Consider the following 57,671-nt stretch of genomic DNA (forward strand, 5'->3'; position numbering starts at 1 on the left):
GGTCGTACCAGCACTTTCACCTGCTCCTCGCCGCGCAGCAGCGCCTCGAATCCGTCACGTACGACGTGCTCCAGAGAAATGGTGGACGTGACGATCCCCGCCAGGTCCACGCCGTCCTCCGCCACCATGCGGATCAGCTCGGGATAGACGTCGCGATATCCCACGCTGGTCATGATCGTCTGCTCGTGGTTCACCAGGGCGAAGGCGTCCAGGCGGACCGTGCCGGCCAGGCCGAGGAACATCACCCGCCCGCCCCGCCGGGTGGCGGCCAGACAGGCACGCAGGGTGTCCTCCGAGCCGACCGCCTCGAACACGACATCCGCTCCCTCGCCACCGACCACGTCCGTGAGGTCCGCCCCGGTCTCGGCGGCTCCCCGGCGCAGCGCCGCCACGCGGCGGGCCGCGGACCGGTCGGCGGCCACGACGCGCCCGGCGCCGTACCGGGCCGCGAACTGGGTCACGAGCAGCCCGATCGGGCCCAGACCCAGGACGGCGACGGTCTCGCCGGGGCGGATCCCGGCCCGCCGCACCGCGTGCAGGGCGACGGCGGCCGGCTCGAACACCGCCGCCTGCTCCAGGGAGACCCGCTCGGGCAGTACGTGCAGCATGTACGCGGGCACGGTGGCGTGCTCGGCCAGCCCGCCGTGCCCCATCAGACCCGCGAACCCGAAATGCCGGCAGATGTTGTATTCCCCCGCGAGGCACCGCGGGCAGCTGCCGCACCGGTAGTGCGGCTCCACCGCCACCCGGTCGCCCGGGGCGACAGCGGTGACACCGCCGCCCACCCGGGTGACGGTGCCGCAGAACTCGTGCCCCAGGATGAGCGGGGCGGCCACGCCGGACTCCGGATGCGGGTCGCCCACGGGAACGGCGTGCGGGCCGTCGGCGTACTCGTGCAGGTCACTGCCGCAGATCCCGCAGTAGGCGACCTCGATCGTCACCTCGCCGGGCCCGGGCGGCGTCATGGGCACGTTCTCGACGCGGATGTCCTTGGCCCCGTACCAGACCGCTGCCCTCATACGGCCCTGCCTTCTTCAGTGCGTCCCGGGAGTTCGCGCCGTCGGGGCGGCGCGGGTGGGACAGGAATGGGTGTCGTGGCCGGCTGCCCTCGACGGCTCGGGCGGCTGATCGCCATGGCTCAGCGGAACAGGGAGTTGACGTAGTCGGCGCCGATCCCGACCTTCTCGTAGTGCTCGCGGCACATCTTGATGTAGTCGTGCACGTCGAAGAAGCCGTCGGGCTCACCGTTCTCGTCCAGCCAGACGAGCGGGCCCTTGACGATGAAGAACGCCTTCATCGGCTCGTCGCTGTCATAGGCGACCAGCGTGTGGCCCTCGCCCGGCGCCTCGTAGACGAAGTCGCCCGCAGTAGCCGTCCAGGGCCGCTCCAGATAGCCCCACTTGCCGGAGATCGTGTACGCGAACACCTCGTGCGGGTGGTAGTGCCGGTTGACCAGCCCCGCCTCCTTGGCCCGCAGGATGTCGGCCCAGCTGTTGTCCTTGACGTTGATCCACAGGGGGCGGGAGCCGACGGTCTCGGTGAACGGCACGTAGTAGCGGTCGTCGTCCGTGGCCACCTTGGACAGGTAGACCTCGGGGAGGGCATCGGGGCGCAAGGAGTTCTCGATCGGCCTGAGGTCCTTCCAGAACTCTCCGGTGGGCGTGTCGGGCATGTGACGGCCTCCTTCGTCGCGGACTTCCCGGAGTGAATCCCAGAGGGATCGGTGCCGTCTTTCCCGTGGCGGACCTGGCCGCTTGCAGATTCAGGACATCGGGAAACGCGACGGCCGGTCGGACTCCGCTCGGACACCGACCGGGGTGGTGAGCTACGGCGGGGAGCCGGTCGGCGACCCGGTGGCTTCGCCGGCCAGGTCGTCGGCGAGCCCGATCGCGGAGCGACGCAAAGGTAGCGACGCAAAGGTAAGGGGTGGGCTCGCGACCCCGTCGGCGTCGCGAGCCCACCCGAGACATTCGACGACTCAGGAAACGAGCTGGGGTTCCTTCTGGTCCGTCGCCGGAGCCTTCTGCAGGCTGGTCCCTTCGACGTCGAGGTCGGGCAGGATCCTGTCCAGCCAGGCCGGCAGCCACCAGGCGCCCCGCCCGGCGAGGGCGAGCACCGCGGGTACGAGCGTCATGCGCACGGCGAAGGCGTCGATGGCCACGCCGACGGCCAGGGCGAACGCGATGGGTTTGATCAGGGAGTCGTCCAGGGGGAAGAACCCGGCGAAGACGGTGAACATGATCAGTGCGGCCGCGGTGACGACCCGCACGCTGTGGCGGGCGCCGTCGACGACCGACTGGCGGGCCCGGCCGGTGTGGGTCCATTCCTCGCGCATCCCGGACACGAGGAACACCTCGTAGTCCATGGCCAGTCCGAAGAGCACGCCGATCAGGATGATCGGCAGGAAGCTGACGACCGGGCCGCTGTGGGGCACGTCCAGGATGTCGGCCAGCCAGCCCCACTGGAAGACGGCGACGACCAGCCCGAGCGAGGCGCCCACCGAGAGCAGGAAGCCGACGGCGGCCTTGACCGGGATGACCAGTGACCGGAAGACGATCATCAGCAGGAGCAGGCTGAGGCCGACGACGATGGCGACGAAGGGCAGCAGCGAGTCGCTGAGTCGGTTGGAGACGTCGATGTTGACGGCGGTGGTGCCGGTGACCGCGACGGAGGCACCGGTGGTTTCACGGAGGTCGGGCGCGGCCTCGCGGATGTCACGGACGAGTTGGCCGGTGCGGACGCTGTCCGGGCCGGAGGCGGGCAGGACGGTGATGACGCTCTGTGCCGGGTCGCTGGTGGGCTGGGGTGGCAGGACGGCCTTGACGTTCTTGAGGGTCTGCAGCTTCCGTGCGACCTGAGCGCCGGCCCGTGCGCTCGCGGCAGCCGTGCCGTTCTCGGTCTCGGCCAGTACGAGGAGCGGGCCGTTGTAGCCGGGACCGAACTCGTCGCTGATCGTGTCGTAGGCCTTGCGCTCGGTGGAGGCCTGGGGGGCGGAGCCGTTGTCGGGAAGAGCCAGGCGCATGTCCGTGGCGGGCAGGGCGAGGGTCACCAGGATGCCCGCCACGGCCAGCACTGTCAGCAGCGGCTTGGCGATGACCCACTTGGTCCAGCGGGTGCCCATGGTGGTGTGACCGGTGGAGCCTTCGGTGTCGGCGGTCCGCCGGGCGGTGCGGCTGCCGGGCCTGGGGGTGAGACGGGAGCCGGCGAATCCCGCGACGGCGGGGACGAGGGTGATCGCGGCCAGAACGGCGATGAGGACGGCTCCGGCGGCCCCGAGACCCATCGTGGTCAGGAACGGGATGCCGATGACGCTCAGCGCGGCGAGCGCGATGATCACGGTGGCGCCGGCGAAGACCACGGCGCTTCCGGCCGTGCCGGTGGCCAGCGCGATGGATTCCCTCGGGTCGGTGCCGCGGGCCAGCTGCTGTCGGTGGCGCGAGAGGATGAACAGGACGTAGTCGATGCCGACGGCCAGGCCCAGCATGAGGGCGAGCGTGACGGCCGTGGACGAGATGCCGACCGCGGGAGTGAGAGCGAGCAGCCCGGCCAGGCCGACCGCCACGCCGATCAGTGCGGGCAGCAGCGCCATGCCGGCGGCCAGCATTGAACCGAACGTGATGACGAGCACGAGCAGGGCCACGGCCACGCCGATGATCTCCGACGGGCCGACGTGGACGCCTTTGCTGCTGTAGACGGACCCGCCCACCCAGGTCTTCAGCCCGTCCCGCTCCGCCGCCTCGGCCGCGTTCTCGATCGCGTCCACCGACGAGGCACGGACCTGTGCGTTCTGCACGGGGTACTGGATCTGGACGATCGCCGTGGTCCGGTCGGCCGAGACGGCGCCGGAGGCGCGCGGGTCGACGACTTCGCCGACCTGAGGAGCCTTCTCGGCCTCCGTCACGGTCCGGGCGATGGCTGCGGCGTAGCGGGCTTCGGTGACCTGGTGGCCCTTGGGGGCGGTGAAGACGATCTGGGCACTCGCGCCGGATGCTTCCGGGAGGGTCTTGCTCAGGCTGTCCAGCGCACGCTGCGACTCGGTGCCGGGCACCGCGAAGCGGTCGTCGAGTTTGCCGCTGAAGACGCTGACGCAGGTGATGAGCGCGGCCAGGACGAAGAGCCATATGCCCAGGACGAGCTTGCGGTGCCGGTAGGCGCTGAGGCCCAGCCGATGGAGCAGGACGGCCATGACGAACTCCCTGGGACGGTGGGGATCTCCCGGCCCGGGCGTGGACACGGGCGGGGGAAGGGGAAGAGGAGGTGACTCCGGTCGGCCTCCGGTCAGGGTGAACAGGCCGATGCCGACGGAGCCTCGATCGATAGGGCGACTTTATCAGCTGCTCAAGTCGAACGACCGAGTCATTCGACATCGAGAGGTGGAATGGTTGCGGGAAGTCCAGGTCACAGGCCATTCACGGATGATGAAATCGATCGACCTTGTCGAGTGACAGCGTCTTCTGGGTGCCGCCCAGCACGCGGGGCACGCAAGCCGTCGACGGGCACGGGGGCCGAGAGGTCGGCGTCGTCGATCGGTGCGGTACTGGTGGGGGCGGCCGAGACCGGCCGACGGTGCGTACCGGGCCGATGGGCATGGGTCGGAGGGGCTGCGCACGCGGCGGTGCGGCCGGGCGGTTCTTCGGGGGCGCCCATGTATGTGCCGCCCGCGTCGGCCAAGCAGCCTGCAGGGTGTCCCCGGCGGCGGCGTGGCCGGCTGGACCGGCAGCGGCCGCTCTTCGGCACGCCTGTGAAGCTCATGGCCGTACTCGGTACGCCGATCCGGCGGCGGACGGCCTGCGCGGCCCGGGTCGGCTGCGAGCGGGATCACTGGATCCGCGACATGTTCGGCAAGGTTCCGCCCGGCGGAGAACGGGCGTGCTCATGGACCTTCTCAGGCGTTCATCGCCCGAGCGCCGCAGCAGGGCGCACCCGTGCCTGCCTGGGTGCGCCCTGGTCCGGCCAATCAGCTCGCCGGCACGGACACCAGGTCCAGTCGACCGCCGGCCATGGCCACCACCGCGGACACGAAGGCCTGGAGGCAGGTGTGCTCGGCCTCCTCGTCGGGGAGTGACAGGCGTTGCGTGGTGAGCCCGTCGAAGCCGGCCAGGAAGAACCGCGCGATCGTCTCCGCGGGCTGGGCGAGGGGCCGGCCGGTGCGTTCGGCCGCCTCGGTCACCAGCCTCGCCGTCACCTCGATCACCCGGCGGTAGTGACTCTCCAGGGCCTCGTTCAGCGCGGGGGTGCGGAGCGCGAAGTGGGTCAGTTCCGCGAGGAGTTGATGGCTGGCGGGCTGCGCACGCACCGTGCTCCACAGTGCGGAGGCCAGCGTGGCGGCCGTCTCCTCGAATCCGGCGTCGGCCGGGGCGGCCTGCTCCACCTGGGTGATCAGATCCTGGGTGAGCTGCTCCATGACGGCGCGGTACAGCCCTTCCTTCGTGCCGAAGGTGTAGTGCACCGTGGCCTGGGCCACCCCCAGCTCCGCGGCGATGGCGCGGGTGCTCCCGGCCGCGACCCCTTCCCTCGTCATGAAGTCGATGGCCGCTTTGATCAGCTGAGGGCGGCGCTCGGCCGCGGAAACGTGAGCCATGACCGCATCCTACTGACTTGGTCCTGTGAACAAGTCGTCCGAACGAGCCGGACTTCGCGCAGACCTGCGTCGTGCCGACGCGGCCGCTGAGGTCCGGTCTCGTGCCGACGCGGCCGCTGAGGTCCGGTCCGTGGCCGCGCGGGTCAGTTCCCGCCGAACGGCACCTGCATACGTTTCCTCCAAGACCCGTGCAGCGGGACGAACGAGGAGGCAGGCCCGTGAAGGAAAGCCAGTTGGATACGTGCGTGATCGGGGCGGGACCTGCCGGGCTGGCGGTCGCCAGGGCCCTGGCGGAGCGGAATCTGCCGTACACGCATCTGGAGCGGCACACCGCGCCCGGCGGTATCTGGGACATCGACAACCCCGGCAGCCCGATGTACGAGTCGGCCCATTTCATCTCCAGCAAAACCCTGTCGGGCTTCGGCGGCTTCCCGATGCCCGACCACTTCGCCGACTACCCGCCGCACCGGCAGATCCTGTCCTACCTGCGGTCCTTCGCCGACACCTACGGGCTGACGGACCGCATCGAGACCGGCGTCGACGTCGTGAGCGTGGAGAAGAACGCGGACGGCACGTGGACGGTCACCCGGGCCGACGGGCGGGAAAGCACGCACGGACAGGTCGTCGTGTGCACGGGCTCGCAGTGGCACCCCAACATCCCCGAACTGCCGGGGGAGTTCAGCGGGGAGATCCGGCACACCGTCGGCTATCGCAGCGCGGAGGAGCTGCGGGGCAAGCGCGTCCTGGTCGTGGGCGCGGGGAACTCCGGCTGCGACATAGCCTGCGACGCGGCCCGGACCGCGGACCACGCGGTGATCAGCATGCGGCGCGGGTACTGGTTCATCCCCAAGCACCTGTTCGGCCGGCCGGTGGACACCATCGCCAACAGCGGGCCCCACCTGCCGATGTGGCTGGCGCAGCGGGTCTTCGGCGCTCTCCTGCGGATCATCAACGGCGACCCGACGCGGCTGGGGCTGCCGAAGCCGGACCACAAGCTGTTCGAGACCCACCCGGCCATCAACTCCATGCTGATCCACCACCTCCAGCACGGGGACATCACCGCCAAACCCGGGATCGCCCGCACCGAGGGCAGGACCGTCCACTTCACCGACGGCACGAGCGACGACTTCGATCTCGTCCTGCTGGCCACGGGCTACGTCCACAAAGTGCCGGTCGCACAGCGGTACTTCGGCGACGAGCAGCATCCGGACCTGTATCTGTCGTCGTTCTCGCGCGAACACGAGGGCCTGTTCGGCATCGGTTTCATCGAGACCAACTCCGGTGCGTACCAGCTCTTCGACTCCCAGGCGCAGTTGATCGCCGGGTACATCCACGACGCGCGGCACCGGCTGCCGAACGCGGAGCGGTTCGCCCGCATGATCCGCGCCGACCGCCCGGACCTGACCGGCGGGCTGAGATTCGTCGACTCACCCCGCCACACCGGCTACGTCGACAGTGGGGCCTTCGTGAAGTACCTGGGCAAGGTCGCGGGCGAGATGGGCTGGCGCACCGAGGGCCAGCCGCCGCCCGTGCGGTCCCCGCGGCGCGCGGAGGTGACGGCATGAGCGGGTTCGACTTCACCGACAAGGTCATGCTGGTGACCGGCGGCGCGGGCGGCATCGGCAGCGCGCTGTGCCGTCGCTTCGCCTCCGGCGGTGCCCGTTGCGTAGTCGTCGACATCGACGCGATCCGCGCCATGAAGGTGGCGGCGGACCTTCCGGGCGCCGGTCACACGGGCATCGGTTGCGATCTGACGGACCGCGCCCAGGTGGAGCGGCTGTTCGAGATGGTCGCCGATGACCACGGTCGCCTCGACGTACTCGTCAACAACGTGGGCATGACCAGCGCGGAACGCTTCGACGTCCGCAGCGTCGAGAGCATCGAGCGGGAGATCACCCTCAATCTGACCTCCCCGCTGGTCGCGACCCGGATCGCCATCCCCCTTCTCCTGGCTGCCCGGGACGCCCGGGTGGTCACCACGGTCTCCCTCGGCGGGATCCTCCCGCTGGGCGAGACCCCGATCTACACCGCTTCCAAGTTCGGGTTGCGGGGCGCGATGCTCGCCATCGGGCTCGATCTGAGGAGCAAGGGCATTCTGGCCGGGTCGGTGCTCCCGTCGGCGACCGACACCCGGATGCTGCGCCAGGAAGCCGTGGACGGCGGGAACTCGATGCAGTTCCAGGACCCGCCCCAGCAACCCGCCGACGTCGTCGCGGCCGTGGTGAGCCTGCTGGACAAGCCCCGGCTGGAGGCCTACCCCCGGCCCGGCGAGTCCCGTCTGGTGCGGTGCGCGATGCTCGTGCCGAACCTGCTGCCCCGGGTCTTCCCGCTGTTCCGCAAGCGCGGTGACCGCGGCATGGCCCGCTATCTGGAGGAACTCCGCCGACGGGGCCTGGCCCGCCGGACCGACGGGCGCTGGGAGCTGGTGGAGGAAGCATGACCACGAACGAGACGCTGCACGTCGTCAACCCCGCCACCGGGGAGCCGATCACCACCCTGCCCGCCGCGAGCGCCGACGACGTCGCCAAGGCCGCCGAGCAGGCCCGGCAGGTCCACGACTCCGGGGTGTGGTCGCGGCTGCCGGTCCGGGAACGCGGCGCGGTGCTGCTGCGGCTGGCCGACCTCATGGAACGCGACGCGGAGATCCTCGCCCGGCTGGACAGCGAGGACGCGGGCAAGCCGATCACGGAGTGCCGTACGGGCGACGTACCGGGGGCCGTCGAGTCGATCCGCTGGTTCGCCGAGGCGGCCGACAAGGTCTTCGGCCGCATCGCGCCGAGCGGGCCCGACGGTCTCGGTCTCATGAGCCGCGAACCGGTCGGGGTCGTCGCGGCGATCCTGCCGTGGAATTACCCACTGGCCATGACCGCGTGGAAGGTCGGACCGGCCCTGGCCGCAGGCAACTGCCTGCTGGTCAAGCCCGCCGAGGCGACCCCACGCTCGGCCCTGCACCTGGCCACCCTCGCCGCCGAGGCCGGCCTGCCCGACGGGGTGCTCACGGTGCTGCCCGGATACGGCGGGGAAGCCGGCGCGGCCCTCGCCCGCAACCCCCTCGTGGGGGCGCTCTCCTTCACCGGGTCCACCGCGACCGGCCGCCGCATCCTCAAGGACGCCGCCGACAGCAACTTCAAGCGTGTCTCGCTGGAGATGGGCGGCAAGAGCCCCCAGGTGCTGATGGCCGACGCGCTCTCCTACGGCGACGAGCTCATCGACCACATGATCGAGGCCGCGTTCCTGACGATGGGGCAGAACTGCACGGCCGGCTCCCGGGTTCTGGTGCACCGCAGTATCGCCGAGGAGGTCCTGGAGCGGTTCACCGCCGCGGCGCACGACCTCGTCATCGGCGATCCTGCCGACCCGCGCACGCGGCTGGGGCCCCTCATCGACCACGCCGCCTTCGACCGGGTGGCGGGGGCCGTGGAGGCCGCCCGGGCCGGCGGAGCCCAGATCCACACCGGGGGGCTGCCCCACGGCCTGCCTTCGCGCGGCGCGTACTACCCGCCCACCGTGATCACCCGAGCCCCCGACGGCAGCGACGTCCTCACCAAGGAGTTGTTCGGTCCCGTCGTGACCCTCCAGACCTTCACCTCCGAGGACGAGGCGGTACGCGGGGCCAACGCCACCGAGTACGGTCTCGCCGCCTCGGTCTGGACCCGCGACCTCGACACCGCGCTGCGGCTGGCCCGCGGCATCGAGGCCGGCGTGGTCTCCGTCAACGCCTACAGCGAGGGTGACATCACCACCCCGTTCGGCGGCTGGAAGCAGTCGGGATTCGGCGGAGCGGAGAAATCCACCGACGCCTTCGACCAGTGGACCCGGCAGAAGACGATCTGGATCCGCACCCGCTGACCCCGCCCTCAGAGGCGAGCCCTCAGAGGCGATCCGAACGCATCCGCTCCCGCAGCTGGACCGGAGAGGTACCGTGCCAGCGGCGTACCGCGCGCCGCAGCGCCCGTTCGTCGGAGAATCCCGCCCGGCGGGCGATGTCGCGCAGGGTCGGTTCCGGGCGGAGCAACAGCTGTTCGACACGTTCCCGGCGCACTCCCTCGACGAGTGCCTCGTACGTCGTGCCGCAGTCGGCCAGCCGGCGGCGCAGCGTCCGCTCGCTCGTCGCGTGCCGCCGCGCCTGCTCGCCGAACGAAGGCACCACCGGGAGGCTCTGCGCGACGGAGATCTCCAGCACCTCCAGCAGATCCTGCTGGTCACGGCGGGAAGCCAGCTGCGCGTCGAGCAGCTCCCGCGTCGACGCGTAGCTGACCGGATCCCGGCCGGGCATCCGGGCACGGGCCCACGCGGGGTCGATGACCATGCGGTTGGCGGGGGCGCCGAAGCGGACCGGACAGTCGAACAGGGCGCCGTGCAGGTCGAGTTGGCGCGGTGGCGGAAAGGAGAACTCCACCGCTCTCGGTGTGAAGGCCGGGCCGACGGCCAGTCGGGACAGGGTGACCACGGAGGCGAACGCCTCCTCGCTCAGGAAGGAGGCCACGGCCGGGTCCATGGCGGGATCGGGAAGATCGGCGCGCAGGACGAAGGCGTCGTCCTCCTCGCCCGCAGCGGCCGACCACACCACCATCGCCCCGGACAGGTTCTGGTACGTCACCCCGGTCTCGATGGCGTGCTGGAGCGTGTCGTCGGCCATCAGGGCGAAGCCGAGCAGTCCCCACGCGGTCAGATGCTGCGCCGCGCCGACCCTCAGCCCCAGGCGCTCGTCCCCGGTGAGCTCCAACGCACGACGGATGACCGCGCTGCCCTGCCGGTACGACACCCGCAGAGCGGCTGAGCGCATGACCGTCTCGTCCAGACCCATCTGCTTCAGCAGGGGCCGCAGATCGACGCCGAGTTCGTCGGCGACCACGACGAGATAGCGCAGGATGTTCGGCTGGATCGTCGCCGACGTGCTGCGGCTGGTCCCGGGCGGATCCGCCGGGCCGGGGGCAAGGGACATCGCACTCACTTTCTCCTCGGCGACCACCGTAGGCAACGGGCGTCACCGGTCGCGCCCGCTGGCCCCCAAAGTCCCCTGCACGGCCCCTCACGTCCTGAGCCCGCCTTCGGCGCCCGGCTACGGTTTTCGCAACCCGCACCGCATTCGACATCCGACATGCGACTCGCTGCTCCTCGACCGGTCACTCCGGCGCACACAGGAAATGAAGGCGCGACAGAGCATGTCCTTTGACGCTCCAGCCCGGGCGGGGGCGGGCACCCGGTCTCCAGGACCGGCGCCCGAAGGTCGCGACCCTCGCGTTCGCCGCACAAGGGGTGTCCGTCGCCGCCGTCTACACGACCGTCCCCGCCGTCACCGAACGCCTGGAACCGGCCCCGCTCCTGACCACTTGCCCTGATGGTCGCGGCGGCGCTGACGGCAGGGGGCGGCAGCTTCCTGGGTCTGGCCGCGATCCGCCGTGCCGGTCCCGTCGCCACCACGCGCGGGGCCGTGCTGACGGCCGCCGCCACGCTGGTGCTGATCGGGTGGGCCCCCGACGAGGCGACCGTTTGGCGCTGCTTCTCCTGGCCGCCTCCCGCCATTTCACCCAGCGGCCTGCTGGCTCGGCCGGTGCGGAAGAGTCCCTTCCCTCGAACGGGCAGCCCCTCGGCCACTGGGCTGACACGCCGCGGATCACCGTCACCACGCCGGCCCGCCCCGACGCCGCCCACGACACGCTCACGGGGCTGTTGTGACCATCAGGGAGGCCGGGCGGCGCAGTGGTCGTGTGGTGACCGGCCTGTGCGACGGGGATTCCCTTCCCTCCCACCCCCTCGCGCCGCTCCGCGGGATTTCGTCCGATGCCCGCGCGGACCGCGAGGGGGATTGGAGATCGGGGAAAATTATGGATACCTTGTATCCGAAAAGTCGGGCGCCGCTGGTCCCGATCACCGGTTTCGGCATGGGTTTCACAGTCCGGAGCCACCGCGGAGCGCGGTGCGGTTCCAGAGACAGGGAGAACAGCGATGAAGGCAGCAGTAGTGACGACGGCGGGTGCGGCCCCCGAACGCCTCGACTTCGCGGACCCGGAGGTCGGCGAGGGCCGGCAGATCGTCGACCTGGTCGCGTCGGCGATCCACCCCATCGTGCGGGCCAAGGCGTCCGGCAGGCACTACAGCAGCACCGGGCGCTATCCGCTGGTGCCGGGCGTCGACGCGGTGGCCCGCACCGCCGACGGCACGCTGGTGTACACCGGCGACATCGAGGAGCCCTGGGGCACCTTCGCCGAGCGGATGGCGGTCACCCTGGCCCTGCCGCTGCCGGACGGCGCCGACCCTGTCGCGGTGGCGGCGGGCATGAACCCGGGCATGTCGTCCTGGATGCCGCTGACCGCCCACGCCGACGAGCTCGGCACACCGGACACGGTGATGATCCTCGGGGTGACCGGAGCGGCCGGCGGTCTCGCCGTGCAGAACGCCTTGGCGCTGGGCGTGCGGCGTGTGATCGGCGTCGGCCGTGGCATGGACGACCTCAAGCGGGTGGCGGGGCTCGGTGCCGAGATCGTCGAGATCGTCGGCGACCAGGGCGTGGACGCGGCGGTCATCGGTGCGGCCCTCGACGGCCACGCGCCCGACCTCGTGCTGGACTTCCTCTGGGGTGGCGTCGCCGAGGCCGCCTTCGAGGCACTGGCGGAGATTCCCGGCGCGCACGCCACCAGCTACGTGGAGATCGGCTCCGCCGCCGGCGAACAGGCCGCCGTGCCCGCCGCACTGCTGCGCAGTCGCCCCTTCCGTCTCAGTGGCAGCGGCATCGGGTCCTTCGACATGCGCCGCTACTTCGTTCAGGTCGCCGCCTACCTCCAGCTCATCGCCGACGGCGACGTGAAGGTGGACGCGCAGGCCTACCCACTCTCCCGCGTCGGCGAGGCGTGGACGGCTCCTGCGGGCCCCCGCCCTGTTCTGGTCGCCGGCTGACGCTTCGGCCGGCCTCGCCGGAATCGTCGGCCCGACCGGGCGATGCCGTGCGGGTCGGACGACCTCGGCGGCTGGGAGCGTCAGGACGCGGAGCTGCTGGCCGCCGTGGACACCCTGCCGGCCACCAGTCGGCTCACCGCACAGCAGTGGGCGGGCCCGTCCGCGCGGTACGGAACGAACGCGGTACGGAACGAACGCGGTACGGAACGAAGGGGGCGGTCGAAGCGGTGATGCCGGCCGGTCACTACGTCATGCCGGCCGGACTCCTCAACAGCGCGGACACGCAGGTCGAGCCGGGCCTGGAGGCGCCGATCCCGCTCGGCTGAGCCGCCACGCCGCTCGTCGGCCCGAGCGGCGCCGAGTACGGCTGGGCGGCGGCCTTCGGGCTCACCGCGCAGGCGGCGGCCCGCTGGGCGACCTGCCGGGCGGCCCGCTGGACGACCTGCTGGGCGACCCGCCCACGAGGGCATCGAGCCGCGTAGCCGTGCCCCCGTTCGCTTCCGGCTCTCGGCCGTCTGGTCCAGAAGCACACGCGCGTCCCGGCGCCCGCGGGTGCCAGCGCCCGCGCGTGCCGTCGAGGCGCGTCCCAGCGCCCGCGCCGGGACGCGCCTCGACGGCTGCCCGGACAGACGCGGGGGCTTGACGAGGGGGACCGCGTGAACTGACGGGGTCAGTGTCCGACGGCGTCGCCGCGCACCGGAGACTCCCTGAGTCTGGCCTGCTCCAGACCGTCGAGGAGCAGCTCCAGGCCGAACCGGAACTCCTCGTGAAGCGGTACGGAGGTGAGGTCGTCGGCCGCCGCTGTCGTGGACGGGTAGGCGGCCGGGTCCAGGGAACGGTAGTAACCCCGCAGCTGCGTCTGGTCCTCGGGACGGGGAGTGCCGGGACCGTACTGCTGGATGGCGAAGCCCGTCACGTAGTGCCCCAGCGCGGTGTAGGCGCGGGCGGCCAGGCCGACCGAGAACCCGTGGCTCAGGAGCAGCGTGAGGAGCCGCTCCCTGGCGCGCAGACCGTTGGGGCCGACGGGAACCTGGGCCGCCAGCAACGGCACCGCACGGGGGTGTCGGCACAAGGTGGCGTGGAAAGCCTCCGCCGCGACCGTGGCCGCCTCCCGCCAGGACCTGTCGGCCGACCCCTCGGGCGGGACCCGGACCTCGCCCAGGACTCTGTCGGCGACCAGAGCGAGCAGTTCGTCCTTGCCGTTGAAGTGCCGGTAGAGCGTTGCCGTGCCGGAGTCCAGGGCGTCGGCGAGCATCCGCAGTGTCAGCGCCTGGGCCCCGACCTCGTCGATGAGTCGCAAGGCCGTCTCGATGATCCGGTCGACGTCCATCGGGGGGCGGCCGCGCCGATGGGCGGGAGCCGACGGCCGGCTCGCCCACCAGTCAGGACTGCCCGGGACGGGTGGTGTCGCCGAAGCCATGGAACGGTCACCCTCTCAGCGGCCGATGCGCCCCTACGCGCGCCGGAACCTGTTTCGGCGTCATCGTATGCGTGATGGGGTGGTGCGGAGTGGGCCTGCCGTGCCGTCGGGGCTTCCGTGCGAGGGGCCCCTGCCCGGACCCCCGCTGGTCATCGGGATGTGGGGCCGGGCCAGATGGCGGAGGCGTCGTCGCGGTGGGGGTCGGGCAGCCGGATCGGGCGTACCGGAATCGTACGGCTGTGCCCTTCGGTGACGGCTGTCCACGGGGCGGGGTGACCGGAATAGCACAGGGCCGTGAGGACGAAGACGTTGTCGGCGTAGACCTCGACGTATTCGCCGACGGTGAGGACACGCAGGGTGGAAGCGGGTTCGGTCAGGACGGTCTCGCCGAGTCGGGTGCCGTCGGGGCCCGTGATCCACAGGTTCTTGCCGTCGCAGCCGACGGCGAGGGCGGCGCGGCCGTCGTCCGGGGTGCGCGTGCGGAGGGTGATCTCGACGGGTCCGGTGACGTCGATGTCGCCGAGCGCGTGCAGGGTGGGCTGTTCGGTTTCCTCGCCGAGCCAGGTGTCCAGGCCGGGCCACCATTCCAGACGTGGCGCGAAGTCACCCTCCACGACCAGGGACTTGGGCTGGGCGAGCATGCCGCGGCAGCGTTCGCCGGTGTCGGTCAGCCCGACCTGGCGGGGAGTGGTGTGCAGGACGACGCGGGAGCCGTCGGGCGCGGCGATGACGCGGGGGGCGTAGGAGCCGGTCGGACCGAGCGGGCCGCGCCGGGTCCAGGGGCCCCGCAGGCGCGGGGCAGTCCACGCCTCGAAGCCGCGGGTCGCGCCGATGGACCCGAGCAGCAGCCAGGTGCCGTCGTCGAGGCGTTCCAGGACCGGGCACTCCAACTCGTCCACGTCGCCGGGTGAGATCAGTGGCGGATGGACGGTCCAGTGCTCCAGGTCGTCGGAGGTGGCCCAGGCGACGCAGCCGCCGGCCTCGACGGGGAGCGCGGCGTCGTTGGCGCAGACCACCATCACCCAGCCGTCGGACTCGTCGTCGCGTACGACGAAGGGGTCCCGCCAGCCCATCTGCTCGCCGGTGCGATACCAGCGCGGGTCCGCCTCGACGACCGGCGACGTGCCGTGGCGCCGCCAGCCGGTGCCGTCCGTGCGATCGGAGTACGCCAGGCCGACGGACTGGAGCGGCCAGCCGTCCGGCGTCAGCCCGGACACCCCGGTGTAGAACATCGCCATTCCGTCGCCGTGCCGGACGGGGTGCATGGTCCACACCGCCTGCTGGTCGAAGCGGCCGGGCAGCCCGACCCCGAAGGCCGGCCCCTGCGGCTGCCAGCCGACCAGGTCGGTGGAGGTGGCCCGGCCGTACGAGGTCTCCATCCGCAGGTGGTCGAACTCGGCCGTCCAGGGCCCCTGCAGGTGCAGCACCGTGTATGTACCGTCCTCGTCCCGCAGCAGGGCGAAGTCGTTCACGCACAGTCCGGGCGGGGCGTATCGCATGGGCGGTTCCTGTCGGCTCACAGCGCCAAACGCGTGCGCTGACCATCGATCAAAACGGACTCACTCGGAAGTCGGCCCAAGTAAATATGAACGCAAACGCTTGCGCAACAAGGAGGTCGGGTTTACGGTCACGTCACCCACAGATCACACCGACGTGAATTCAACGGGAGGAACTGAGCCGTGACGGCCAGCATCAACGACGTCGCCCGGGCGGTCGGCGTCTCCGCGTCCACCGTGTCCCGCGCCCTGCGCGGCCGGCCGGGCGTCTCCGACGAGGTGCGGGACCGGATCGCGGCCGTCGCCACCCAGCTCGGCTACACCGCGTCCCGCTCCGCCTCCAGCCTGGCCAGCGGCCGCACTTACACCATCGGCGTGGTCGTCCCCTACGTGGGCCGCTGGTTCTTCGGCACGGTGCTGGACGCGGCCGAGAAGGTGTTCAGCTCCGCCGGGTACGACGTGCTGCTGTACAACCTCGGCTCGCCGGAGACACGCAAGCGTTTCTTCACCAAGCTGCCGGTCCGCAAGCGGGTGGACGCGGTGCTGACCCTCCTCATCCCCGACGAGGAGGAGTCCGCCGCACTGCGCTCACTGGGGGTGCCGCTGGCCACCACGGTCGGCGGAACCCGGCCCGGCTTCACCGTCGTCGGCATCGACGACCGGGCCGGCACCGAGAGCGCCGTACGGCATCTGGTGAACCTCGGCCACCGCCGCATCGGCATGATCAGTGGGACCAGCGGGCCGCAGCACTGGACCACCCCCGTCGAACGCCGCAACGCCTACCTGGACGTCCTGGCCGACGCCGGGATCGCGCACGACCCGGCCCTGGAGGCCGACGGCGACTACACCGTCGACGGCGGCGAGCGGGCCATGACGGAACTACTGGCCGCCTCGCGGCCGCCGACCGCGGTGTTCGCCCAGTCCGACGAGATGGCGATGGGCGCGCTGCGCGCCCTGCGCCGTCACCGGCTGAAGGTCCCGGACGACGTGTCCGTGGTCGGCTTCGACGACCACGAACTCGCCGACGTGCTGGGGCTGACCACCGTCGCCCAGCCGGTCGCCGAACAGGGCGCCGAGGCCGCCCGCCTGCTGCTGCGCCAGCTCGACGAACCTGCCGGCGAGCGCCCCGCCGAACAGGTGCAGATGCCCATTCGCCTCGTCCTGCGCGAGACCACCGCCCCACCCCGTCCCCGCGGGCCCCAGTGACCCCCCTCCATCGAGCCCCACACCCCCACACCCCCACAGCCCACACCCCCACGCCGCGAAAGCTCCCCGCACCATGAACCCTCGCCACAGCACGGAGGCACAGATCATGCGCTCGACCAGCAGAAAGTACCGCCGCACAGCAAGTACGGGCCTGGCTCTCGTCCTGCCCCTGGCGGCACTGGCCGCCTGCGGCGGGGGCGGCGGCACCGACGCCTCCGCGGAGGCGGGCAGCGGCACGGGCACCATCAGCGTCTGGGCCCACCAGGGGCAGAAGAGCGAGGACGCCGCCCTGCAGGCCGCGGTGAAGTCGTTCAACTCCTCACAGAGCAAGATCAAGGTCGAGCTGAAGCTGCTGCCCGGCAACGACTACACCAAGACGATCACCACGACCGACGCCTCCAAGCTGCCGGACGTGCTGGAGTTCGACGGCCCGACCATGGCGAACTTCGTCTACAACAAGAAGCTCGCCGCGGTCGACGACTACGTCTCCGCCAAGACGATGGACAACGCCACCGACGCGAGCAAGTCGCAGGGCGAGATCGGTGACAAGCACTACGGCCTGGGCATGTACGACTCCGGCCTCGGGATCTACGGCAACAAGAAGCTGCTGGACGCCGCCGGCGTGAAGTACCCGACCACTCTGGACGACGCCTGGACGGTGGAGGAGTTCACGGCCGCGCTCAAGGCGCTCAAGGCCGAGGACTCCGACGGAAAGGTCCTCGACGTCCAGGAGGGCAACGGATTCGCCACCGAGTGGGGCACCTACGGCTTCGCCCCGGTCGTCTGGTCGGCCGGCGGCGCCCTGCTCAAGGACGGCAAGGCCGAAGGCGCCCTCGACTCGCCGAAGTCGGTGTCCGCGCTGAAGACCCTCCAGTCCTGGAAGACGTACGTGGACCCCAACACCGACGGCAACGCCTTCGCCAAGAGCCGGGTGGCGCTCAGCTGGGTCGGGCACTGGATGTACCCCACCTACGGTGAGGCCCTCGGCGACGACCTGGTCGTACTGCCGCTGCCCGACTTCGGCAACGGACCCAAGACCGGCCAGGGTTCGTGGGCCTGGGGCATCGGCGCGGACACCAAGAACGCCAAGGCCGCCGGCGCCTTCATGGACTATCTGCTCAACGACACCAACGTCGCCGCCATGACGAAGGCCAACGGCGCCCCGCCCGCCACCAAGACGGCTCTCGCCGCGAGCGAGCTGTACAAGCAGGGCGGCCCGCTCCAGCTCTTCGCCGACCAGCTCGCCAAGCCCTGCGGCGACAGCGACATCACCTCCTCCTGCGTCGCCGTCACCCGCCCCGTGACCGCCGGATATCCCACCGTCACCGCGAAGTTCGGTGAGGCTCTGAACTCCATATACGGCGGCGCCGACCCCGAGGACGCCCTGTCGAAGGCGGCCCGCGCCATCGACCAGGACTTCTCCGACAACGCCGGCTACGAGATCCCGTAGGACCCATCGGCCGGGGCGGGCGCGGTGCCCGCCCCGCCCGCCCCGTCAGGAACAGGACCCCCGTGACATCCGTGAAGCCCGCGCGCCCCGCGCCCGAAGCCCGGGAGAAGGCCCCACCCGTGACCTCCGCCAAGCCCGCGCGTCCCGCGCGCGCCGTGCGCAAGAATCGCGACTGGCTGCACGGACTGCTCATGTCCACGCCCGCCGTCGCCGGACTCATAGCCTTCGTCGGCATCCCCTTCTGCTACGCCGTCGTCCTCTCCTTCTACAACGTGCGCCTCGGCTCCCCGCTGGAGCCCACCTTCTTCGGCGTCGAGCAGTACCGGCGGCTGTTCACCGACCCCGACCTCTCCGGCCCGTTCCTCAGGGCCCTGCTGAACAACCTGACCTTCGCCGTGGTCGTCGTCCCCCTCCAGACAGGACTCGCCCTCGGCCTGGCGATCCTGCTCAACCGCAAGCTCAAGGCGATCGGCCTGTTCCGCTCCTTCTTCTTCATGCCGGTGGTCTTCCCGATGGCGCTGGTCGCGGTGATCTGGCGGCTGATCCTCGCCCGCAGCGACCAGGGCATGCTCAACTCCGCGCTGGACGCGGCGAGTTTCGGCAACTGGGGTGCCTTCGACTGGCTCGGCGACGGCCTCACCGCGATGGCCTCGATCATCGTGCTGTCCATCTGGCAGGGCGTCGGCTTCCAGATGGTCATCCTCCTCGCCGGGCTCCAGCAGATCCCGGGCGAGCTCTACGAAGCCGCGGAACTCGACCGGGCCTCCCGCTGGCAGCAGTTCCGGCACGTCACCCTGCCCGGCATCCGCGGCACCCTCGTCTTCGTCGTCATGCTCACCTCGGTCCTCTCCTTCCGCGTCTTCGACCAGGTCTACGTCCTGATCCGCGGTGGCGGCCTCGACGAGGACGCCACCCGCACCGTGATGTACCAGGCCGTCACCACCGCCTTCGACCAGAACAACATCGGCCAGGCAGCCGCGATCACCGTCGTCTTCTTCCTGATCGTCGTCGCCCTGACCCTCATCCAGCGCCGCGTCGTCCGGCCCGACAACGAGGACTGACCATGAGTACGCACACGGGCGGCCTGACCCGCACACCCATGCGCCGCTTCCTCGACTACGCCGTCCTCAGCGTGTTGGCCTTCGTCTTCGCGCTGCCCGCCATCTACCTGTTCATCGGCAGCCTCAAGCCCTCGGACGAAGTCCTGGACGGCCTGTCCGGCTTCCTGCCCACCCACCTGTCCTTCGACAACTACGCGGCCGTCCTCAGCAGCCTCAACTCCGACAGCACCGGCTACTTCTGGCGCTTCATGGGCATCTCGTTGGTGCTGGCCTTCGTCGTCGTCACCGGCGGCCTCTTCGTCAACTCGATGGCCGCGTACGGACTGTCACGCCTGCGATGGCGCGGCCGCAACGCCGTCTTCTCGCTCATCCTGCTGCTGATGCTGATCCCGTTCGAGTCGGTGGCGGTCCCGCTGTTCTACCTGTTCAACGACCAGCGCAACACCCTCTACATCCTGGCGCTCCCGTTCATCGCCAACGCCTTCTCCGTGTACCAGTTCCACACGTTCTTCCGCTCGATCCCGCCGAGCATCGAGGAAGCCGCCCGCCTCGACGGCGCGGGCCCCTGGCGCACCTTCTTCGCCATCATCGTCCCCATGTCGAAGCCGGCCTTCGCCTCCGTCGCGATCCTGACCTTCCTCACCCAGTGGGGCTCCTTCCTGTGGCCGGTCCTGATGGTCTCCGACCCCTCGGTCCGGCCCCTGCCTCTGGAGATGAGCGTCTTCCAGGCCCAACTGCCCCCGGACTACGGCCAGACCCTCGCCTTCGGCGTCCTGCTCGTCCTGCCCGTCCTGATCATCTTCGTCTTCTTCCAACGCTGGTTCGTCCAAGGCGTCGCCAGCTCCGCGGTCAAGGGCTGAGCCGGGTCGCCCGACGGCTCGGAGCGCCCGACGGCTCCGCGGCAGGGGCATCGGCACCTGCTCTGTTCACGGTCGCGCGGCTGTCCCGCGCCGCACCACCGCGTGGGCGGTACATGGGGGTCGTGCCCCCATGTACCGCCCGGGATCGCCTGACACCGTAGAACCGGTTCGACGCACCGGCGGTGCGCGGCCAGGCCGATCACGCGAGCGAGAGGGAGCCCATGGGCAGAAAAGCGTTACTCCGGGTCATGGTGGTCACCGCGATGGCGGGTTCCGCGGTGACCCTGACCGGAGGGTCCGCCAGCGCGGCAACCGGTGTGTTCAAGAGTGGGACCAACGTGGTCGTGAACGCGGCGGCGGGCCGCGCGAACAACATCACGGTCAGCCTGTCCGGGAGCAGCGTCGTCATCCAGGACACCTCCGACACCCTGACCGCCGGTGTCGGATGCTCGGTCCAGGGCAACGGCTCGGTGGCCTGCCCGGTGAACCTCAACAACGACACGGTCGTGGTCAACGCCGGTGACGGCAACGACATCATCACCAAGACCGGAAACGTCCGCGGTGACCTGAAGGGCGAGTCCGGCAACGACGTCATCAACGGCGGCCCCAGCCCCGGCAGCAACATCCTCAACGGCGGCACGGGCAACGACACCCTGAACGGCGGCGTCACCTTCGACCTGCTCATCGGCGGCACCGGCGCCGACCGGCTCAGCGGCGGGGGCGGCACCAGCGACATCGCCAGCTACCTGGAGAGCGGCTCCGGCGTCGTCGTGGACATCGACAACGCCGCGGACGACGGAATCGGCGGGGAGGGCGACAACGTCCTCACGGACGTCGAGATCGTCTACGGCAGCCCGTTCGGCGACACGCTCACCGGGGGAACGGCCAACGACATCCTGTCCGGCTTCGGGGGCAACGACCTCCTGGTGGGCGGAACGGGCAACGACACCCTCGTCGGCGGCGCCGGCAACGACACCCACAGCGGCGGGGCCGGCAACGACACCCTCGACGCCGTGGACGGCGTGTTCGGAAACGACTCCCTCAACGGGGGCACCAACTCCGACACGTGCACCGCCGACACGAGTGACACGAAGAGCGCCTGCGAGGCGTGAGTCCCGCGGCGGGGCCGGACCGCGAAGCCGCGGACCGGCCCCGCACCGCCGACCGAGGGCGTGACGCCCGACATGGCTGAGTCGCCGTGTATGCCGTAGAAGTCAACGTGCACAATCTGGCCAGGGCGTGCAACTGCCGACGGCTGAAACTCGTCCCTTCCTCCCGAGCCGACGAGGCTCACGGAGACCTCGAACACCCACGATGGGGGACGCATCATGAACCTGACGCCGAGGAAGAGCCGCCGCAGACCGGGCGCCGTCAAGGCAGCCGTGTTGAGCGTATGCGCCGCAGGGGCGTTGGGTCTCACGGGCTGCTCCGGTGGCGGTGGTACGGGTGGTGCCGACAGTGACGCGAAGGCGACCGCGTCGGCGACGAGCGGCACCAAGGACAAGACGGGGGCGTCGGCCGACACGACGGGCAAGAAGCCCGGCGCGGCGGCTTCCAAGGACCCGGGCGGCGGGGGCAAGACCGCTGGGGGCGTTCCGGTCACCTCCAAGTCACCGGCCCCCACGGCGTCGCCCTCCGTGGGCGCGGACGGCGACGCCGACGACTGCGACCACAAGATGCCCATCTCCCCCGACGAGATCGCGGTCTACCGCTACACCCCGGAAGGGGGATTCCTCAGCCTGATCGTCAAGCACGGCAACTGGGGATGCGGCACCCCCGATTCGGACGGCGCGCCGTTCGAGACAGTCGGCGAAGAGACCTTCATCCCGATGGATCAGGCCGCGAACATCACCGTCACCACCCCCATCGTGGAAAGCACCGAGAATCAGCCCATCGGCGTCCAGGAGTTCCTCGACTGGCTCGAGGCACACCCGAACTCCGGCCTGGTCTTCACCTACCACCTCGGCGGCGACGGGGCCATCGACCGGCTCGACGAGGTCTTCACACCCTGACCGAGTGCGGTGCGGTGCGGTGACCGGGACGGCCCGGGTTCCGGGTGCCCGTGGCCTTCCTGGTGGCGGACTTCCTCCCCTTCATGCATGTGCACGTGGGCTGAGTGTCGGCTCAGCCTTCCCGCATCCACGCCCGGGTTCCGAACGAGGCACATGCCCGCGCGGCCACGACGGCGGCGCCGCGCAGGGCCTCGGCGAAGTCCTGCGACGTCATGTCGTCCTGAGCCGCGAGGCCATGGGTGAGGGCGCCGTGCAGGACGTCACCCGCGCCCAGCGTGTCCGCCACCCGTACGACGGGTACGTCCACCGCGCCCCCGCTGGCGGGGCCCGCCCATACGAGGGGCTGCCCGCCCCGGCTGACCGCCGCCCAGCCGACCCCGTGGTCCCGCAGGAACCGCAGGGTCCCCGTCGGCGTGCTCGTCGGCGTGTCGGTGCCGGGCGGGAGGAAGTCGTGCGAACAGACAGCCACGTCGATCGACGACAGCAGCCTCTCCGTACCGGCCTTCCAACTTCCCCCGTCCAGAACGGTCCGACGGCCGGCCGCACGCGCTGCACGGGCGGCTGCCACGGCCAACTCCATGTGGTGACCGTCGAGTTCGACGATGTCGCAGGCCGCGACCAACGCGTCGAGATCGTCCGGCGGATCGATCCGGTATCCCGCCGCATTGGTCGAGGCGACGGCACGGTCCCCGCTGGACGCGGTCACCAGAACGGACGAGACGGCGGGCGGCTCGACCGAGTCCGCCGCCAGGTCCACCACGGTCACGCCCAGCCGGTCCAGGTCCGCCGCGACGGCGACCCCCAGCGGATGACGGCCGATCGCGGTGAGCAGCGTGGCCGCGCCGCCCAGGTGGGCGAAGGCGACGGCCGCGTTCGCCGCCGGTCCGCCCGCGGCGACGACCTGCTCACGAGCCGTCAGCTTCTCGTTCGCCCCCGGCGCGTGGTCGACGAGCTGAATCACATCGAGCGTGCACAACCCGACGAACAGCCCTCGCGGAGCCCCCCGCCCCACCACCGGCTCATGCCCCGTCTCCGCCACAGTGCCCTCACCCTCCTGCCGAACCGCTGTCCTGTGGAGCCGCTCCACGAGGAATCTCCGTGCTCTCAGCCGGTGCGGAGGATCCGGAAGCGATCGGGTTCCGCCGGATCCCGATCGACGACCTGGACGGGCGGCCAAACCCATTGCCACACGCCGATGCCTGGCGTGCGGGAGAACCGGATCTGCCCGCGCGTGCCCTCGACCGCGACGCGCGGCCAGGATGCGGCAATGTGCGTCCGGTCCGGGGCCGTGGCGTGCGTCCCGTCCGTGCCGTGGGAACGCAGCACGTCGGCGAGGACGACGACCGTGTCGTAGCCCTCGAACGCGACGAAGGAGGGCGCTTCGGTCAGCCGCTCGCGGAGGGCCGTCTCGACTCGTGCGCCGAGGGGGCCGAGGCGCTCGGGCAGGTAGCGCAGGAACGGGATCGCCGCACTGTCGTCGCCCAGCAGCGTCGCCCATTCGGCGAACTCCGGTTGCCCGGCCGGAGCACCGATCAGGATCTCGGTCAGGCGTGGGTCGTGGCGGACGGACTTGACGATCGACACCGCCGGCTCCGGGTGGCCGACCAGCAGGAGGAGGGCTGTCGCGTGGTGCTCGACGAGTTCGTCGCACACGGCCGTGGGGGTGAGGGCGTTCATGTCGAGTTCGATGACGGTGCCGCCGCGTGCCGCGAGGTGGTCCCGCAGGATACGGGTCCCGGACGCCCAGTAGACACTCGGCTGGGCTGCCACGGCGATGCGGCGGTGGCCCGCGCCGAGGAGGAAGTCCGCGTAGACCCGCCAGCCGCGGGACTGCGGCGGGGAGAGGCGCGCGACCCATTCCGTCGGCTGTTCGGTGAGCGCGTCGAGAACCGCCGACGAGCAGAGGTACGGCAGGCCCAGGGCGTCGGCCCGGGTGGCGGCGGCGCGAGCGACGACGCTGTGGTACTCACCCGCCAGGGCGGCCACGCCCAGGCGAGCCAGTTCGTCCACGGCCGCCTCGGCCGTCCGCGGATCGGCCGCGGTGTCCCGGACCACCAGCTCCAGGGGCCTTCCGTCGATCCCGCCGGCCTCGTTGACCTCGTGAACGGCCAGCTCGAGCCCGGCCAGCAGGTGTCGGCCCGCCCCGACCCAGCCGGGCCGGGTCAGGGGAAGGAGAACACCGATCCGGACGGACGATCCGTCTGATCCGTCAGCTCGCGCCGCTCCAGCAGGTGATGATGGCGTTCTCATGCGCGGGCGCCTCCCGTGTGGCCAATCGGCTGCCGCTTGCCCCCATCACGGAGTGGCAGGGCCCGGTAGCGCGCGTACATCTCATCTCGCCCTGGCGGGCGCACCTGGGTGATCATGCCGGACATTGCATCCACCACCGTCACCGACAGGCAATCGATTATGCGCGGGGTCCCACGCGATGGTCGTTGCCGCCCCTCAACTCCCGCAGGGCGGGCGGTACGTCCACTGGGGGAAGTACGGGCGCCATTCGGCGCGAGGACCGCCGGCGCGGCGCCGAAGGGCACCGTGCCGGGTGAGGCACCCGCCCCCTCCCGCCCCTCGGTCGCGCTGTCGGCGCTGGTGCAAGGGAGCGCCCGCGAGGCATGCGGCGTGGCAGGGTAGGGACCGGGCGTTTCGGATGGTCGCGCGCCATGCGTGGCGTGCCCGGCGCACAATGAACCCTGGAAGTAGTGCCCTGCAGTCGATCTGTGAGCCCATTGACGACGGCTCCGGTCGTAGGAGAGAAGGAACGATGGGCGAGCACGGTGTCGCCTCGGCCGCGGTCGACGCCAGGGGGCTGGTCATCGCGTGGAGTGCCGGCGCGCGACGGGTGCTCGGCTACACGCACGGGGAGGTGGTCGGCCGCCGGGCGGTCGACCTGCTGGCCGAAGCCCTTCCGGACTCGGCCCGCAGCCGTCTCGCCGAGCCCGCCGACTGGCGTGGCCCCGTCCACGCGCGGCACCGGGACGGCCACGACGTGGAGCTGGAGCTGGAGGCACATCCGCTGCTGGGCTCGGCGGGGGAGGCCCAGTGGTTTCTGACGGCCACGGTGCCGGAGCCTGCCGCGCGGCTGCGGCGGTGGGCCCTGGACCAGCTCCCCGTTCCGATCGCGCTCTTCGATCAGGACGGACTCGCGGTGTCCGCGAACTCCGCGATGGAGGGGGTGATGGGCAGGCCGCAGGAGGACCTGCTCGGTCGACGGGTGGGGGTGTCGGCCGACGGGATGCGTCGGCTCCCGGGTTTCGAGGAGCTCGACGACGCCGTACAGCGCGTACTGCGAACGGGTGAGCCGATGCCGTACGAGGCATGGCTGCGCGCGCCCGGCGAGACCCACGAACACGCGTGGCTGGTGTCCCTCAGCCCGTTGAAGGACGGCGCCGGCGACGTCCGGGGCATGTGCCTGGCGGCGATCGACAGCACGGAGCAGTTCCTGGCCCGCCGACGGCTGACCATGCTCAACGAGTCCAGCAACCGGATCGGCTCCACCCTCGACGTGACACGCACCGCCGAGGAACTCGCCGAGGTGTGCACCGACCATCTCGCCGACTTCGTCGTCGTGGACCTGCTGGACTCGGTGCTCGCCGGCGAGGAAGCCACTCTCTCGCCCGGTGCCGCTCCCCTTGTCTTCCGCCGCACCGCTCAGCGGTCCGTGCTGGAAGGCTGCCCCGAAGCCGCGGTCCCCGTCGGGAGCAGGCACACCTACCACGAAGGATCGCCGCCGGGCCGCGCGCTGACCACCGGCCGCGCCCTGCTGTACGAGGTCGACGACGTCACCGCGGGGCTGTGGGCGGCGGGCTCACAGGAGCGGGCCCGCAGCATCGAGGTCCATGGCATCCACTCGATGATGGCCGTGCCCCTGCGCGCCCGCGGTATCACCCTCGGCCTGTCGATCCTCTCCCGCCACCGCACGCCCGAGCCCTTCGGCGAGGACGACCTGCTGCTCGCCGAGGAACTCGCCGCCCGCGCCGCCGTCTGTGTGGACAACGCCCGCCGCTACACCCGCGAACGCGCCATCGCCCTCGAACTGCAACGCAGCCTCCTGCCCCACCGCGCGCCCCGGCAGGCCGCCGTGGAGGTCGCCTCCCGGTACCAACCGGCCAGCACGCGCGCCGGGATCGGAGGCGACTGGTTCGACGTCATCCCGTTGTCCGGCGCCAGAGTGGGGCTGGTCGTGGGCGACGTCGTCGGCCACGGAGTCCAGGCGTCCGCCACCATGGGCCGGCTGCGTACGGCCGTACGCACCCTGGCCGACGTGGACCTGCCGCCGGACGAGCTGCTCACCCAGCTCGACGACATCGTCCTGCGCCTGGACTCCGAGCGGACGGCGGACGAGGCCGAGGACGCGGAGAGTCCCGGCGAGATCGGGGCCACCTGTCTGTACGCCGTCTACGACCCCGTCTCGCGCCGCTGCTCCATGGCCCGGGCCGGTCACCCGCCACCGGCCCTGATCTCCCCGGACGGCGAGGCCGCGTTCCTCGACCTGCCGATCGGGCCACCCCTGGGCGTGGGCGGGCTGCCCTTCGAGACCGCGGAGTTCGACGTGCCCGAAGGCAGCGTGTTCGCCCTCTACACCGACGGCCTGGTCCAGGCACCCGACCGCGATCTGGACGACGGGCTCGCCCGGCTGCGCCAGGCGCTCTGCGGCACGGGCCGCCCCTTGGAGGAGACCTGTGACGGGGTTCTGGGGAGCCTGCTGACGGACCGCCCCGTCGACGACGTGGCCCTGCTCCTGGCCAGGACCCGGGCGCTGGACGCCGACCGGGTCGCCACCTGGGACGTGCCCGCCGACCCCGCGTTCGTCGGGCATGCCCGCAAGCTGGCCTGCGAGCAGCTCGCCGCCTGGCGGCTGGAGGAGGTCTCCTTCGTCACCGAACTCGTCGTCAGCGAGCTGGTCACCAACGCCATCCGCTACGGCGGCTCCCCGATCCAGCTGCGTCTGATCCGCGAGACCACACTCATCTGCGAGGTCTCGGACTCCAGCGGTACCGCTCCGCACATGCGCCGGGCCCGAGCCTTCGACGAAGGCGGACGAGGCCTCCTGCTCGTCGCCCAGCTCACGCAGCGCTGGGGCACGCGGCACACCCGCACGGGCAAGACCATCTGGGCCGAGCAGGCCCTCCCCGGCACGGTGCGGGACGCGTAGCCCCCGGGCGAAGCGTGGGTGCGGCGAGGCCGGGCCCCAGGGCCCGTCGCGGTCACGCCCCGCGCCGTACTGCCCGTCGACTCCTTGACCCCCGGTCGGCGCTCCACGATGCTGTGTTGCGGTACGCGCGCTGCGTGCCGCAATAAGCAACTTCAGTCTCAGGTCTCGATACCGCCGAGGAGTGGCCATGGCTCACCAGGTCCGTGCTGTCGTCGCACGGGGCAAGGGTGCCCCTGTCAGCCTGGAAACGATCATCGTGCCCGACCCCGGCCCGGGCGAGGCGCTGGTGAAGATCGAGGCCTGCGGGGTCTGCCACACCGACCTGCACTACCGGGAGGGCGGCATCAACGACGAGTTCCCCTTCCTGCTGGGGCACGAGGCCGCGGGCGTCGTGGAGTCGGTGGGGGAGGGGGTCACCGATGTCGCCCCCGGTGACTTCGTCATCCTCAACTGGCGTGCGGTCTGCGGGCAGTGCCGGGCCTGTCTGCGCGGACGCCCGTGGTACTGCTTCAGCACCCACAACGCGAAGCAGAGGATGACCCTCCTCGACGGCACCGAGCTGTCGCCGGCGCTGGGTATCGGCGCGTTCGCGGAGAAGACGCTGGTGGCGGCGGGGCAGTGCACGAAGGTCGACCGAGCCGCGTCGGCGGCGGCCGCCGGCCTGCTGGGGTGCGGCGTGATGGCGGGTATCGGCGCTGCCATCAACACCGGGAACGTCGGACGCGGTGACAGCGTCGCGGTCATCGGCTGTGGCGGCGTCGGGGCCGCGGCGGTCGTCGGGTCGAACCTGGCGGGCGCGGCGAAGATCATCGCGGTGGACATCGACGATGCCAAGCTGGACACCGCCAGGAAGCTGGGCGCGACCCACACGGTCAACTCCAGGAACACGGATGCCGTCGAGGCGATCCGCGAGCTGACCGGCGGCTTCGGCGCCGACGTCGTCATCGAGGCGGTCGGCCGCCCGGAGACGTACCAGCAGGCCTTCTACGCCCGTGATCTCGCCGGCACGGTCGTCCTGGTCGGCGTGCCGACCCCGGAGATGAAGCTGGAACTGCCGCTGCTGGAGGTCTTCGGCCGGGGCGGCGCGCTGAAGTCGTCCTGGTACGGCGACTGCCTGCCCTCCCGTGACTTCCCGATGCTCATCGACCTGTACCTCCAGGGCCGGCTGGATCTGGACGCCTTCGTCACGGAGACCATCGCGCTGGACGACGTGGAGAAGGCCTTCGAGCGGATGCACCGGGGCGACGTCCTGCGCTCGGTGGTGGTCCTGTGATGGCCGCCCGCATCGAGCATCTCGTCACCTCGGGGACGTTCTCGCTGGACGGCGGCACCTGGGACGTCGACAACAACGTGTGGATCGTCGGCGACGACGAGGAGGCCGTCGTCATCGACGCCGCGCACGATGCCGACGTCATCGCCGAAGCCCTCGGCGACCGCACCCTGCGGGCCATCGTGTGCACGCACGCCCACAACGACCACATCGACGCCGCGCCCGAACTCGCCGCGCGCACGGGAGCCCCGATCCTGCTCCACGCCGACGACCTGCCGCTGTGGAAGCAGACCCACCCCGACCGGGCACCCGACGGCGAACTCGTCGACGGCCGGGCCCTCACGGTGGCGGGTGTCGAGCTGACCGTGCTGCACACCCCGGGCCATGCTCCCGGGGCGGTGTGTCTGTACGCGCCGGACCTGACGGCACTCTTCAGCGGCGACACCCTGTTCGCGGGCGGGCCGGGGGCGACGGGAAGGTCGTACAGCGACTTCCCGACCATCGTCGACTCGATCCGCGAGCGGCTGCTGACGCTGCCCGGCGACACCGTCGTGCACACCGGACACGGGGGGACGACCACCGTCGGCGCGGAGGCCCCGTACCTCCAGGAGTGGCTCGACCGCGGCTTCTGACCGCCGCCGCGACATCCTCGGCTCGGCGCCCGTACCGCCTGTTTCCGCAGGTGGTACGGGCGTTTCGAGCTGCCCTGGCGACGGTCGGCGGTCCCGTCCGAAGCGGGCTCCTGGACTCCTTGACAAGGATTCTGGGCGACCTCAGACTGTTGTTGCGCTTACCGCAATCCGTTTCGCTATACGCACCCGAGGTGTCATGATGATTCCCGCGTGCCGTCTCGCAGATCTCCCGCGAGGCGAGGCCCTCCGGCTCGACATCGACCCGCCGGTCTCGGTGTTCCATACCGACGACGGCGAGCTCTTCGCCATCGACGACACCTGCACCCACCAGGACGCCTCGCTCGCCGACGGCTGGCTGGAGGGCTGCGAGGTGGAATGCCCGCTGCATGCTTCGAAGTTCGACCTGAGGACCGGTGCCGTCGACGCTCCGCCGGCCAAGCTCCCGGTCCGGACCCATGACGTCCTGATCGAGGACGGCATGATCTATGTCCGGGTGTCCACGGACGCCCCCAACCTGCCGCCCTGCGTCGCCGCGCGGCTCGCCGGAGGTCCCGCGTGAGGACCGTGGCCGTGGTGGGCGCCTCGCTGGCCGGACTGTCGGCGGCGCGCTCCCTGCGGAAGCAGGGCTACGACGGACGGCTGGTCGTCATCGGCGACGAGCCCCACCGTCCGTACGACAGGCCCCCGTTGTCCAAGGAGTTCCTGGCCGGCGGCATCGGCGAAGCCGATCTCGCCCTGGAGACGGACGGCGAGGACCTGCGGGCGGAGTGGCTGCTCGGAGCCCGCGCCACCGGCCTGGACCGCACTCGGCGTGCGGTCCGGCTCGCGGACGGCGGCGAGATCCGGGCCGACGGCCTCGTCATCGCGACCGGCGCGGCAGCACGGCAACTGCCCGGTTCCGACGGCCTGGCCGGAGTCCACGTCCTGCGCACCCTGGACGACGCCCGCGCTCTGCGGGACGACCTGGCGCGAGGCGGCCGGCTGGTCGTGATCGGCGGCGGGTTCGTCGGCGCCGAGGTCGCCTCCACCGCCTGTGCCCTCGGACTGGAGGTGACGGTCGTCGAAGCGGCACCGACGCCGCTCGCCGGCCCGCTCGGCCAGGCCATGGGAGGCATCGTCTCCGCTCTCCATCTCGACCACGGCGTACGGCTGTTGTGCGGCGTGGGCGTCAAGGGACTCGGCGGGGAGCGCAAGGTCGACGCCGTCCTGCTGGAGGACGGCCGCAGCATCCCCGCCGACATCGTCGTCGTGGGGGTGGGCGCCCGCCCGTGCGTCGACTGGCTCGAAGGATCCGGCGTCACCCTCGACAACGGGGTGAAGTGCGGCGCGGACGGCCGCACCAGCCTGGCCGGCGTGGTCGCGGTCGGCGACTGCGCCTCCTGGTACGACCCCCGGGCCGGCCATCATCGTCGCGTCGAGCACTGGACCGGCGCACAGGAACGCCCGGCCGCGGCCGTCGCCACCCTGCTGGCCGGGGGAGCGGTGGAGCCGGGTGTGCCCCGGCCGCCGTACTTCTGGTCGGACCAGTACGGCGTGAAGATCCAGTTCGCCGGCCACGCGGCCGGCGCCGACAGCGTGACGGTCGAGGAAGGCGCACCCGACGACCGCAACGTCCTGGCGGTCTACCGGCGTGCCGGTCGTCCGGTCGCCGTGCTCGGGATGAACCAGCCGCGGCTGTTCACCCGTTGGCGCAAGCAGCTCGCCGCCGCGTCTTGACACCACGCATGCGCCCTCTCATGCTGTCGTTTCGCATGATGCGCAGCGTTGCTCCACACACAACGCCGTCCGGAGTCGCTCTTCCCGGCGCGTGACCGCCCGATCCACGACGTCCCCGAGGAGTGCACCGTGACCTCGACCAGCCTGCCGGACAGCCTGATCGCCACCCTCCCCGGCTCCTCCTACACCGATCCCGCGATCTTCGCCCTGGAACAGGAGCGCATCTTCGAGACGATGTGGTTCTGCGTCGCCCGCTCGTCCGACCTGGCGAAGCCCGGCGCCTTCCGTACCGTCGACGTGGGCCGCGAGAGCATCCTCGTCACCCGCGCCCGGGACAACTCGGTCCGCTCCTACTTCAACGTCTGCCGCCACCGTGGGGCCAAGCTCTGTACGGAGGAGAGCGGCGAGGTCAAGCGGGCCTTCCAGTGCCCCTACCACGCCTGGACCTACGGCCTGGACGGCAAGCTCGTCGCGGCGCCCAACCTCACCAAGATGCCCGACGTCGGCCGCACCGAGTACGGCCTGGTGAGCGTGGCCACGCGTGAATGGCTCGGCTATGTGTGGGTGTGCCTGGCGGAGAACCCGCCCTCCTTCGAGGAGGACGTCATCGCCGATGTCGTCAGCCGCCTCGGCGACGTCGAGTCCATCGAGCACTACGGCGTCGAGGACCTCTCGGTCGGCAAGCGGATCGTCTACGACGTCAAGGCGAACTGGAAGCTCATCATCGAGAACTTCATGGAGTGCTACCACTGCGCCACGATCCACCCCGAACTCACCGAGGTGCTCCCGGAGTTCGCCGACGGCTACGCCGCCCAGTACTACGTCGGGCACGGCGCGGAGTTCGGTGCGCAGGTGCAGGGCTTCACCGTCGACGGCTCCGAGGGCCTGGACCGCATCCCCGGAGTCTCCGAGGAACAGGACCGGCGCTACTACGCGATCACCGTCCGGCCGCAGGTCTTCATCAACCTCGTCCCCGACCATGTGATCTTCCACCGGATGTACCCGGTGGCCGTCGACCGCACGATCGTCGAGTGCGACTGGCTCTACCTTCCGCATGTCGTCGACAGCGGCAAGGACGTCAGCCGGTCCGTGGAGCTCTTCGACCGGGTCAACCGGCAGGACTTCGAGGCGTGCGAGCGCACGCAGCCCGGAATGCACTCACGGCTGTATGCCAAGGGCGGTGTGCTGGTGCCGAGTGAGCACCACATCGGCGCGTTCCACGACTGGGTGAACGAGCGCCTGGGCATGCGGCAGCCGCAGTAGCGGCCAAGGGGCGGGTCAGCCCAGGTAGCCCATGCGGTGGCTGATCTCGTCCGCGCCCTTGCGCAGGACCGGAGAGAGTTCGTGCAGACGCTCCTCGGTGAGCCGGTACGAGGGTCCCGACGCGCTCAGCGCCGCGATGACCGTGCCCTCCCGATCGCGGATCGGAGCGGCCATGGCGTGCAGGCCGATCTCCAGCTCCTCGCGCGCCCAGGCGTAGCCGGCCTCCCGGGCCTCGGCGAGGTTCTTCTCCAGCTTCGTCTTCGCGGTGATGGTGTGCGGAGTGACCTTCTTCAGGCCGGCCTCGGCGATCAGGGCGGCGCGGTCCTTGGCGGGCAGATGGGCCAGCAGGATCTTGCCGCTGGAGGTCGCGTGCAGTGGGGTCAGCTGGCCGACCCAGTTCTGCGCGGTCACGGCCCCGGGGCCGCGCACCTGGTAGAGGTTGACCGCGTAGTGCTCCTGCAGCACCGCGATGTTGACGGTCTCGCCGAGTTCCTCGGCCAGGCTCTCGCAGACCGGGCGGCCCTGCTGGGTGATGTCGATACGGCCCGTCACCGCGCCGGCCAGGCGTACTATGCCGAAGCCGAGGCGGTACTTGCCGCGCTCGCCCGCCTGTTCCACCAGCCCGCGTGTCTCCAGGGCGCCGAGCAGGCGGAAGGCGGTGGACTTGTGAACATCGATTTCTGCGGCTACCTCACTGACGCCCGCCTCGCCCCGTTGGGCCAGGATCTCCAGGACGCTGATGGCGCGGTCCACCGACTGCACTCCGCCGGCCTGCGAGTTCGAGGTTTCTGTGTCGTTGCTGTAGTTGCTCACAGTGAAACTATACGCGTAGTAAACAACACCATTGCAAGTAACGGCATCGAAACAATGACCTTGCAAGTTGCGATGCGCGCAACCTGGTGCGTATAGCGCTACCGGACTAGCATGCTCGCGTATCTATGGCGCGAGCGAGACGAGGCACCATGGCTTCCTTGCAATACGACTTCGTCATCGTCGGCGGCGGATCGGCCGGCTGTGCATTGGCGAACAGACTCTCCGCGGACCCGGCGAACCGGGTGCTGGTGCTGGAGGCCGGCCGGTCCGACTATCCGTGGGATGTCTTCATCCACATGCCCGCGGCGCTGACCTACCCCATCGGCAGCCGGTTCTACGACTGGAAGTACGAGTCCGAGCCCGAACCGCACATGGGCGGCCGACGCGTCTACCACGCACGCGGCAAGGTGCTGGGCGGCTCCAGCAGCATCAACGGCATGATCTTCCAGCGCGGCAACCCCATGGACTACGAACGCTGGGCGGCCGACGCGGGGATGGAGAACTGGGACTACGCGCACTGTCTGCCGTACTTCCGGCGCATGGAGAACTGTCTCGCGGCCGACCCGGACGACGAGTTCCGCGGCCACGACGGCCCCCTCGTCCTCGAACGCGGCCCCGCGACCAACCCCCTCTTCGGCGCCTTCCTCAAGGCCACCCAGGAGGCGGGCTACGCGCCGACGGACGACGTCAACGGCTACCGGCAGGAAGGTTTCGCCAAGTTCGACCGCAACGTCCACCGCGGACGCCGGCTCTCGGCCTCGAAGGCGTACCTCAAGCCCGCCATGAAGCGGCCCAACCTCACCGTCAGGACCCGCGCCCTCGTCACCCGCGTCCTCTTCGAGGGCAAGCGGGCCGTCGGTGTCGAGTACCGGCGCGGACGCGGCGCGCTCCAGCAGGTCCGCGCCAAGGAGGTCATTCTCAGCGGCGGCGCGATCAACTCCCCGCAACTGCTGCAGCTCTCCGGCGTCGGCAACGCCGAGGAACTCGGCGCCCTGGGCATCGACGTCGTCCACGACCTCCCGGGCGTCGGCGAGAACATGCAGGACCACCTGGAGGTCTACGTCCAGTACGCCTGCAAGCAGCCGGTCTCCATGCAGCCGTACATGGCGAAGTGGCGTGCCCCCTTCATCGGACTGCAGTGGCTCTTCCGCAAGGGCCCGGCCGCCACCAACCACTTCGAGGCCGGCGGGTTCGCCCGCAGCAACGAGGACGTCGAGTACCCCAACCTGATGTTCCACTTCCTGCCGATCGCCGTGCGCTACGACGGCTCCTCGCCGGCCGGCGGCCACGGCTACCAGGTGCACGTGGGGCCCATGTACTCCGACGCCATCGGCTCGGTGAAGATCAAGAGCAAGGACCCGCGCGAACACCCCGCGCTGCGGTTCAACTACCTGTCCACCGAGCAGGACCGCCGCGAGTGGGTCGAGGCGATCCGCGTGGCCCGCAAGCTCCTCAACCAGCCCGCGATGGCCCCCTACAACGACGGGGAGGTCTCGCCCGGCCCGAAGGTGGAGTCGGACGAGGAGATCCTCGCCTGGGTCGCGAAGGAGGGCGAGACCGCACTGCACCCGTCCTGCACCTGCAAGATGGGCCCCTCCTCCGACGAGATGGCCGTCGTCGACCCGGACAGCCTGCGGGTCCACGGGGTGGAGGGCCTGCGCGTCGTGGACGCGTCGGTGATGCCCTACGTCACCAACGGCAACATCTACGCGCCGGTGATGATGATCGCCGAGAAGGCCGCCGACCTGATCCTCGGCAAGGAGCCGCAGGCGCCGTCGACGGCCGTGTACTACCGCCACCGTGACGCGCAGAGTCAGGCCGGGTAGACCTTGGGCACCACAGGGCTTCGGGCGCTGCTGCGCGGCGTCCGCTACGAGGTGCTGCCCGCGAAGGCGACCGAGGACAAGGTCCTCGCCCATGTTCCGCGCGACGTCGTGGTCACCGTGACGGCGTCGCCGGTCAAGGGCCTGGAACCGACCCTCGACCTGACCGCCCGGCTCGCGGCGCACGGCTACCGTGTCGTCCCGCATGTGCCCGCGCGGCTGCTGCGGGACGACGCGCACCTGAAGGACGTCGTCGACCGGCTCCGGGAGGCGGGCGTGGACGACGTCTTCGTCCCGGCGGGCGACGCCGACCCGCCGGCCGGAGGCTACGAGGGTGCCCTGCCGGTGCTCCGCAGGCTGAGCGAGCTGGGCGGGCCCTTCGCGCACGTCGGTGTCACCGGATATCCCGAGAGCCATCCGCTCATCCACGACGACGTCACGGTCCAGGCCATGTGGGACAAGCGGGAGCACGCCACGTACCTCGTGAGCAACCTGTGCTTCGACCCGCGTGTGCTGGGGGAGTGGATCGTCCGGATCCGGGGCCGGGGCATCGGCCTGCCCGTGTACGTCGGCGTCGCCGGTCCCGTGCAGCGGGCGAAGCTGCTGTCCATGGCGACGAAGATCGGCGTGGGCGAGTCGACGCGGTTCCTGACGAAGCACGCGTCGTGGTTCCTGCGGTTCGCGGCGCCCGGGGGCTACTCGCCGGAGAGGCTGTTGGCGCGCTCAGAGGGGGTGCTCACCGGGACTTCGGCGGGGGTGGCCGGGCTGCACCTGTTCACGTTCAACCAGATCGCCGAGACGGAGGCGTGGCGCCGTGCCGTGCTGGAGCGGCTCGGGGGCTGAGCTCTGGGATGTCGCCCCCGCCGCCCCTACCCGTCCCGTCCCTGAGGGCTGCGCCCCCAGACCCCCCGTTTCGGCCTGAACGGCCTCGTCCTCACACGCCGGACGGGCTGGTGGTGCCGCCCTGCCCCCATAGGCAGCCCGATCGCGCAGCCTTTGTGCCGCACCCGAAGACGTATACGACGCGGGGCGGGACCGGATTCCGGTCCCGCCCCGCGATCACGTGTTCCTCAGCGGAAGACCACCGTGCGATTGCCGGCCACCATGACGCGGCTCTCGCTGTGCCACTTCACCGCGTGCGCGAGGACCTGGGCCTCGACGTCCCGGCCGACGGTGACCAGGTCTCCGGGGTCGAGCGAGTGATCTACCCTGACCACGTCCTGCTCGATGATCTGCCCCTCGTCCAGGTCCGGGGTGACGTAGTGGGCGGTCGCGCCGACGAGCTTCACCCCGCGGTCGTAGGCCTGGTCGTACGGCTTCGCGCCCTTGAAGCTGGGGAGGAAGGAGTGGTGGATGTTGATGGCGCGGCCCTCGAACTGCTTGCACAGGTCGTCGGAGAGGATCTGCATGTAGCGGGCCAGCACCACCAGGTCGATGTCCAGTTCCCGGACCAGCTCCAGCAGGCGGGCCTCGGCCTCGGCCTTGGTGTCCTTGGTGACCGGGATGTGGTGGAAGGGGACGCCGTAGGTCTCCGCCAGCCCCTCCAAGTCACGGTGGTTGGAGACGATCGCGGGGATCTCGATGTTGAGGGCGCCGGTGCGCTTGCGGAAGAGCAGGTCGTTGAGGCAGTGCCCGAACCTGGACACCATGATGAGCGTCCGGGTCGGGGTCGCCGCCTCGCTCAGGGCCCAGGAGATGCGGTACGCCTCGGCCACGGGACCGAACCGGTAACGCAGAGTTTTCACGTTCGCGTCCGGATCCGAGACGTCGAAGTGGACCCTCATGAAGAATCGGCCCTGGAGTCGATCATCGAACTGCTGGCTCTCCAGGATGTTGCCCGAGTTCCTGACGAGGAAGCCGCTCACTGCGTGGACCAGTCCGGCGCTGTCGGGACAGGAGAGGGTGAGGATGTACTCACGGCCAGGTTGCGGTCGAGGGAACCTAACAGACACGGCGGCCTCCGTCGGTGCGTATTGCACAACATGGTGAGCGATACGCAACATGGTCGGCTCGGTGCCGCTCGCGGTCAAGAGTGGCCGGGTAAGTGCTCTCATGGCGAAATCGTCATCAGTCAACCCCTTGACGTAGGTCTATGGCGTTCGCAAAGGTGTTCCACCACAAGCAATTGAATGCATGATGCGCAACGCAGCAGCTGAAGGGCTTGGCGAGTGGCAGACCTGTATATGGCCGGGAAGTGGCGGGACGCGGTGGCCGGAGGCCGCCGGGAGATCCGCTGCCCCGCGGACGGATCGCTCACCGCGACCGTCGCGGAGGGGACACGCGCCGACACCGACGCGGCGATCGACGCGGCCCGCCGCGCCTTCGACGAGGGGCCCTGGCCGCACACCCCCGAGCGGGAGCGCGGCGCGTTGCTGCTGCGCACCGCCGACCTCATCGAGCGCGATGCCAAGGAGTTCGCCCGCGCCGAGTCGCTGGACTCCGGAAAGCGGCTGGTGGAGAGCGAGTACGACATCGCCGACGTCGTCTCCTGCTTCCGCTACTACGGCGGCCTCGGCGGCACCGACGCCGGCCGGGTGATCGACACCGGGCGCGACGACGCCGTCAGCCGGGTGATCTACGAGCCCATCGGTGTCTGCGGGCTCATCACTCCCTGGAACTACCCGCTGCTGCAGGCCAGTTGGAAGGTCGCCCCGGCCCTCCTCGCCGGCAACACGATCGTCCTCAAGCCCAGTGAGCTCACCCCCTCCACCTCGATCCTGCTGATGAGGGCGCTTGAGGAGGCAGGACTCCCGGCCGGCGCCGCCAACCTCGTCCTGGGCACCGGCCCCGAGGTGGGCGCCCCGCTCTCCGAGGACCCGCGCGTCGACATGGTCTCCTTCACCGGCGGCCTGGAGACCGGCAAACGGATCATGGCCACCGCCGCGGCCACGGTGAAGAAGGTGGCGCTGGAACTCGGCGGCAAGAACCCCAACGTGATCTTCGCCGACGCCGACTTCGAGACGGCCGTGGACTTCGCCCTCACGGCCGTCTTCCTGCACTCGGGCCAGGTCTGCTCGGCCGGCGCCCGCCTGATCGTCGAGGACTCCCTGCACGACGCGTTCGTCGACGAGGTCGTCCGCCGCGCCCGGCAGATCCGGCTCGGTGGCCCCTTCGACCCCGAGGCCGAGACCGGAGCGCTGATCTCCGCCCAGCACCGGGACAAGGTCGAGGCGTACGTCGCGGCGGGGCTCGCCGAGGGCGCCGTACTGCGCTGCGGCGGCGCCCGGCCCGACGACCCGGCCCTCGCGGACGGCTACTACTACCCGCCGACCGTGCTCGACGAGTGCCGGCAGGACATGCGCGTGGTGCACGAGGAGTCCTTCGGGCCCGTCCTCACCGTGGAGCGCTTCACCGACGAGGACGACGCCGTACGCATCGCCAACGACACCGAGTACGGACTCGCCGGAGCCGTCTGGACGCAGGACGCGGGCAAGGCCCAGCGCGTCGCCCGGCGACTGCGCCACGGCACGGTGTGGATCAACGACTACCACCCCTATGTGCCGCAGGCGGAATGGGGTGGCTTCGGGCATTCGGGCGTGGGCCGGGAGCTGGGACCGACCGGCCTGAACGAGTACCGAGAGCCCAAACACATCTGGCAGAACATCCAACCCCGGCCGCAACACTGGTTCCGCGGCTGAATGCCGAGAAGAGGTCGATCGTGACCCCAACACAGACCGAGGCGCCGCAGCGGCGCAGCACCCCCGAGGACTCGGACGGTACTCCGGTCATATCCGTGCGCCGGCTGTGGAAGGTGTTCGGGCCGAAGGCCGACCGGGTGCCGGAGTCCGAGGAACTGTGCGGCCTCACCCGTCGAGAACTCATGGACCGTACGGGATGCACCGCCGCCGTGCGCGATGTGAACTTCGACGTCCGCAGGGGCGAGGTCTTCGTCGTCATGGGTCTGTCCGGCTCCGGCAAGTCCACGCTGGTGCGATGTCTGACCCGACTGATCGAACCCACCGCCGGGGAAATCGTCTTCGAGGGCGAGGACATCCGAGAGGCGGACGCCAAACGCCTGCGCGACCTCAGGCGCCGTAAGTTCTCCATGGTCTTCCAGCACTTCGGACTGCTGCCCCACCGCCGCGTCGTCGACAACGTGGCCTTCGGCCTGGAGATCCGCGGCATGAGCAAGGCCGAACGCACCAGGCGGGCGCTGGAGGTCGTCGAACTGGTCGGCCTCTCCGGATACGAGAACTCCTACCCCGACCAGCTCTCCGGCGGTATGCAGCAGCGTGTCGGCCTGGCCCGCGCGCTGGCCGGCGACCCGGACGTCCTCTTCTTCGACGAACCCTTCTCGGCGCTCGACCCGCTGATCCGCCGCGACATGCAGAACGAGGTCATCCGGCTGCACCACGAGGTCGGCAAGACCATGGTCTTCATCACCCACGACCTCTCCGAGGCCCTCAAGCTCGGCGACCGCATCCTCATCATGCGCGACGGCAAGATGGTCCAGTGCGGCACCGGCGACGAGCTGGTCGGGGCCCCGGCCGACGACTACGTCCGTGAGTTCGTCAAGGACGTCCCGCGCGGCGACGTGCTCACCCTGCGGTGGATCATGCGCCCGTTGGAGGACGGCGACGCCCTGGACGGCCCCGAGCTGGGCCCGGACGTCGTGGTACGGGAGGCCACCCGGGCGGTGCTGGCGGCCGACAAGCCGGTCAAGGTCGTCGAGAACGGTGAACTGCTCGGCATCGTCGGTGACGAGGAGATCCTCGCGGTGGTCGCCGGGCAGGAAGGCGGCGTGTGATGACCGTCGCCGTGGAGAAACAGGACCAACCGCGGAAGCCGGAACCACCCCGGAAGGCGGACTCCGCGCCCCCGGCCACCTCGACCGCCGCCCGCGTGCGCCGCGTCGGACGCGGCACGGTGGTGGCGGCGATCCTGATCGCCTGGCTGGTGCTCTTCGCCGTGCTGCGCGGCAAGCAGACCCTCACCCTGGCCGCCGCCGACCTCACGGATCTGCACCGGTGGATCAACGACCTCAACGACTCGATCGGCGCCAACCGGAACTCCAACCCGCTCTTCCTGTACTTCTTCAACGAGATCCGTCTGGTCATCGACACCCTGGTGACCTTCATCCAGGAACTGATCTCCCAGCCCTCCGTCGACCGTCCCCTCCCGCAGATCGGCTGGCTCGGTGTCGTCGGCATCGCGGGGTACGTCTCCTGGGCCGTCGGCAACTGGCGGGTCGCCCTCCTGGCCGTGGCCGGCTTCACCTTCTTCGGGCTGCAGGGCCTGTGGCAGGAGAGCATGGACACCCTGGCGCTCACCCTCTCCGCGGTGTTCGTGGCGCTGCTGTTCGCGATCCCGCTGGGCGTCTGGGCGGGGCTGTCCGAGCGGTTCAACCGGTTCGTGACGCCGTTCCTGGACTTCATGCAGACGATGCCGACCTTCGTCTACCTCGCCCCGCTGACCCTGTTCTTCCTCATCGGGGGCGCCTCCGCCACGATCGCCACCGTGATCTACGCGGCGCCGCCCGCGATCCGCATCACCGCGCATGCCATCCGGTCGGTGCCGGAGACGACGGCCGAGGCGGCCGAATCGCTCGGTGCGACACGCCGGCAGGCGCTGCTGAAGGTCCTGCTGCCGATGTCCAAGCGGACCGTGGTGATGGGCGTCAACCAGTCGATCATGGCCGCCCTGGCCATGGTGACCATCGCGGCGCTGATCGACGCTCCCGGCCTCGGCAAGACCGTCCTGCAGGCCCTGCAGTCGCTCGACGTGGGCACGGCCTTCAACGCGGGCCTCGCCATCGTCGTCATGGCGATCGTCCTCGACCGGGTCACCACCGCCGCCAGCGCGCGGGAGGAGTCGGCCCGGCGTGCGGACGGCCGGTTCGTCACCTGGCGGCGGCCGCTGCTGGCCGCCGGCGGTGTGGTCACGGCGGTTCTCGTCTACATGTCGCACACCTACGTGTGGGCCGCCGAGTTCCCCGGCGAGGGCGGCGTCGGCTCCTCCATCGCGCGCGCGGCGGACACCACGACCACCTGGGTGCAGGACAGCCTCTCGGGTCTCACCAACGCCTTCCGCGACGCCATCACCAACGGCCTCCTCAACCCGTTCCAGTCGTTGCTCACCGACTCCCCGTGGTGGCTCGTCGCCGCGGTGCTGATCGCGCTCGGCACGGTGCTCGGAGGCTGGCGCGCGGGCGTCACCGCGGCCGTGTGCGTGGGTCTGCTGCTCGGCACGGGCCTGTGGTCGGACAGCATGACGACGCTGGCGTCGACCCTCGTCGCGACGGTGCTGGTGATGGTGCTGGGCATCGTCTTCGGCGTGTGGATGGGACGCAGCGCGCTCGTGGACCGGCTGCTGCGGCCCACTCTGGACGCGGCGCAGGTCATGCCGCCGTTCGTCTATCTCGTACCGTTCCTCGCACTGTTCGGCGCGACCCGGTTCACGGCCATCGTCGCCGCGATCGTCTACGCCGCACCGGTGGCCATCAAGATCATCGCGGACGGGGTGCGGGCCGTGCCCGCTGCCACCGTCGAGGCGGCCACCTCCGCCGGGTGCAACACCTGGCAGATCATCACCAAGGTTCAACTGCCCATGTCACGCAGTGCTTTGACGCTCGCCACCAACCAGGGCCTGATCTATGTACTGTCGATGGTCGTGGTGGGCGGCCTGGTGGGAGCGGGCGCCCTCGGCTACGACGTCGTGGCCGGATTCTCCCAGGGGCAGCTGTACGGGAAGGGACTCGCGGCGGGGCTCGCCATCGTCCTTCTCGGAGTCATGTTCGACCGGATCACTCAGGCCGCCGCGCGACGCGTGAGCGCATAAGGAGCAACTGACCATGGCAACACAGGTACGACAGTGGAGAGCCGGCGTGGCCGGACTGGCCGTCCTCGGCCTCGCCCTCACCGCCTGCGGCGGTGCGAAGGTCGGTGACAGCTCCACGGACGCGGACAGCTCGGGCGACTCCGCCAAGTGCGGCACCTTCAACCTGGCCGTCAACCCGTGGGTGGGCTACGAGGCGAACGCGGCGGTCGTCGCGTACGTCGCGGAGAACGACCTCGGCTGCAAGGTCACCAAGAAGGACCTGAAGGAGGAGATCGCCTGGCAGGGCTTCGGGACGGGCGAGGTCGACGCCGTCATCGAGAACTGGGGCCACGACGACCTCAAGAAGAAGTACATCACCGACCAGAAGACCGCCGTCGAGGCCGGTGCGACCGGCAACGAAGGCCTGATCGGCTGGTACGTGCCGCCGTGGCTGGCCAAGGAGCACCCGGACATCACCGACTGGAACAACCTCGACAAGTACGCCGACAAGTTCCGGACATCGGAGTCGGGGGGCAAGGGCCAGCTCCTCGACGGCGACCCGTCGTTCGTCACCAACGACGAGGCCCTGGTGAAGAACCTGAAGCTGGACTTCAAGGTGGTGTACGCGGGCAGCGAGACCGCCCTCATCCAGGCCTTCCGCAAGGCGGAGAAGGACAAGGAATGGGTGATCGGCTACTTCTACGAGCCCCAGTGGTTCATGGCCGAGGTGCCGCTGGTCAAGATCAAGCTGCCCGAGTACAAGGCGGGCTGCGACGCCGACGCGGAGAAGGTCGCCTGCGACTACCCCGTGTACAAGCTCGACAAGATCGTCAGCACCAAGTTCGCCAAGTCGGGCAGCCCGGCCTATGACCTGGTCGAGAACTTCACCTGGACGAACGACGACCAGAACACGGTGGCCAAGTACATCGCGGTCGACAAGATGACGCCCGAGGCGGCGGCCAAGAAGTGGGTCGAAGCCAACCGCGCCAAGGTCGACGCCTGGATCAAGTGACCCGGGGCCGGTAGGCGGTCGAACATGCCCGGTGGGCGGCGTGCGCAGGTGCGCGCCGCCCACCGGGCATCGCCGTGTTCGGGCCCGTTTTCCTCGGGTCGCGGACCCCTTGACACTCCCTCCCCGAGGCAGGCACATTGAGTTGCGCAACCTGAACCATGTTGCGCACACAGCAACTGAACCGGCTGGACTGGTTTTCAATCGGAGGTGCGGCGATGGCGGGACCCCGAGTGGTCATCATCGGAGCGGGCGTCGTGGGCGCGGCACTCGCTGACGAGATCTCCGCGCGCGGCTGGACCGAAGTGACCGTGGTCGACCAGGGCCCGCTCCCCGCCACCGGGGGCTCCTCGTCGCACGCCCCGGGCCTGGTCTTCCAGACGAACCCGTCCAAGACCATGACGGAGCTGGCGCGCTACACCGTCGAGAAGTTCTGCTCCCTCGACGTCGACGGCGAGCCCTGCTTCCTCCAGGTCGGCGGCCTCGAAGTGGCCACCACCCCCGAGCGGCTGACCGAACTGCACCGCCGCCACGGCTGGATCACCGCCTGGGGCATCGAGTCCCGGCTGCTGAGCGCCGACGAATGCGTCGAGCGGCACCCGCTGGTCAACCGCGACAGGGTCCTCGGCGGCCTCCTGGTCCCGACCGACGGCCTCGCCAAGGCCGTCCTCGCCGTCGAGGCGCAGATCCGCCGGGCCACCGAGCGCGGCGTGAACTTCCTCGCCCGCCACGAGGTCCTCGATGTGCTGCACACCGACGGCGAGGTGACGGGCGTCCTCACCGACCAGGGCGAGATCCCCGCCGACATCGTCGTGTGCTGCGCCGGCATCTGGGGCCCGAGGATCGCCCGCATGGTCGGCATGAACCTCCCGCTCACCCCGCTCGCCCACCAGCTCGCCTGGACCGGCCCGGTCCCGGCCCTGGCCGGCCAGACCGAGGAGGCGGTCCGCCCGATCCTGCGTCACCAGGACGCCGACCTCTACTACCGCGACCGCTTCGACGGCATCGGCATCGGCTCCTACGGCCACCGCCCGATGCCCATCTCCGCCGACGACATCCTGTCCGTGGACGAGGCCGACACGATGCCGTCGGTCCTGAAGTTCACCGAGGAGGACTTCGCCGACGCCTGGACCGAGACCCAGTCCCTGCTGCCCGCGACGGCGGAGGCCAAGGTCGAGGAGGGCATCAACGGCCTGTTCTCCTTCACCACCGACGGCTACCCGCTCCTCGGTGAGTCCCCGGACGTCAAGGGCTTCTGGGTCGCGGAGGCGGTCTGGGTCACGCACTCGGCGGGCGTGGGCCGGGCCGTAGCCGAATGGCTGGTCGACGGCTACTGCTCCTCCTTCGACCTGCACGAGTGCGACGTCAACCGCTTCGAGCCGCACCAGCTCTCCCCGGAGTACGTCCTGGCCCGCGACTGCCAGAACTTCGTCGAGGTCTACGACATCCTCCACCCCCTCCAGCCCTCCGGGAAGCCCCGCCCGATCCGCACCAGCCCCTTCCACGCCCGCCAGCGGGAGCACGGCGCCGTCTTCCTGGAGGCGAACGGCTGGGAGCGCCCGCAGTGGTACGAGGCCAACGCAGGGCTGGTCGAGGGCCGCAGCATCCCGACCCCGAACGACTGGGCCGCGCGGTACTGGTCGCCCATCGTCGGCGCCGAGGCCCAGGCCACCCGCGAGACCGTCGCGATGTACGACATGACGGCCCTCAAGCGCCTGGAGGTCACCGGCCCCGGTGCCGCCGACTTCCTGGAGCGACTGGTCACGAGCAAGGTCGCCAAGTCCGTCGGCTCGGTGACGTACACGCTGCTGCTGGACCACGACGGCGGCATCCGCAGCGACATCACGGTCGCCCGCCTCGCCCGCGACGTCTTCCAGGTCGGCGCCAACGGCAATCTCGACCTCGACTGGTTCACCCGGCACCTCCCCGCCGACGGCACCGTCCAGGTCCGCGACATCACCTCCGGTACGTGCTGCATCGGCCTGTGGGGCCCGCTCGCCCGCAAGGTCCTCCAGCCGCTCACGGACGAGGACTTCTCGGGCGACGGCCTGAAGTACTTCCGCGCCCGGCGCGCCCACATCGGCTCCGTCCCCGTCACGGCCATGCGGCTGTCGTACGTCGGCGAACTCGGCTGGGAGCTGTACACCACGGCCGACCTCGGCCAGAAACTCTGGGACAACCTCTGGGCCGCCGCCCAGCCGCTCGGCGGCGTCATCGCCGGGCGCGGCGCCTTCAACAGCCTCCGCCTGGAGAAGGGCTACCGCTCCTTCGGCACCGACATGACCTACGAGCACGACCCGTACGAGGCCGGCGTCGGCTTCGCCGTCAAGCTCGACAAGGACGACTTCATCGGCAAGGCCGCGCTGGAACGCCGCAAGGCCGACGTACGGCGGAAGCTGACCTGCCTCACCATCGAGGACCCGCGGGCGGTCGTCATGGGCAAGGAACCGGTGTACGACGGCGACCGGCCCGTCGGCTACGTCACCAGCGCGGCGTACGGCTACACGATCGGCAAGGGGATCGCCTACGCGTGGCTGCCGACGGAGTCGGCGGTGCCCGGGGCCACGTTGCACATCGGGTACTTCGACCAGCGCGTCGAGGCGGTCGTGGCCGAGGAGCCGTTGTTCGATCCGACGATGTCCCGTCTTCGTGGGTGAGGGGTTCGAAAGGGGGTGCCCGGACGGGTTGTCGGGCGGCCTCGGGTGGGTGGTGGCTGGTCGCTCCCCCACTCTCGGCCTCGCTCGAGCGGGAGGGACCCCCATCGCGGCGGAGCCGCATATCGACACAGCCCCGCGCCCTTCAGGGGCGCTACGGCTCGGGTTCTTGGAAGGAGTGCCGTCCGTGACCGCACAGGTGCTTGACGGGAAGGCGACCGCTGCCGCCATCCGCCGTGAACTCGCCGAGCGCGTCGCCAAGTTGACCGCCACCGGTGCGCGTCCGCCCGGCCTCGGGACCGTCCTGGTCGGTGACGATCCCGGGAGCCGTGCCTACGTGGCCGGCAAGCATCGGGACTGCGCTCAGGTGGGGATCGCCTCGCTGCGTCGGGAGCTTCCCGCCGACGCCACGCAGCGGCAGGTCGAGGACGTCATCGACGAGCTGAACGCCGATCCGGACTGCACCGGTTACCTCGTGCAGCTCCCGCTCCCGCGCCACCTGGACGCCAACGCCGTACTGGAGTGCATGGACCCGGCCAAGGACGCCGACGGACTGCACCCCGTCAGCCTCGGCCGGCTCACCCTCGGCGTCGAGGCCCCGCTGCCCTGCACCCCGCGCGGCATCGTCGAACTGCTCCGCCGTTACGAGGTGCCGCTCGCCGGTGCGCGGGTCTGCGTGATCGGACGCGGCATCACCGTGGGACGCCCCCTCGGCCTGCTCCTCACCCGCAGGTCCGAGAACGCCACCGTCACCCTCTGCCACACCGGAACCAAGGGCCTGGCCCGGCACACCCGCGAGGCGGACATCGTCGTCGCGGCGGCCGGCTCGCCCGGGCTGATCACCCGGGACATGCTGCGCCCCGGCGCCGCCGTCCTGGACGTCGGTATCACCCGCACCGACCAGGGGCTGGCCGGCGATGTGCACCCGGACGCCGCCCAGGTCGCCGGATGGTTCGCGCCGATGCCCGGGGGCGTGGGGCCCATGACGCGGGCGATGCTCCTGGCCAACGTCGTCGAGGCCGCCGAGAGGAACGCGAACGCCGTATGAACGCGAAAGCCGCACTGACCGCGCCGGCCCCCAACCGCCCGCTCTGTCCGCACCTCTCACAAGACGGAGACGTCCGATGAGCCCCCGTACCCCCGGCGCCGAGCTGCCCGAACATCCCGACTGGCTGTGGCGCACACCCGAGCCGAAGCGCTCCTACGACGTGATCGTCGTCGGCGGCGGCGGACACGGCCTCGCCACCGCCCACTACCTGGCCAAGAACCACGGCATCACCAACGTCGCCGTGCTGGAGAAGGGCTGGCTGGCGGGCGGCAACATGGCCCGCAACACCACCATCATCCGCTCCAACTACCTGTGGGACGAGAGCGCCGGCATCTACGAGCACGCGCTCAAGCTGTGGGAAGGCCTGGCCGAGGAACTCGACTACCCGATCCTCTTCTCCCAGCGCGGCGTGCTGAACCTCGCCCACAGCCTCCAGGACGTCCGCGACAGCGTGCGCCGGGTGGAGGCCAACCGTCTCAACGGCGTGGACGCGGAGTGGCTCGACGCTGACGGGGTCAAGGAAGTCTGTCCGATCGTCAATGTCTCGCCGGACGTGCGCTACCCGGTCCTGGGCGGTACCTACCAGCCACGGGCCGGCATCGCCAAGCACGACCACGTCGCCTGGGGCCTGGCCCGCTCGGCCGATGCCGCAGGCATCGACATCATCCAGAACTGCGAGGTCACGGGGCTGGACGTGGTCGGCGGCCGGGTGGTCGGCGTCCGGACGAACCTGGGCCCGATCGCGGCGGGCAAGGTCGCCCTCTGCTCGGCCGGCCACACGTCCGTACTGGCGGCCATGGCGGGCATCGAACTGCCCGTCCAGAGCCACCCGTTGCAGGCACTCGTCTCCGAGCTCCTGGAGCCGGTGCACCCGACGGTGGTCATGTCCAACGCGGTCCATGTGTATGTCAGCCAGGCACACAAGGGCGAGCTGGTGATGGGCGCGGGCATCGACTCGTACAACTCCTACACCCAGCGCGGCGCGTTCCACATCATCGAGGAGCAGATGTCCGCGGCCCTGGAGCTGTTCCCGGTCTTCGCCCGCGCCCACGTCCTGCGCACCTGGGGCGGCATCGTCGACGTGAGCCCCGACGCCTCCCCGATCATCGGCCTCAGCCCGGTCGACAACCTGTACCTCAACTGCGGCTGGGGAACGGGCGGTTTCAAGGCCACCCCGGGCGTCGGCTGGGTCTACGCCCACACCATCGCCCACGACACGCCCCACCCCCTCAACGCCCCCTTCTCGCTCGACCGTTTCACCACCGGCGCGCTCGTCGACGAGCACGGCGCGGCCGCGGTGGCCCACTAGGACCACTGGAAGCTTTGGGAGCCGAACCATGCTGCTCATCACCTGCCCGTGGTGCGGGCCCCGCGACGAGGCCGAGTTCCACTACGGCGGTCAGGCCCACGTCCCCTACCCCGAGACCCCGTCGACCCTCACCGACGAGGAATGGGCCCGCTACCTCTTCTTCCGCGACAACCCCAAGGGCCCCTTCGCCGAACGCTGGAGTCACGCGGCGGGCTGCCGCCAGTGGTTCAACGCGGTCCGGAACACGGCGACCAACGAGATCCTGGCGGTGTACCGGCCGGGGGAGCCGCGCCCGGCCGTGGAGGAACCGGGGCGCGCGGCGAACTCCGCGCCACGCGCGGCATCTCTGGGCCATTCGGCGACTTCTGAGTCACGTCCGGCGTCTCCGGATTGTCCGGCCGCTTCCGAGCCGGGGCCGGCATCATCAGCCCGTCCGGCGTTCGAGGACGAGGCCCTTCAGGCCGAAGGGGAGTCTGGGGGCGCAGCCCCCAGATGGGGGTCCCCCCGCTCGAGCGAAGCCGAGAGTGGGGGAGGGACGGGTAGGGGCGGCGGGGGCGAGGAGCATCCGTTCCGCCACCCCACCCGAGGCCGAGTGAACCGTGACCTCCCCCTCACCTTCACCTTCGACGGCACCGCCTACCAGGGCTACCAGGGCGACACCCTCGCCTCCGCCCTCCTCGCCAACGGCATCGTCCAGACCGGCACCAGCATCAAACTCGGCCGCCCCCGAGGCATCTTCTCGGCCGGAGTCGAGGAACCCAACGCCGTGATCCAGATCGAGGCCCCCTTCCCGGAGCCGATGCTCCCCGCGACGGCCGTCGAGCTGTACGACGGCCTCGTGGCAAGCAGCCTCCCCGGCCAGGGGCGCCTCGCCACCGAGCCCGATCCGGCCCGCTACGACGCCGTCCACGCCCACTGCGACCTGCTGATCGTCGGCGCCGGCCCGGCCGGCCTCGCCGCCGCGGCCGCGGCCGCACGCAGCGGCGCCCGGGTCGTCCTCGCCGACGACCAACCGCACCTGGGCGGCAGCCTCCTGGGCACGGGCGAACACCTCGACTGGGCCGAAGAGATCGCCGAACGACTCGACACCGCCCCCGAGGTCCGCGTCCTGCGCCGCACCACCGTCTTCGGCTACTACGACGACAACCACCTCCTCGCCGTGGAACGCCGCACCAACCACCTCGGCGCCGAGGCCCCCGAGAACGTCTCCCGGGAACGCGTCTGGCGCATCCGCGCCCGCCGCGTCGTCCTCGCCACCGGCGCCCACGAACGCTCCCTCGCCTTCGCGGACAACGACCGCCCCGGCGTGATGCTGGCCGCCTCGGCCCGCACCCACGCCAACCGCCACGGCGTCCTGCCCGGCCGCCGCGCGGTCGTCTTCACCACCAACGACAGTGCCTACGAGGCCGCCCTGGACCTCGCCGAGGCGGGCATCGACGTCACGGCGATCGTCGACACCCGCCCCGACGCGGGGGAGTGGGCGCGGCGCGCCCGCGAGGCCGGCATCGAGGTGCTGACCGGGCACGCCGTCACCGGTACGGAGGGCGACCCACGCGTCACCGCCGTGACCGTCGCCCCGTACGGGGAGTCCGCGGGACAGCGGCGGTTCGCCGCCGATCTCCTGCTGGTCTCCGGCGGCTGGAACCCGGTGGCACACCTCTTCAGCCAGGCGGGCGGCACACTGCGCTACGACGAGACGCTGGGCTCCTTCGTCCCCGACACCTGCCGGCAGGCGGTCGAGGTGGCGGGCAGCGCGAGCGGTGTGTTCGACGTCGCCGGCGTTCTCGCACAGGGCGCGGGCGCCGGTGCCCGCGCGATCGAGGCCGAGGGCTACACCTCTGAGGCGCCCCGTCTGCCGCACGTGGCCGCGCAGCCGCAGACGCCGCCCATGCATGTGTACGTCGTCCCGGGCGCCGACGGCGCACCCCGCTTCGTCGACCTCCAACGCGACGTGACCGTCGACGACCTGACCCGGGCGACCGGCGCCGGCATGCGCTCGGTCGAGCACACCAAGCGCTACACCACGGCCGGCACCGCCAACGACCAGGGCAAGACGTCCGGTGTCCTGGCCAGCGGTGTCGTCGCCGAACTGCTCGGCGTGGACATCTCCGCGCTCGGCACCACGACGTTCCGTCCCCCCTACACCCCGGTCTCCTTCGCCACGCTCGCGGGCCGCGACCGAGGCGCGCTGCACGACCCCATCCGCACGACGGCCCTGCACACCTGGCATGTGGAGCACGGGGCCCTCTTCGAGAACGTCGGCCAGTGGAAGCGCCCCTGGTACTACCCGCAGGCCGGCGAGGACATGGAGACGGCCGTGCTGCGCGAGTGCGCCGCAGCCCGCGACGGCGTCGCCTTCATGGACGCCTCCACCCTCGGCAAGATCGACGTCCAGGGCCCGGACGCCGGTGCGTTCCTCGACCTGCTCTACACCAACATGATGAGCACCCTGAAGGTCGGCATGATCCGCTACGGCGTCATGTGCCGCCCGGACGGCATGGTCTTCGACGACGGCACGGTCATCCGCCTCGCCCGGGACCGCTTCCTGGTCACCACCACGACCGGCAACGCGGCCGCCGTACTGGACTGGATGGAGGAGTGGCTCCAGACCGAGTGGCCCGAGCTGAAGGTCCACTGCACCTCCGTGACCGAACAGTGGGCCACCGTCGCCCTGGTCGGCCCCCGTTCCCGCGACGTCCTCGGCTCACTCGCACCCCACCTCGCCGTGTCCAACGACGACTTCCCGTTCATGGCCTGGCGCGAGACGACCGTCGCCGGCATCGAGGCCCGCGTCTGCCGGATCAGCTTCTCCGGCGAACTCGCCTACGAGATCAACGTGTCACCGTGGGACGCCCTCACCCTCTGGCAGGCGCTGTACGAGGCCGGAGCCCCGTACGGCATCACCCCGTACGGCACCGAGACCATGCACGTCCTGCGCGCCGAGAAGGGCTACCCGATCATCGGCCAGGACACCGACGGCACCGTCACCCCCCAGGATCTCGGGATGAACTGGGTGGTCTCGAAGAAGAAGCCCGACTTCATCGGCAAGCGCTCCCACGCCCGCGCCGACACCACCCGCCCCGACCGCAAACACCTGGTCGGCCTGCTCCCGGAGGACCCCGGCACCTTCCTCCCCGAGGGCACCCACCTGGTCGCCGACAGCGTCCTGCCCGCCCCGCCCGTCCCGATGCTCGGCCACGTCACCTCCAGCTACCGCAGCGCCGCCCTCGGCCGGACCTTCGCCCTCGCCCTGGTCAAGGGCGGCCGGGACCGCATCGGCGAGCGCCTGTACGCCCCCGTCGGCGACCGGCTGGTCCCGGTGACCGTCGCAAGCCCCGTCCTCTACGACCCCGAGGGAGCCCGCCGCGATGGCTGACACCGCACTCACCGCCCCGCCCCGCAGCCCCCTGGCCCACGCCGCCGACCGCCTGGCCACCGCCACCCGCACCTCCGGAGGCGCGATCCGGCTGGCCGAACTCCCCTTCCTGACCCAGCTCGACATCCGCCTCGACGCCAAGGGAGCGGCGGCCGACGCCATCGGCCTCGCCCTGGACCTCCCCCTGCCCCTCGAACCCAACACCGTCGTACGCGCCGGGCAGCTGACCGCGCTGTGGCTGGGCCCGGACGAATGGCTGCTGGTGGGGCCGCCCGGCACCGAGCGGGACCTGGAGAGCCGGATCCGAACGGCCGCGGGCGACGAACCCGTCTCCGTCACCGACGTCTCCGCCCAACGCACCGCCCTCCTCGTCGCGGGCCCCCGCGCCCACGACCTCCTGTCCCACGGTTGCGCCCTGGACCTGCACCCGCGCGCCTTCGAACCCGGACGCTGCGCCCAGACCACCGTGGGCCGCACCCAGGTCATCCTGGTCGCCCGCGACGCACCCGGGTCCGGCTTCTGGGTGCTGGTCCGCTCCTCCTTCGCCGGCTATCTGACGGACTGGCTGCTGGACGCGGCGACGGAATACATCTGAACGAGCTCAGTGAGGCGACCCGTCTACTCAGAAGGGGGGCACGGACAAGAGCGCCGGCGGAGAGCCGGCGCTCCGACGCCGCGTCGTAGGGGCTGAACCCGGGTCGTCGACGAGTGAAGCGCCCGGCCCGTCGACCGCGACGGACCGGGCGCTTCGCACCTCACCTCATCGCACCTGTCCCGCGTACGGCGCGACGGTGATCCGGTCGATCAGCGGCGCGTACCGGGAGCGGAGCAGCACGCCGGGGAAGGTGTCCGAGGCGTAGGTGGTGCCGTCGAAGTTCGGCAGTTCCTCGGAGCGGAAGACGACCGTGTTCTGCCCCTTCTCCAGCTGGACCGGGACGGTCAGCTCCCAGAAGTTGTTCTGGTGGAAGCTGTGCGGGAAGCCGACGCGCCGCGTCTCGCCGCCGTTGACGGTGATGTCGGCGTGGCGGGCGAGCGGGTCCGGGTTGTAGTGGGTGGCCTCGGACTGCTCGGGGTTGGAGTAGCGCACGCGCAGCGCGTAGAGGCCGGCCCGGTCCGCGGCGACGGTGAACGTCGCCGTGTTGCCGTTGCCCGGGGCGCCGCCGATCCCGCTGATCGCCGTCCCGTCGGTGGCCAGGGAGAGCGGCGTGAGTGTGGCCGAGCCCGCGAGCTTCGCGTCCTTCGCCTCGTACGTGCGCTCCGGGAGCGCGCCCCGCGTCGGTGTGACCGTGAGGCGGTCGACGAGGGTGGCGGACGAACCCCCGGTCACCGTCACCTTGTTGACGCCGCCCGAGAGGGAGACCGCCACGCTGCTCCTGCCCTTGGCCAGGCGCAGGACGTCGTGCCCGTTGACGGAGAGCCGGGCGCCCGAGCCGCCGAGGGTGTCGACCCGGAGAGTCGCCTCGCGGTCGGCGGGGGAGTAGACCCAGAACGTGGCGGTCTGCTTCTTCGCGAGGCGGGCCGCGCCCGAGCCGGTGGCGGCGGTTCCGGCCTGCTTCGGCAGGTCGTAGACGGGCTGGGCCCCGCCGCCCAGCCAGGCCAGCTCGCCCTCGTACACCTGGGTGGCGGCCGAAGCCCCGGGAAGGGACAGGGTGAGGCGGTCGACGATGGCGTCACCCTGGGTGGCGCGCTCGCCGTCGAGGCTCTTCGCGGCGAGCGTCAGGGTGTGCTTGCCCTTGGTGAGCCGGACCTTGGTGTCGGTGTGGTCCCACACCACCCACTTGTAGCCCAGCGTCAGGTACAGCTCCTGCTCACTGTCCGCCTTGCCGTCCACCCGCAGGAAGACGTTGGTGGGGCCCTGTTCCTTCACCCTGTCGAAGGTGTTGAGGGAGTTGGCGAAGACGCCCAGGTCGTAGGTGCCGTCCTCGGGCACCTCCACCGTGAAGTCGAGCGTGACGTCCGAGCCGGTGCGCAGACCGCCCACGTTGTAGCCGCCGGAGGTGTAGAACTTCGACACGTCGCGCGGGGAGCCCTCGGGGCCGTTCTTCGAGTAGCCCGACCCGGTGTGGGCGGCGTCCTCCGCCTCGTACGACGCCTGCCAGGAGGCGGACGGCGACTGAGTGCCCTTCGCTCTGCCGGCCGGGCTGAGGACGATCTCGTACGCCGAGGACTCCTTCAGGGCGGGCAGTCCGCCGTCACCGAAACCGACGACGACCGTGCCGTCGTCCCCGACCTTCAGGTCCGTCTCCGTGAGCAGCTTCGGGCCGGCGGAGTCGCCCACCTGTCCGCTCCACTCGATCTCCCGTACCCAGGCGTGCACGCGCTCCCCGAAGAGCTTCTTCGGAACCTTGTCGAAGGTGATGTGGCCCTTGCCGGTGGACCCGCCGAAGACCAGCCGGGCCTGCTTCTTCCTCTCGTCCAGCGTGCCGACGCCCTGCAGGGTGTAGTTCTCGCCGGGGAACGGCGGGGTCACCTCCACCGTGTGCCCGCTCATCGAGGCGTACGCGTTCAGCAGCCACCACTGTCCGTTGCCGCGGTTGGACTCCACCGCGGAGTCGGAGAGGTTGCCGTCGATGTTCCAGTACGCGATGTCGGCGTCCACCTTGGACTCCTCGATCGCGGACACCCACTGGATCATCTGGCCGGGGACGGAGGTGTGGTAGTTGAAGGCGTACTCGTTGATGTTGATGGGGAGTCGGGTGCCCTCCTTGCCGGTGCCCTGGAACAACTCCTTCTCCCACGCCCGGTACTTGGCGACACTTTTCCGCACCGCCTCCGGGTGGCTCAGCTCGTGCCAGGTGATGACCTCGGGGAGGGTGCCCGCGGCCAGGGTGTGGCCGAGGAAGCCCTTCACCTGGTCGAACAGGACGCTGGTGTTGGGGCCGGCGATGCGGGCGCCGGGCATCCTGCCCTTGATGAGCTGGTAGGCGTCGTCCCAGGCGGCGAAGAAGTCGTCCGGATCGTCGAGCCAGCTGACCTTGTCGTAGCTCCACTCGCCGGTGCCGAACATGTTGCCCTCGGGCTCGTTGAACGGCACGAAGACGATGTTGTCCTGGTACTTCTCCGGCAGCTTCAGGACCTGGTCGACCTGCTCCGCGATCTTCTCCTTGTAGAGCTTCAGCTTCTCCTCGGGGGTGTCGCCCGGCCACTGGTACGGGAAGCCGCGGTGGATGTCGGTCATGTAGATGTACACATCACCGTCGGTGGAGTCGGCCAGCGGCTTCACCACCTCCAGCGCGTCGGCCCCCGGGTGCTGCGGGCCGTCCTGCGCCTTCGTGGAGACCGTGCGCAGGCCCATGCCCTCCATGAGGTTGTTGGTGGGGACGTCCGGTCCGTACACGCCGTAGAGGGTGCCGGAGGCGCCGCCGTGGAACGCGCCGGTGTCCGAGCCGAGGTCGACCGTGAGCTGCCCCTCGCGCACCACCGTGACGGTCGCCTTCACGGCGCGCCCGGCTGCCGTTCCCGCCACCGTGAACGTCCCCGGCCGGTCGTACTTCTCGGACGGCACGGCGTCCCAGGAGACCGGCGTGTCGCGGTCGAAGCCGTCGGAGAAGGAGGAGCGGACGGCGGCGGGGAGGGACGGGGCGGTCCCGGTCGTGGTACGGACCTCGAAGGACGTCTTCGAGGGCTCCTGGACGGTCGGCACGTCCCCGACCGTACCGGCCACCTGCTCCGGGCTGAGCGCGGAGTGCCACACGGTGAAGTCGTCGATCGCGCCCTTGAGCAGCGGATCCGGCCAGAAGGACTTGCCGATGTAACCGGCGGCCGTGGCCGAACCGGCCAGCAGATCCCTGGCCTTGACGCCGGTCTCGGCCGAGGCGACCGCCACGCCGTCGAGGTAGGTCGTCACCTGGCCGGCGGAGGTGTCGAGGGTGACGGTGACCGTCTTCCACGTATCGGCGGGAAGCATCGCGTACCCGTCGACCTGTGCCTCACCCCCTCCGCCGGCGGTGACGGCGGAACGCAGCACGCCGTTGCCGCTGTACGGGGTGGTGAAGAGGTACGTGGTGGTGTTGGTGCCCAGGTCGAAGATCCGCTGCCAGGCCGACTTGTCGCCGCTCCACTTCACGCGGGCGGAGACCGTCAGGTCGCTCGCGTCGCCGAGCACTTCGCGGGGCAGCCGGACGTACGCGCCGTCCGAGGTGGGCGCTCCGCCGGGCAGGGCGAGCGCCTTGCCTCCGTCCGCGCCCTCGACGGACCGGGCGGTGGAGCCGTTCACCAGGGTCGCCGTCAGACCGTTGCCCGAACTGTCGGTGATCCTGCCGGAAGCGAGGTCGTCCTGGTCGAAGGTGTAGCGGGCGACGGGCTGGGGCGTGTCGGCCGCCTGAGCGGAGCCGGCGGGCACGGCCAGCAGGCCCGCGCCGAGCGTCAGGGCCACGGCGGCGGGAGCTCGGCGCCGTGCGGTTCTGTCAGCGGATGGCATGGATCGCGTCCTCAATCCTCGGGTGACGGGGTTCCGGTCGGCCCACCTCGGTCGGCTGCTCGTCCACGTGCTGTTTCCGGCTGTCTCCGGCGAGGAGGCGCGCAGGTGGCGCGGCGCGCGGAGCGGCCCACACGGCGGCCGGAAGGATCACTTCATCGAACCGGTTCGGCGAAGCTAGCACCGAGATGCCCGACCAGCAATCCCCTCAACGCAAGGATTTCCAGGCCTTTTGTCAGGATCTTGGCCAGGCGGGCAAGGGTGTTGACAGGCGCTCCCACAGTTCTTACCGTCACTTCACGCGAACCGGTTCGACGACCGGTGAGCGCCCCTCGTCCATCCCACCCCCTCACGACCCGCAGGCGGTATTCTCTTCTGAGGTATCGAACCGGTTCGAGCAAGGAGTCGGCGTGAACATCGGTGAGATCGCCCGGCGGGCCGGTGTCTCGCGGAGCACCGTGTCCTACGCGCTGAGCGGCAAGCGGCCGGTCTCGGAGGACACGCGCCGGAGGATCCAGCAAGTCGTCGACGAGCTGGGTTACCGGCCCAGCGCCAGTGCCCGTGCCCTGGCCAACGGGCGGACCAGCACGATCGGTCTGGTCTTCCCGCCTGCCGGGAACCACTACACGGGGATGCAGCTGGACTTCATCGGCAGCGTGGTGGAGGCGGCCGCGGCCTACGACTACGACGTGCTGCTGTCCCCCAGCGGCGTGGACAGCGACCGTTCCTTCCAGCGGGTGATGGGGGAGCGGCGGGTCGACGGCGCGATCCTGATGGAGATCAGGCTGGAGGACGACCGGGTCGACCACCTCACCGCCCTGGACTTCCCCTCCGTCACCATCGGCCGCACCGCTCGCCCGGAGGGCGGTTGGTGGGTGGGCCTCGACCACACCGCCCTGGTCGAGCGCTGCGTCCACCACCTGGCGGATCTCGGTCACCGCCGGGTCGCCTTCGTCAACCGTCCCGAGCAGCTGCTGCGCGCCGGGTACGAGTCCGCGCACCGCGGCCTGGACGGTTTCACCAAGGCCGCGGCCGAGCGCGGACTGACCGTCCGGACGTACTGCTGCGGTGACGACGCCGCCTCCGGCCAGGCCTGTGTGCAACGGATCCTGCACGACGACCCCGCCACCACGGCCCTGGTCACGTTGAACGAGGCCGCGCTGGGCGGCCTCTACCGGGGGCTGGCCCAGGCCGACCGCCATGTGCCGCGCGACTTCTCCGTCACCGGGGTCGTGGCCGGCCGCTGGGCGGAGACGGTGACCCCGCAGCTCACCGCGGCGGACGTACCGGCGGCCGACATGGGCCGTCTCGCCGTCGAACTGCTGGTGGAGCGGCTCGACCACCCCGACGCGCCGCCCCGGCACCATCTGCTCGCCCCGCCGATCTCGCTGCGGGCCAGCACCGGTCCTGCGGGAGCCGCGCCGAACGCGGACACCGGGTCCAGCACGACGCCCTGACCGCACAACTCGGTTAATCCGCGCCCGCCCTCCCCACCTGCTCTCCCCGCTCTGCCCGCCTCACCTCGCTGCCTTCGCCCGCTCTTCTCGCCCTTCTTCATCCGCTCGCCGAACACCCGGCCCGCACATCGGTGCCGTTCGGCGTACCCGCCGCCCTCGGCAATCCCTCGCCTCGGCACCCGCATGCCCGCGAACGCCTCGGCACCCGCATGCCAGACACAAAGGAACCCGCGATGAACAGCTACTCCAGACAGCGCCGTCTGACCGCCGCAGCCCTGACCGCGCTGGCCGTCGCCACCAGTGCCACCGCCTGTGGATCCGGCTCGGGCGGCACCGGCGCCGAGGGCGCGGAGAGCGGCACGTACTCGATCTGGGACCCGTACCCGCAGTTCGCCAAGGGCTCGGCGTGGGCGAAGCTGCTGGACGACTGCGGCACCGAGGCCGGAGTGAAGATCAAGCGGACCGCGTTCGACACCAGCGACCTGTCGAACAAGGCGCTGCTGGCGGCGCAGCAGGACAACTCGGCGGACGTCCTCATAGTCGACAACCCGGTCGTCTCCACCCTGGCCGAGGCCGGCGTGCTGACCACGACCGACGACAACAAGCTGGACACCTCGGCCGTCGACGCCAACCTGCTCGGGGCCGGTCAGTCGGGCGGGAAGACGTACGGAACTCCGGTCGGCGCCAACACCCTGGCCCTCTACTACAACAAGGAGGTCCTCAAGAAGGCCGGCGTGGACATCGCCTCGGTGAAGGACTGGGACTCGCTGACGGCGGCGCTGGCGAAGGTCGAGAAGGCAGGGAAGAAGGGGATCACGTTCTCGGCGATCGGGACGGAGGAGGGCAGCTTCCAGTTCCTGCCGTGGTTCTGGGGCTCGGGCGCGCAGCTCACCGACATCGGCTCGGCCGAGGCGGTGTCCGCGCTGTCGCTGTGGAAGAACTGGCTGGACAAGGGCTACGCCCCCAACTCGGTGATCAACAACACGCAGACGA

The 57,671-nt window shown here is 70.6% G+C and carries 43 protein-coding genes (2 of these 43 running past the window's edge); 31 read left to right on the forward strand and 12 right to left on the reverse strand.

All coding sequences use genetic code 11. The features are described 5' to 3' along the window. The 4 genes from OG272_RS45190 to OG272_RS45205 all read right to left on the reverse strand — a co-directional run. Window positions 1-1,019: the 5' portion of an alcohol dehydrogenase catalytic domain-containing protein gene (locus OG272_RS45190; protein WP_327726338.1), read on the reverse strand. Its footprint begins 19 nt before the window's first position; only the first 1,019 of its 1,038 coding nucleotides appear in the window; the start codon lies at window positions 1,017-1,019; the stop codon falls past the left edge of the window. A 119-nt stretch (window positions 1,020-1,138) separates the two neighbouring features. Next, entirely contained in the window at window positions 1,139-1,672 is a 534-nt protein-coding gene (locus OG272_RS45195; protein ID WP_326573818.1) for a 2,4'-dihydroxyacetophenone dioxygenase family protein, read from the reverse strand. A 306-nt stretch (window positions 1,673-1,978) separates the two neighbouring features. Then, complete coding sequence (locus OG272_RS45200) at window positions 1,979-4,186, reverse strand: MMPL family transporter (protein WP_327726337.1); 2,208 nt, start codon at window positions 4,184-4,186, stop codon at window positions 1,979-1,981. A 771-nt stretch (window positions 4,187-4,957) separates the two neighbouring features. Beyond that, complete coding sequence (locus OG272_RS45205) at window positions 4,958-5,581, reverse strand: TetR/AcrR family transcriptional regulator (protein WP_327726336.1); 624 nt, start codon at window positions 5,579-5,581, stop codon at window positions 4,958-4,960. 218 nt (window positions 5,582-5,799) lie between these two features. Between OG272_RS45205 and OG272_RS45210 the strand changes: the two genes are divergently transcribed. The 3 genes from OG272_RS45210 to OG272_RS45220 are packed head-to-tail and all read left to right on the forward strand — an operon-like array spanning window position 5,800 to window position 9,430. Next, window positions 5,800-7,146, forward strand: coding sequence for an NAD(P)-binding domain-containing protein (locus tag OG272_RS45210; protein WP_327726335.1), 1,347 nt, complete (start codon window positions 5,800-5,802; stop codon window positions 7,144-7,146). Further along, on the forward strand, window positions 7,143-8,021 hold the full coding sequence (locus OG272_RS45215; RefSeq protein WP_326573811.1) for an SDR family oxidoreductase: 879 nt from the start codon (window positions 7,143-7,145) through the stop codon (window positions 8,019-8,021). The genes OG272_RS45210 and OG272_RS45215 overlap by 4 nt, the downstream gene beginning before the upstream one ends. Then, a complete protein-coding gene (locus OG272_RS45220; protein WP_326573809.1) occupies window positions 8,018-9,430 on the forward strand; it encodes an aldehyde dehydrogenase family protein in 1,413 nt (470 codons plus the stop codon). Before OG272_RS45215 ends, OG272_RS45220 begins: the two co-directional genes overlap by 4 nt. 22 nt (window positions 9,431-9,452) lie before the next feature. On the opposite strand, the gene OG272_RS45225 is transcribed toward OG272_RS45220, so the two are convergent. After that, on the reverse strand, window positions 9,453-10,526 hold the full coding sequence (locus tag OG272_RS45225; protein WP_327726334.1) for an AraC family transcriptional regulator: 1,074 nt from the start codon (window positions 10,524-10,526) through the stop codon (window positions 9,453-9,455). Between the two features lie 548 nt (window positions 10,527-11,074). On the opposite strand from OG272_RS45225, the gene OG272_RS45230 reads away from it, so the two are divergent. From OG272_RS45230 to OG272_RS45240, 3 genes are all read left to right on the forward strand, one after another. Continuing rightward, a complete protein-coding gene (locus OG272_RS45230) occupies window positions 11,075-11,260 on the forward strand; it encodes a hypothetical protein (protein ID WP_327726333.1) in 186 nt (61 codons plus the stop codon). A 270-nt stretch (window positions 11,261-11,530) separates the two neighbouring features. After that, window positions 11,531-12,478, forward strand: coding sequence for a zinc-binding alcohol dehydrogenase family protein (locus OG272_RS45235; protein WP_327726332.1), 948 nt, complete (start codon window positions 11,531-11,533; stop codon window positions 12,476-12,478). A gap of 42 nt (window positions 12,479-12,520) precedes the next feature. Next, window positions 12,521-12,709: a hypothetical protein gene (locus tag OG272_RS45240; protein WP_328224594.1), complete on the forward strand. Its 189-nt coding sequence runs from the start codon at window positions 12,521-12,523 to the stop codon at window positions 12,707-12,709. Window positions 12,710-13,148: 439 nt separating this feature from the next. Here OG272_RS45240 and OG272_RS45245 read toward each other — a convergent pair whose 3' ends face one another. Next, a complete protein-coding gene (locus OG272_RS45245; protein ID WP_405895919.1) occupies window positions 13,149-13,898 on the reverse strand; it encodes a TetR/AcrR family transcriptional regulator in 750 nt (249 codons plus the stop codon). Between the two features lie 149 nt (window positions 13,899-14,047). Further along, window positions 14,048-15,397, reverse strand: coding sequence for a mucin-1 (locus tag OG272_RS45250; protein WP_328224595.1), 1,350 nt, complete (start codon window positions 15,395-15,397; stop codon window positions 14,048-14,050). A 180-nt stretch (window positions 15,398-15,577) separates the two neighbouring features. On the opposite strand from OG272_RS45250, the gene OG272_RS45255 reads away from it, so the two are divergent. From OG272_RS45255 to OG272_RS45280, 6 genes are all read left to right on the forward strand, one after another. Continuing rightward, window positions 15,578-16,600 carry a LacI family DNA-binding transcriptional regulator gene (locus tag OG272_RS45255; protein WP_326573797.1) on the forward strand — a complete coding sequence of 341 codons (1,023 nt, stop codon included), beginning with the start codon at window positions 15,578-15,580 and terminating at the stop codon, window positions 16,598-16,600. Window positions 16,601-16,706: 106 nt separating this feature from the next. Beyond that, window positions 16,707-18,050, forward strand: a complete 1,344-nt coding sequence (locus tag OG272_RS45260; RefSeq protein ID WP_328224596.1) for a sugar ABC transporter substrate-binding protein — start codon at window positions 16,707-16,709, stop codon at window positions 18,048-18,050. Between the two features lie 62 nt (window positions 18,051-18,112). Beyond that, window positions 18,113-19,111 (forward strand): sugar ABC transporter permease, encoded by a 999-nt coding sequence (locus tag OG272_RS45265; RefSeq protein ID WP_326573794.1) that lies wholly within the window; start codon window positions 18,113-18,115, stop codon window positions 19,109-19,111. 2 nt (window positions 19,112-19,113) lie between these two features. Continuing rightward, window positions 19,114-19,971 carry a carbohydrate ABC transporter permease gene (locus OG272_RS45270; RefSeq protein ID WP_326573792.1) on the forward strand — a complete coding sequence of 286 codons (858 nt, stop codon included), beginning with the start codon at window positions 19,114-19,116 and terminating at the stop codon, window positions 19,969-19,971. A gap of 221 nt (window positions 19,972-20,192) precedes the next feature. Then, entirely contained in the window at window positions 20,193-21,083 is an 891-nt protein-coding gene (locus tag OG272_RS45275) for a calcium-binding protein (RefSeq protein WP_405895920.1), read from the forward strand. Window positions 21,084-21,299: 216 nt separating this feature from the next. Beyond that, window positions 21,300-21,983 carry a hypothetical protein gene (locus OG272_RS45280; protein WP_328224598.1) on the forward strand — a complete coding sequence of 228 codons (684 nt, stop codon included), beginning with the start codon at window positions 21,300-21,302 and terminating at the stop codon, window positions 21,981-21,983. Between the two features lie 112 nt (window positions 21,984-22,095). On the opposite strand, the gene OG272_RS45285 is transcribed toward OG272_RS45280, so the two are convergent. Both OG272_RS45285 and OG272_RS45290 read right to left on the reverse strand, forming a co-directional pair. Beyond that, the gene (locus OG272_RS45285; protein ID WP_327726327.1) at window positions 22,096-23,022 is read right to left on the reverse strand and encodes a PfkB family carbohydrate kinase; all 927 of its coding nucleotides are present in this window, start codon (window positions 23,020-23,022) and stop codon (window positions 22,096-22,098) included. 65 nt (window positions 23,023-23,087) lie between these two features. Then, complete coding sequence (locus OG272_RS45290) at window positions 23,088-24,233, reverse strand: ABC transporter substrate-binding protein (RefSeq protein WP_405895921.1); 1,146 nt, start codon at window positions 24,231-24,233, stop codon at window positions 23,088-23,090. 511 nt (window positions 24,234-24,744) lie between these two features. Here OG272_RS45290 and OG272_RS45295 point away from each other — a divergent pair. From OG272_RS45295 to OG272_RS45320, 6 genes are all read left to right on the forward strand, one after another. After that, window positions 24,745-27,135, forward strand: a complete 2,391-nt coding sequence (locus OG272_RS45295) for a SpoIIE family protein phosphatase (protein WP_327726326.1) — start codon at window positions 24,745-24,747, stop codon at window positions 27,133-27,135. Window positions 27,136-27,322: 187 nt separating this feature from the next. Further along, complete coding sequence (locus tag OG272_RS45300) at window positions 27,323-28,408, forward strand: S-(hydroxymethyl)mycothiol dehydrogenase (protein ID WP_326573783.1); 1,086 nt, start codon at window positions 27,323-27,325, stop codon at window positions 28,406-28,408. Further along, window positions 28,408-29,037, forward strand: coding sequence for an MBL fold metallo-hydrolase (locus OG272_RS45305; RefSeq protein ID WP_405895922.1), 630 nt, complete (start codon window positions 28,408-28,410; stop codon window positions 29,035-29,037). Before OG272_RS45300 ends, OG272_RS45305 begins: the two co-directional genes overlap by 1 nt. A 196-nt stretch (window positions 29,038-29,233) precedes the next feature. Further along, window positions 29,234-29,596: a bifunctional 3-phenylpropionate/cinnamic acid dioxygenase ferredoxin subunit gene (locus OG272_RS45310; RefSeq protein ID WP_326573779.1), complete on the forward strand. Its 363-nt coding sequence runs from the start codon at window positions 29,234-29,236 to the stop codon at window positions 29,594-29,596. Beyond that, the gene (locus OG272_RS45315; RefSeq protein ID WP_326573777.1) at window positions 29,593-30,753 is read left to right on the forward strand and encodes an FAD-dependent oxidoreductase; all 1,161 of its coding nucleotides are present in this window, start codon (window positions 29,593-29,595) and stop codon (window positions 30,751-30,753) included. The genes OG272_RS45310 and OG272_RS45315 overlap by 4 nt, the downstream gene beginning before the upstream one ends. Before the next feature lie 129 nt (window positions 30,754-30,882). Further along, a complete protein-coding gene (locus tag OG272_RS45320) occupies window positions 30,883-32,016 on the forward strand; it encodes an aromatic ring-hydroxylating dioxygenase subunit alpha (protein WP_326573775.1) in 1,134 nt (377 codons plus the stop codon). A 15-nt stretch (window positions 32,017-32,031) separates the two neighbouring features. Here the strand turns inward: OG272_RS45320 and OG272_RS45325 are convergent, their stop codons facing one another. Continuing rightward, window positions 32,032-32,778, reverse strand: a complete 747-nt coding sequence (locus OG272_RS45325; protein ID WP_326585484.1) for an IclR family transcriptional regulator — start codon at window positions 32,776-32,778, stop codon at window positions 32,032-32,034. Between the two features lie 200 nt (window positions 32,779-32,978). Here OG272_RS45325 and betA point away from each other — a divergent pair, with 200 nt between their 5' ends. Then, window positions 32,979-34,655: a choline dehydrogenase gene (gene betA, locus OG272_RS45330; protein ID WP_326573773.1), complete on the forward strand. Its 1,677-nt coding sequence runs from the start codon at window positions 32,979-32,981 to the stop codon at window positions 34,653-34,655. Between the two features lie 3 nt (window positions 34,656-34,658). Beyond that, the gene (locus tag OG272_RS45335) at window positions 34,659-35,495 is read left to right on the forward strand and encodes a 5,10-methylenetetrahydrofolate reductase (RefSeq protein WP_405895923.1); all 837 of its coding nucleotides are present in this window, start codon (window positions 34,659-34,661) and stop codon (window positions 35,493-35,495) included. Between the two features lie 227 nt (window positions 35,496-35,722). Here OG272_RS45335 and purU read toward each other — a convergent pair whose 3' ends face one another. After that, window positions 35,723-36,604: a formyltetrahydrofolate deformylase gene (gene purU, locus OG272_RS45340; protein WP_326573769.1), complete on the reverse strand. Its 882-nt coding sequence runs from the start codon at window positions 36,602-36,604 to the stop codon at window positions 35,723-35,725. 216 nt (window positions 36,605-36,820) lie between these two features. Here purU and OG272_RS45345 point away from each other — a divergent pair, with 216 nt between their 5' ends. The 9 genes from OG272_RS45345 (at window position 36,821) to OG272_RS45385 (ending at window position 51,399) form a co-directional block, all read left to right on the forward strand. Further along, on the forward strand, window positions 36,821-38,290 hold the full coding sequence (locus tag OG272_RS45345) for an aldehyde dehydrogenase family protein (protein ID WP_405895924.1): 1,470 nt from the start codon (window positions 36,821-36,823) through the stop codon (window positions 38,288-38,290). A 20-nt stretch (window positions 38,291-38,310) separates the two neighbouring features. After that, the gene (locus tag OG272_RS45350; RefSeq protein ID WP_326573766.1) at window positions 38,311-39,399 is read left to right on the forward strand and encodes a glycine betaine/L-proline ABC transporter ATP-binding protein; all 1,089 of its coding nucleotides are present in this window, start codon (window positions 38,311-38,313) and stop codon (window positions 39,397-39,399) included. After that, window positions 39,399-41,429, forward strand: a complete 2,031-nt coding sequence (locus OG272_RS45355) for an ABC transporter permease (protein ID WP_405895925.1) — start codon at window positions 39,399-39,401, stop codon at window positions 41,427-41,429. Before OG272_RS45350 ends, OG272_RS45355 begins: the two co-directional genes overlap by 1 nt. A 13-nt stretch (window positions 41,430-41,442) precedes the next feature. Continuing rightward, window positions 41,443-42,420 carry an ABC transporter substrate-binding protein gene (locus OG272_RS45360; protein WP_326573763.1) on the forward strand — a complete coding sequence of 326 codons (978 nt, stop codon included), beginning with the start codon at window positions 41,443-41,445 and terminating at the stop codon, window positions 42,418-42,420. Between the two features lie 215 nt (window positions 42,421-42,635). Further along, window positions 42,636-45,074 carry an FAD-dependent oxidoreductase gene (locus OG272_RS45365; protein ID WP_405895926.1) on the forward strand — a complete coding sequence of 813 codons (2,439 nt, stop codon included), beginning with the start codon at window positions 42,636-42,638 and terminating at the stop codon, window positions 45,072-45,074. Between the two features lie 184 nt (window positions 45,075-45,258). Then, a complete protein-coding gene (locus OG272_RS45370) occupies window positions 45,259-46,119 on the forward strand; it encodes a bifunctional methylenetetrahydrofolate dehydrogenase/methenyltetrahydrofolate cyclohydrolase (RefSeq protein WP_405895927.1) in 861 nt (286 codons plus the stop codon). Between the two features lie 76 nt (window positions 46,120-46,195). Beyond that, the gene (locus tag OG272_RS45375; RefSeq protein WP_326573757.1) at window positions 46,196-47,428 is read left to right on the forward strand and encodes a sarcosine oxidase subunit beta family protein; all 1,233 of its coding nucleotides are present in this window, start codon (window positions 46,196-46,198) and stop codon (window positions 47,426-47,428) included. 28 nt (window positions 47,429-47,456) lie between these two features. After that, window positions 47,457-50,804 carry a sarcosine oxidase subunit alpha family protein gene (locus OG272_RS45380; RefSeq protein WP_328224602.1) on the forward strand — a complete coding sequence of 1,116 codons (3,348 nt, stop codon included), beginning with the start codon at window positions 47,457-47,459 and terminating at the stop codon, window positions 50,802-50,804. Next, a complete protein-coding gene (locus OG272_RS45385; RefSeq protein WP_327726320.1) occupies window positions 50,797-51,399 on the forward strand; it encodes a sarcosine oxidase subunit gamma family protein in 603 nt (200 codons plus the stop codon). Before OG272_RS45380 ends, OG272_RS45385 begins: the two co-directional genes overlap by 8 nt. A gap of 165 nt (window positions 51,400-51,564) precedes the next feature. On the opposite strand, the gene OG272_RS45390 is transcribed toward OG272_RS45385, so the two are convergent. Next, window positions 51,565-55,224 carry a LamG-like jellyroll fold domain-containing protein gene (locus OG272_RS45390; protein WP_327726319.1) on the reverse strand — a complete coding sequence of 1,220 codons (3,660 nt, stop codon included), beginning with the start codon at window positions 55,222-55,224 and terminating at the stop codon, window positions 51,565-51,567. A gap of 407 nt (window positions 55,225-55,631) precedes the next feature. Here OG272_RS45390 and OG272_RS45395 point away from each other — a divergent pair, with 407 nt between their 5' ends. Together OG272_RS45395 and OG272_RS45400 are read left to right on the forward strand one after the other, a co-directional pair. Further along, complete coding sequence (locus OG272_RS45395; protein ID WP_326573750.1) at window positions 55,632-56,678, forward strand: LacI family DNA-binding transcriptional regulator; 1,047 nt, start codon at window positions 55,632-55,634, stop codon at window positions 56,676-56,678. A 233-nt stretch (window positions 56,679-56,911) separates the two neighbouring features. Further along, on the forward strand, window positions 56,912-57,671 hold the 5' portion of the coding sequence (locus tag OG272_RS45400) for an extracellular solute-binding protein (protein WP_405895928.1). 488 nt of this gene lie beyond the right edge of the window; 760 of the gene's 1,248 nt are visible here — the first part of the coding sequence; the start codon lies at window positions 56,912-56,914; its stop codon lies off the right edge, out of view.

Source organism: Streptomyces sp. NBC_00104 (genome assembly GCF_045160825.1).
Classification (GTDB): Bacteria; Actinomycetota; Actinomycetes; order Streptomycetales; family Streptomycetaceae; genus Streptomyces.

Bases quoted from the DNA above. Each gene is read 5' to 3' on its own strand.
- OG272_RS45225 (WP_327726334.1), bottom strand. From the start codon at position 10,526: ATGTCCCTTGCCCCCGGCCCGGCGGATCCGCCCGGGACCAGCCGCAGC.
- OG272_RS45355 (WP_405895925.1), top strand. From the start codon at position 39,399: ATGACCGTCGCCGTGGAGAAACAGGACCAACCGCGGAAGCCGGAACCA.
- OG272_RS45205 (WP_327726336.1), bottom strand. From the start codon at position 5,581: ATGGCTCACGTTTCCGCGGCCGAGCGCCGCCCTCAGCTGATCAAAGCG.
- OG272_RS45385 (WP_327726320.1), top strand. From the start codon at position 50,797: ATGGCTGACACCGCACTCACCGCCCCGCCCCGCAGCCCCCTGGCCCAC.
- OG272_RS45220 (WP_326573809.1), top strand. From the start codon at position 8,018: ATGACCACGAACGAGACGCTGCACGTCGTCAACCCCGCCACCGGGGAG.
- OG272_RS45365 (WP_405895926.1), top strand. From the start codon at position 42,636: ATGGCGGGACCCCGAGTGGTCATCATCGGAGCGGGCGTCGTGGGCGCG.
- OG272_RS45250 (WP_328224595.1), bottom strand. From the start codon at position 15,397: ATGCGATACGCCCCGCCCGGACTGTGCGTGAACGACTTCGCCCTGCTG.
- OG272_RS45300 (WP_326573783.1), top strand. From the start codon at position 27,323: ATGGCTCACCAGGTCCGTGCTGTCGTCGCACGGGGCAAGGGTGCCCCT.
- OG272_RS45390 (WP_327726319.1), bottom strand. From the start codon at position 55,224: ATGCCATCCGCTGACAGAACCGCACGGCGCCGAGCTCCCGCCGCCGTG.
- OG272_RS45235 (WP_327726332.1), top strand. From the start codon at position 11,531: ATGAAGGCAGCAGTAGTGACGACGGCGGGTGCGGCCCCCGAACGCCTC.
- OG272_RS45240 (WP_328224594.1), top strand. From the start codon at position 12,521: ATGCCGTGCGGGTCGGACGACCTCGGCGGCTGGGAGCGTCAGGACGCG.
- OG272_RS45200 (WP_327726337.1), bottom strand. From the start codon at position 4,186: ATGGCCGTCCTGCTCCATCGGCTGGGCCTCAGCGCCTACCGGCACCGC.
- OG272_RS45290 (WP_405895921.1), bottom strand. From the start codon at position 24,233: ATGAGAACGCCATCATCACCTGCTGGAGCGGCGCGAGCTGACGGATCA.
- OG272_RS45360 (WP_326573763.1), top strand. From the start codon at position 41,443: ATGGCAACACAGGTACGACAGTGGAGAGCCGGCGTGGCCGGACTGGCC.
- OG272_RS45215 (WP_326573811.1), top strand. From the start codon at position 7,143: ATGAGCGGGTTCGACTTCACCGACAAGGTCATGCTGGTGACCGGCGGC.
- betA (WP_326573773.1), top strand. From the start codon at position 32,979: ATGGCTTCCTTGCAATACGACTTCGTCATCGTCGGCGGCGGATCGGCC.
- OG272_RS45310 (WP_326573779.1), top strand. From the start codon at position 29,234: ATGATGATTCCCGCGTGCCGTCTCGCAGATCTCCCGCGAGGCGAGGCC.
- OG272_RS45380 (WP_328224602.1), top strand. From the start codon at position 47,457: ATGCTGCTCATCACCTGCCCGTGGTGCGGGCCCCGCGACGAGGCCGAG.
- OG272_RS45195 (WP_326573818.1), bottom strand. From the start codon at position 1,672: ATGCCCGACACGCCCACCGGAGAGTTCTGGAAGGACCTCAGGCCGATC.
- OG272_RS45260 (WP_328224596.1), top strand. From the start codon at position 16,707: ATGCGCTCGACCAGCAGAAAGTACCGCCGCACAGCAAGTACGGGCCTG.
- OG272_RS45305 (WP_405895922.1), top strand. From the start codon at position 28,408: ATGGCCGCCCGCATCGAGCATCTCGTCACCTCGGGGACGTTCTCGCTG.
- OG272_RS45275 (WP_405895920.1), top strand. From the start codon at position 20,193: ATGGGCAGAAAAGCGTTACTCCGGGTCATGGTGGTCACCGCGATGGCG.
- OG272_RS45270 (WP_326573792.1), top strand. From the start codon at position 19,114: ATGAGTACGCACACGGGCGGCCTGACCCGCACACCCATGCGCCGCTTC.
- OG272_RS45295 (WP_327726326.1), top strand. From the start codon at position 24,745: ATGGGCGAGCACGGTGTCGCCTCGGCCGCGGTCGACGCCAGGGGGCTG.
- OG272_RS45280 (WP_328224598.1), top strand. From the start codon at position 21,300: ATGAACCTGACGCCGAGGAAGAGCCGCCGCAGACCGGGCGCCGTCAAG.
- OG272_RS45375 (WP_326573757.1), top strand. From the start codon at position 46,196: ATGAGCCCCCGTACCCCCGGCGCCGAGCTGCCCGAACATCCCGACTGG.
- OG272_RS45245 (WP_405895919.1), bottom strand. From the start codon at position 13,898: ATGGCTTCGGCGACACCACCCGTCCCGGGCAGTCCTGACTGGTGGGCG.